Source organism: Paenibacillus prosopidis (assembly GCF_003337375.1).
Taxonomy (GTDB): domain Bacteria; phylum Bacillota; class Bacilli; order Paenibacillales; family Paenibacillaceae; genus Pristimantibacillus; species Pristimantibacillus prosopidis.
On record NZ_QPJD01000004.1, the window covers coordinates 1 to 57,671 of the forward strand.

A 57,671-nucleotide genomic window follows, 5' to 3' on the forward strand; every position below is an offset into this window, starting at 1 on the left:
TGTTATTATACCCGCATAATAAAGTAAGAAAGAGCACTGCATCTGCTGGCGTAGAAAACTTTGAAAGATAGACGCACTCCCTGTATTCCACATTTTGTAACCAAGCAGGTTGTTCGAAGTATGGATCCTGGATTACTGCCCGAACTGTAGTCATTGTTATATTCCCCCCTTACCACTTCATTTCGTACTAAAGTGAACTATAGTACCGTTTGTTCAATAAGCAATGGGGGTTTTTACTTAGCGTTTGATACTGGTGAGGGCTCTTTCCTCCACTCTGTAGGACCTTCACTCTCGGGAATAAACTTTCTCCAATATTCTCCGCTTTGTTTATCAAATATAATGATATTGTTTTTATTTACGGCGAACATTTCATACGCCCCTACATTTGAATTATTAACTTTTGTTGAATCAACTGCAATAGGCGAGTCGGAAAAGGTAACCTTAACAAATGCCCCTAAAATAACAAAGCCTAACACAATTGAAAATGCAATAATCAGCGAACTGCTTTTATTCATTAAAAACCCTCACTTCCAAGTTATGGTAATAATGTATTCGACATTTTCTTCGAATAACCTTCCTTCTCTATCTGTGCTCCAGTATACTGCCAGTTAGCACAACAGGCTGCCGACCGAATCATCAGCAACCTGTAGTGAAGATTTATGGAGCTATCGTACCCGTTAGCGGAATAACTTCAAATAGTTTTCTTAATTCCTTTATTTAACCCAATTATTATTAAAACTAGTCCAAGTATTAGGAAAATCCCTACGAATATATTATCAAAAACACCAGGCATATTTGGTTCAGAAGGATACTGTCCAGACCCATTAATTTTTACTGGAACAGCTTCACCAATCCATTTAAAAACAGCAACAAATCATGCCACTTAATGCAATCAGTCCCAGACCAGACATAAAACTGCTCTTCCACATTTGTTGTTTCCCCTCACTAAAAAAGTAATCGTATAATTCATAGGTGTGATTATAACACATAACCTATTGCGCAATCCTGCCAGTTAGCACAACAGGCTGCCGAGTGAATCATCAGCAGCCTACGTAGTGAAGCATTATGAAGCTATCGTACCCGTTAGCGTAGAGAAGTACAATCCTATTCGTAATTATTTTCTTGCGTCGTAACCAACGATTTCCTTAGTTTCAGGGTCAAAATAGATACCAATCGGTCCTAACAGTTCGTCATGATTTGTATTAAATGTAACCTTTTAAATCGACTCTGTTTTGGAACCTCATCCCATTTGGATTGGACCATGTAGACAGCCAAAGTTTAAAAGAGCTGCAACGTGAAATCGACGTTATATTCGCTATTACAATAACCGCAGATATCAATGGGGATTAAAAAAGATGACCCCTGTACAATACAGGAATCATCTCTTGTTTGCTGCCTAAATGTTCAATAACACACTTTTTTAAGTGTCCTTGACAAAGGGTCCAAATCAACAGGTAATTAGACAGCTTGTTCCCTTTTTTCATCCATTATTCCATCGGCGGCAGCGGAATCTTCATTTCTTTGCTAGGATCATCCGTTGTATATTGGTAGATGTATATCGTCAGCTCATCGCCGCTATAATCCCGAAATTTTTCAATAGCTTTATTGTTGCCATCTCCTGTGAAGTTGTTAGTTAGCTGCTCACTTGGTATTTTTCCTTCCTCAGTCATTCGATATGTCTGGTTAATACCGCCGAATGCCGGATTATCGCTCCCGCTTTCAAGGTATACAGCCCCCTCCTTCCTGTAGTAGGTCCATTTCACAGGGTAATCGCCAACGTTAGTCGTAATCGTCTGCTTTTGTTCACTGATTGCTTTTAAGGTAATTGGTTCTTCACCGCCCTCATGCCAAACGACCTCGTATTTGCCAATTAAAAAAATGGCTGAATCTTTCGTTATCTCGAGTCCCGCTGGACGCTCGAAGCGTAATGTATTTTCCTGCGGCAGGCTAGCATCAAAGTATTCACCCCCCTGCCATGTCGCACCATCCACCTCCAGAAAGAAATCGATAAACGGGTATCTCATGTATTTTTCCTCATGAGAAGTCAACAAGCGAATTTGGGTTGGCGAAATGATCAATTCATTAATATGAAAAGGCGCATTTGCGTGATCAACTGCAATGTTAACCTTTTTCATATAAGTACTGTTGTTCATACTCTTCTTGTTCAACTCAATGTTAAAAGCCCATTCCTTATTTAGACGCTCCTCCATACGGTTGTACTGTAGTAAATATTGTGTGGATTCGCCTTTTAAATCTTCCATCGAGTACAATTGTTTCATTTTAAACTCGTTATTGATTCCTGGCTCGCCGTAGGACGCGTGATTTAATCCTTTTATTAGTTTATTATTACTTTTAACAATCAATTGGGGACTGGCATAGCGGAATACTTTGGAATCGGAAAAAGCGACCATTGAAGAAAGCATAACCTCGTTGCTTTCCTGAATTAAAGGCTGAACCGTGACCGTATCTATCCCATTCAGTTCCACAGCAAATGTTTGCACAGAAGCATTTTGTAATTCCAAAGCAATCGGCTGAGTTACCGTTTCTAAGGACTGAAAGCCTAATGCTGAAAACCTTACTTGTTCTGACGACTGACTAGGTATCCAATCCGTTTCAAAATAACCATTCAACACGTTATGCTTCTCATCCCATTGATGATTGTAAGATCCGTCAATCGTGTTGCCTTTCTCATCCATAATTTTCATGTTTTCAAAATTCCAATGATCACCTGATCGATCGCCAATATTAATGCTATATACAAAAAAAGTACGGTTCTCGTCTACTAAAGCGGTATGAAGCGTAAAGGTAACACCAGCATGCGTTACTGATTGATCTATTTTCTGACCTAGACCTTTATTCAGAGCCGTTTGAATACCACTCCGATTTTTCAGTAAATCACCAAAGTTCCAGTTCCATGCAAATACTGGCGTCGCAACGCATAAAAGCGCTATGCACGAAGCTATAATCGTTTTTTTCCAACGGGATAATTTCATTGACTTTTGTTCCATTAATAAGGAATTTTCATGTCTTCGGTCTTCAGCCTGCTGGATTCCGTTCCACATCGCCTCGAAATCCGGATATGGAATTTTATCCTCTTTCAAATGACGAATCAGATCTTTCTCTAACGTTTTCATGAGCTGAGCCTCCTCGTGCATCACTATTATTATTGTACTCAATCATTACCTTTAACAACTTCATCCCCTTATGCAGCCTTGATTTTACTGTTCCGATAGGGATGTTAAGCACATCTGCTATTTCAACATGTGTAAGCTCTTGCACGTATCGCAACGTAACAACAGCTCGAATTTTTAATGGCAGGTTTTGCAATAACAAGCTGTATTCCAATGCAGCTTCGCGCTCCTCTACCATATAATCCACCGTTTTCACTGCTGTTTCAGTAAAAAGCCATTCGAAAACCTTTTCCTTCGTACGTACCAATCGTGTTTTCCGTAAATGATTCAAGCATCGGTTTACCGCAATTTTCAGCAGCCAAGCTTTGCGATGCTCAATATTGTTCCATTCCTTTCTCATTGCTGCTATGAATACTTCCTGACACAAGTCCTCTGCATCAGAAGCGTTGCGGAGCATGTGCAAGCACATTCTGTATACATCCTTGTTATAAGCCTCGAATAATTCTTTTCCCGTCAAATGTGAACTGCCTCCTTCCTTGTCTTCTGTCATATAAACAATCTCCACAGCAGAAAGGTTCATTTAATAAAAAAGTTGGATAGAGGACGAAGTATTAATATAACAATAGCTTTGCTTCTTTTTAATTGTTTCTTCATATATAGTCTCCGTTGCACCACCCATCGCCTTACCATCTTATCGTTGATGCTAAGTGCTTTTGCGACAGTTTTATATCCCATCTTGTCATCGATGAACATTTTCACTGCCTTATGTTAGAATCCACGTCGTATGTCTTTAGAAATTCCCCCATGAAAAATCCCCTCTAAGTAAACTGTAGTGCGCTTTCTTCGCACTGTCTACTTAAAGGGGATTGTCATTGCACTATCGTACCCGTGAGCGTAATAATGGGAGATGTACAGTACAGATTCATGCAGCAAACTCACTAAACACAGTAGCTTGATACCTGGCCATTCTGACTTAATGATACTAAAATATACGTCGTCTCTCGGCTCACCTTTCGCGTTTATATAATTACTCCTAAATATCCCTTCCTGTTTCGCTCCAAGTTTAAGCACTGCCTTCTGAGACCTCAGATTATCGGTATCTACACTGAATTGGACACGATTAAAGTTTAATTTCTCGAAAGCAAAAGTCAACAATTCATATTTTGTAGCCTTATTTATTCCGGTTCCTCTAATACACCTCTCCGTACCACGTCCAACCTATTTCAAGTCTTTTACTTTGAAATACCATGTTACCAAAACGTGTAGAGCCAGCAACTTGGCCTGATGTCTTATGAATGACGATAAAAGGATAACTCGCTCCATCCCTGCGACACGAGAGTGTTCGCGACATGTATTCCTTAAAATCTTCATTGGTTACGATGTGATTTCCCGTAAACTGTGTAATCCCCTTATCAAAAATAATCTTCCGTAAACCACATTCGTATGACTCATTAAAAGGTGTGGTGTCATAATTTTTGAATCAAAATTAATGTTTCAGAATTGATGAGAAAGAAATGTATAATCTTCTCTTCCTTTGTACTTCCTTGTTCACAGATACTAGTTACACCTGCTGTAACCGCAATTATTACATTGCTTGCATCCTTCAATATTTATTAAAGATGCAGATCCGCAAGAAGGACACAGGTCCCGTGAAGTAATCGCGGCTTTGAGATCGGATTTTACTATTAATTGTTCCGTTCTAGCTGCTTCCACTTTGGACTGGTTACCAAGTAAGAATGAGTTTTCTACCGCTGCCGCTTGCTCCTCGGCGCTATCTGTATGAATCTCCAGCGCCTTCGCAACCGCATCGGCAATAGACTCGACACGATTCACGCCAAAGCCGATCGCACCGGACCCGCCTATCCCTTTCAAGTGCTTGATCAGCAGCTTCACTTTATTACCGTGATCACCGTAACGTAAAAACAGCGAGGAAACACGGCCTAATGCCTCTGCCATGGCAAATACATCAGAGCCTGCTTTGCCGACGTTTAGAAAAATTTCGCACGGCGTGCCGTTTAAGTCGTTAATGGTAATGTAGGCCATGCCGAATGGTGTATTAACCTTATAAGTAGCGCCTCGCAATACCTGCGGCCGGCGCTTATACTGTTTGTCGTGTTCTGCCTCAACCACTGCAGTCTCTTCGACTTTTTCTTCCTTTTCTGTCGATTTATCCGTTGACAGCACCTGTACATCACGGCTGCCGTCACGGTAGATCGTTACGCCTTTACAGCCGAGCTCGAAAGCTAACTCATACAGCCTTTTCGTTTCTTCAATCGTAAAGTCAGCCGGACAATTAGCTGTCTTCGATATTGAGCTGTCTACCCAGCGCTGTATTACAGCCTGCGTCCGTATATGATCCTCAGCCGATAAACTCATCGCCGTAACGAAATAATCAGGCAGCTCTTCTCCCGGATGCGCATCCTTCCATTCTTGGGCGATCGGAACATATTGCTTATCGAAGCCAAGTCGGCTTTGGCGGAAATATTCGAATGCGAAATAAGGCTCAATGCCGGTTGATGTTCCGACCATCGTTCCTGTACTGCCCGTCGGCGCTTGAGTAAGCACCGTCACATTTCGAATGCCATGTTCCGCTACGGCAGCCCCAACCTCAGGAAACTTCTCGATGATATTGCGCATAAAGCCGCTTTGAACAAATTTCTCCCCGTCAAATGCTTGAAAGGAGCCCTTCTCGGCAGCAATTTCTGAAGATGCCAAATAAGATTCCCGCGCAATAAAGCTGTAAAGCTTGTCGAGGAATTCCAATGATTCCGCACTTCCATAGCGGACGCCTAACTTAATCATGAGCTCTGCAAGCCCCATCGTGCCAAGACCGATTCGGCGCTCCAGCTTTTGATTGCGCTCGTTCTCCTCAAAATGATAAGGAGTCTTTTCGATGACATTATCCAAAAAACGAACCGACCACCTTGTAACCTTCGCTAATTCATCCCAGGCGACATCATGTTTCTCTTCATCATAAAACTTCGAGAGGTTAACAGCGGATAAGTTACATACGCCCCAGCCGGGTAATCCTTGTTCTCCGCAGTTATGGACAACCATTCCGTTTGCAATCAGCGAGTTTGTAACGGATTCAGTAATATCATATACCTGAGCCCATTCCGCCTCTGTAACGGAAACAACTCTCGAAACAAACTTCTCATTTTTACGGGAATTCCGCGATATTCGTTCAAGGGCTGCTTGTTTTCTTGATATAAATTTAAAACCAATTTCTTCTTTAAATCCAACAATATTATTTTCTGATAAAATTAACTCGTAAAATGGTTTACCTTCATAAATCCGCTGCTCCCCCGTTTTAGTCGTGTACGTAAAAAATTGTTGTTGTTTCTTGTTTCGACTATATATTAGCCCATGTATTCCGAAATTTAATAACAGGAGCTGGACATCTTGCAACAATTTTTTCGAAGAAGATGTTAGCCGTACCGATCGATGCATCTCATCTTTGTCATAAACCGTTCCATCAGCGCTAAATAATGCTTGCAAGTAAGCAACCACGGTTTCCTTGGATGCAGTAAAAATACATTCAGGCACCTCTTTTTCGCCAGACGGCACTGCTTTTATACCGAATTCCATCAATTGTTCCCGAAAAGCTTTGCGCCACCAAAACAATTGACTAGTGCCGTTATCTCTTTTAAACAACTTGGCCTCTGCACCGCTAAATTTCTTTCCAGCTTCAATCATGCGAGGGATGACTTCTTCATCCTCTTGACTAAATACCATTCCGATATCGCCGCGTTTGGAGAGCCACCCCTCTCCAGTCAACCAACCTAAAAACATGCCCCATTGTTCCCCGAGATGGTCATTATCGACAAATTGTCCTTTCCCGGATTGAATATAGACTACATCCTTTGAAGTTAACTGCTGTGCTTCTTTCCAACCCTCTACAGTAAAAACTCGATGCTCGGGCGTAACTTTAAGTTCCATCCCGTTACCTAATGCAATTTTTACAGTTTGTTTTAAACCCGTAGGAAATACTGTTGCCGACCGTATGTTAGTACCTGCTATCTCATAACTCCGTCCCCCAACAATTTGGGCTTGCTGCACCAATCGGTTATCGGTGACAATATTGAAAGACTTATTTTCTGCCTGTTTAAATAAATCTTCAATCCGAATCAAACCGAACTCCGTAGCTATTCGGGTATCAGGATGAAAACACGGATTAGTACTAATAATCGGATTAAAATACCAGCTATTCGACATTTGATTATAGTACTCCATAAACACGACACCGGGCTCGGCGGATTTCCATGCCGATTCTATGATGGTGTGCCAGACGTCGCGGGCACGGACGGTTTTGTAATGAATCACCCTTTTTCCTAGGCGCCGCCACTCGTCAATATCTCCCGTCCACAGCTCGTTGTAATCCGCTTCCTTCGTATCAGGGAATACGAGCTCCCAGTCGAGATCATCCTTCACAGCCCGTATAAAAGCATTGCTTACGCAAACGGATAAGTTCGCGTTCGTCACTTGTCCCATCGTTTGCTTGACCGTTATGAATTCAAGCACGTCGGGATGCCAATCATTAATCATAAGCATTAAGGCGCCCCTTCGACTTCCCCCCTGCTCGATCAAACCCGTCGTATAGCTGAACAACCCTCCCCAGGATACCGCTCCGCTGGACGAGCCGTTAACACCGGCTACAATGGAGCGCCGCGGCCGCAGCGAAGATAAATTCATCCCCACGCCGCCGCCGCGCGCCATGATTTCCGTCATTTCGGCGAGTGTCTTCATGATGCCGCCGCGGCTGTCCTTCGGAGACGGAATGACATAGCAGTTGAAAAGCGTCAGCTCCTCGCTTGCGCCGGCGCCTGCTGCAATTCGTCCGCCGGGTACGAGCTTCCAATCATCGAGGATATAACGAAACTTCTCCTGCCACTCCTTCTGCTTATCCTCACCGCTCTCCACCGATGCCACCGCCCCGGCTAACCGGTCCCACATTTCCTCAGGCGTCTTCTCGATCGTAAGTGTCAGCTTGTCAACGCTTGAATCCACAAGATCTCCATTCCGCAAACGTACCGTCACTGTCCTGCCTTCGCGTGCGACCACTTCCCCGACTTCCTTGGCAGGGAATTTCGGATCATCCTTCGTTAGAACGAGTACGACGTCACCGACCTTCGTTTCATTCGTATCTGCATTTTTCCAAGCATACCGGTCCAAAAAGATTTTTTCGCTCAGACCTTCGAGCCGTTTTCCGCGTTTCGTCCCCATGCATTTCCTCCTCTATCCACCTCGCACCTCAGGCACATCATGTAAATAATATATGCTTAAGGCACAATATATTGTGCTGTTAAACCATTATACTATACTACATATTGATAAACACTCTGAAATTTAGCTGAATTTAACAACCTGCTCCGCTTTCATGCCCTCTCTCACTCTTTTGCTTGTCCATTCTCTTTTTTAGAAGGCTTCTTATTATTATTTGTTGAAAAGGCAATACTAATTAATACTTATCCCCTTTAAATGCGGAAGGAGCTGCACGAGATGACATTCCCTACAACGCCGCAGGCTGCCTCAGCCGAATCAGGCCCAGCCATCGTTACACGCAAGCTGCATCCGCTCGTTGATCTGCAATGCGACCGGACCTGGTTCGAGGAGCTGCAAAATCGACTTTCCCGGGGCGGTCCATGGGATGATTGGACGTTATATCAGCTCGCCATGGAAGCTGAGCAAGCCAAACGAATTGAGAGTTTCGATCAGCTGCTTTCCCTACGGTCTCTACCTTCATTTGAGCCGATGCCGCACCAAATTAGTACGGCGCGCAAGGTCGTGCACGAGATGGGCGGCCGCGCCATTCTTGCGGATGAGGTCGGTCTCGGCAAAACGATAGAAGCCGGTCTCGTGCTCAAAGAATATATTGTCCGCGGTCTCGCCAAGCGTGTCTTAATACTTGTTCCGGCGTCACTGGTGCTTCAATGGGTGCGTGAGCTGAATCAGAAGTTCGGCATTCCTGCCGTAGCCCAGAAGAAGGAGCATACGTGGGGCTATGATGTAGTCGTAGCTTCAATGGATACCGCTAAGCGAGATCCCCACCGTGAAATCGTTCTCGGGACCGACTATGACCTGATCATTATTGACGAGGCGCATAAGCTGAAAAACAAAAAAACGACGAACTATCAATTCGCTAATTTGCTGCGCAAAAAATATTGTCTTCTGCTGACAGCGACACCTATTCAGAACGACCTCGACGAGCTATTCAACCTCATTACGCTGCTGAAACCGGGTCAGCTTGGAGGACAAAGCGAATTCGCTGCCAATTTTGTCGTAGATAAGCGTTTACCGAAAAATGAGGATCAGCTGCAGGAAGCACTCTCTACGATCATGATTCGCAACCGGCGCGGTGACGGCGGCATCCATTTCACGAAACGCTTTGTCAAAAATATTCCGCTCGAGCTATCCGAGGATGAGAAAGCGCTCTACGATGCGGTCACCGGCTTCGTTAAGGAGCGCTATGAAGAGAGCGGAGGCGACTTAACGAGCATGCTATCCCTCGTTACGCTTCAACGCGAAGTTTGCAGCAGCCGGGACGCCGTCTTCTTAACGCTTGTGAACCTATTTAAGAAAACGGCCGAGGACTCGCCAATGCGTCCGAAAATTTGGGAGCTGGTAGAGAAAATCCGTAATATCAAAGCGAATACGAAAGCGGAGAAAGCGATGGAGCTTGTCAAAGAAATGAATGACAAGGTCATTATTTTCACCGAGTACCGGGCGACGCAGGAATATTTGCTCCAGTTTTTCCGCGCGCAAAATATGATCGCAGTTCCGTACCGGGGCGGCATGAACCGCGGTAAGAAGGATTGGATGATGGATCTGTTCCGCGGCCGGGCGCAGGTTCTGATTGCGACGGAAGCTGGCGGCGAAGGCATTAATCTGCAGTTTTGCCACCATATGATCAATTTCGATTTACCTTGGAACCCGATGCGGGTCGAGCAGCGAATCGGACGCGTACACCGCCTTGGTCAGACAGAGGATGTTAAAATATACAACCTCTGTACACTCGGAACGATTGAGGAGTATATTGTAAATTTGCTGCATGAAAAGATTAACCTCTTTGAGCTAGTCATCGGTGAGCTGGATCATATTTTGGAGCGGTTTGAGAAGGGCGACGGCTCGCTGGAGCAAAAACTGGCAAAAGTGCTCCTGGAAGCTGGCAATGATACGGACTTGAAGCAGCAGCTCAATCAATTAGGCTCCTCCCTCAGCCGAATTCGCGACGAGGTGAAGACGGGGAAAAATCCGTACGCCACTAGTCCCGAACTGCTTGTTAAGCTGGATTCACTAGGACAAACAGTGGAGGTGAGACCTTGAATGAGAAGCAGGTCCATAAATTCGTAAATCGCTATTTGGAAGCTACAGAATGCTCCATTCTGGAAAAATCGCCCGCCCATTTTACGGTTAAGCTGTCCCCCTTCGCCGACCGTGAGCTAACGAACCGTCCCTATTATTGGAGCTTCGTTGACCGGGTAGGCGCAGAACCGGAGACAATGACTTACTTGCTTGTAACCGATAAGCAAAAATATGATGCCGAGGAAGAGAGTAAAGCGAAAGCAAAAGCATCAGATCAGCCTGATGCTTCGGCAACTTCGCAGGATGCAGCCGCTAATGCAGCGCTTGGACGCTCTCTCGGTTTCATCCACGGCAGCCTGGCCGCGCCTGCGCGCGTGCCTCGGGAGGATTTATATTTTGGCGCCCGTAAGCTGGATCAGCTGTTTGACGCTGCCAAATCAAAGGGCAGCTACGTTTATTTGTTTCAGGAGCCGGATAAGCGCAGCAGCAATCCGTTCAGCTCCACACCTTACACCGCTTGGCTCGGCGTTAACATGCGCGTCGAGTTCGCTTGTGACCGGAAGCGTGAGGAAATTCATTGCTTTGGTGTTTCGCTTGCAACGGGATTATGTGTTGAACAATTTCACGATCGGCTGCTGTCGCACAAGCTCACGCCAAGGCTCCCAGCCAATATCCATATAACAAAAAACGGTCTTTCCTTCAATAAGGCGCTCGGCATCGTGGAGCAGGCACTGGAACGCAAGCTGCGCGGTTATGATTACAGCTGGGCGGCAGACGCTTCCGCGAGGCTGGAGGAGGAGCTCGTGAGAATAGGCAGCTACTATGAACCGCTCATAAAAAACGCGATTGCGGAAACAAGGCAGGCAATCGAAGAGCAGTTCACCCAAAGGCAAGCCGAGATACGTTGGCAATACGAGCCTCGTGTGACCGCATCCGCCATTAACTGCGGCATCTTTCACCTTGAAGGGATCGACTGACGAGCATTAGACGATATCCGCAGCTAAACGTCAAAAAAAGGCGGTCCCCGGACCGCCACAACATGACATGATGCAACAGCCTTCTTAAAGCTTGTCCATTACAATAGAGATGAGGTGATCACATATGCGAAAAAAATTTATAAGACTGACTGCGGCATGCGTATTAACCGCTCTCGTGTTATATTCTGGCGGATTAAAGACGCAGCCTGCAGCTGCAACAGCTATTCCTGCGACATCAGATCAACCGCTTGAGCAGCAAGCGCAGCTATGGGTAGACGAGCTGGCGAATCAGCCTCATTTTGAAAAATGGAAGCTCGCATCCTTGCAAATCTCCCCCATCGGTCCAGGTACGCATAGCTGGCTCGTCCTCGTAAAACAAAATAAGGAGACCGTCGGTTATTTAGTTGTAAACGCGGTCGAGAATGGCGGCTTTCAGCTGGGAGAATACGGTACTAGCCGTCAACCTTTGTTCGATGATCAAACCTTATCGCGATCAATTAAACAACTTGAGCTGCTGAAGCCGGCTGACAAAACCGAAGCGTTATACATTCACCCGCTGCTCGCCGCATGGAAGGTGACAGCAGATCAAGAAACTTATTTTACGGATGCCGCAAGCGGAGAGCTTCTTCCAGTAGAGTCGAAAGACTGGCTTGCTGCCTCTTACACGCCATTGATTCATGCGGAACGGATGCAAGCTCCTGCAAGCGCTAAGCTGTTAAAGCATGTCTCCTTACCCTCATTCGATCGATATGCAAGGCTTCCCTGGTTGACCAAGGAGCCTCTTCAAGTAGGAATCAGCACTTATTCATCACTTTTTGCAAAAATAAACAGCAAAGAACAGCTCCGTTATACCGCAGAGCTGTTTGAAGGACAAATGCTGTATGTCTGGTCCATCGTCGGCTACAACAAATGGGACAGCGGTCATCTTTACCTCGCGCTTGAAGCAGGTGAAGATGGATCCGAACGCAGGTACGTTCCGCTTCTGTTGCTCATTGAGCTAGGTCACTTTTACCGGTGACGCTGCTCGCGTCCCTTCCACCATAACATAACGCTCATCGGCCCCCAGCCAAACCAATGCGTCAGCCAAGGCTCTCTTCGTTCTTTGGCTGACGTTCTTGTTTGCTTTCGCTCTTCCTTTGGTGTTTCTATATAAGCCATAAACTGCTCCGTCATGTATTTCACATAATCTTCGGCTTTAATTTTAGCCATTCCCGTCACTCCTTCTCGTTTACTATGATGTTATAAGGTTGCCCTGTCTGATTTGAATGTAAACATGCATGAGTTTTCCTCCAAAGAGCCACGCTAACCCTATATCAATGTGATCTGGAGGAACCAATGTTATGCTGCATAAAATAGGTCTAGGCCTTATCGCGTTATGCTTCGCCGCAACCAGCAGTACGGCAGCTGCTTCTGAATGGCCGCTTCTGCCAACCGCATCCGATCAGGATTGGGCGCTTCCATCTACGGTCGTCATCATCGACGTCGGGCATGGCGGCATTGACGGGGGAGCAACATCGGGCGACACTCTGGAAAAGGATATCAACCTTGCCGTTGCCCGGAAGCTCTATGTGATGCTGCGTAGTCAAGGTATCTCCGCAGTCATGAACCGTACCGGCGATTATGCGTTAAGCGAGGATAATCGCTGGCATATAAGCCGTTCAAGACACCGCAAGGACCTTTCGCATCGCCGACAGCTTACGGAAGAGATTGAAAGCGAGCTGCTCGTTAGTCTTCATGTGAATTGGTCCAAAAAAAGCTCGCAGCACGGACCGATCGTTCTGCATCAGAACCGCGGAGAAAGCGCCCTTCTTGCCTTCTGTATACAGGATGCGCTTAACCGGCAGCAAAAAACATCCTTTCTCCCCCGTGAAGGAAAGCCGTATTATTTGCTTAAGCGAGTGCAGCAGCCGACCGTCATCGTAGAAATGGGTTTTATTAGCAGCAGCACCGACCGCGCAATGTTGACAGACCCGCGCCGTCAGGAAGAGATCGCGGCGGCGATCGCTTCAGGAATTAGGCAGTATAAATGGATCGTCCGCTGAAGCGCGGACGAGATCCGACAGCTTTACAAATTGCACGTTTGGCTGCATCAACGGTATGGATTGCTGCAGGACGGAAGCTGTCTTCTTTCCTGGAGGTCCGACATGTCCTATTGTAATACAGCTAACGTGCGATTCCAGATGCTTTCGCAGTACGCTCATCTGCTTCGTAATATGTTGGACGGTATAAACGTCATCGAGAAACACATGGTTTGAGACGATAGGAACATGAAGCTCAGCCGCAATTTTCGGAATAACTGTTTTGTAGGTCGTCCGGCTGTCGAGAAAAAACATTCCGCGTTCCTTGCACACGCCAAGCACTATTCGCATTACCCGTTCGTCAGCGGTTACCTTAGAGCCCATATGATTGTTCATTCCGATTGCATGCGGAACGTCCCCAATCGCGCTCTCCACCCGTTTGCGAATCTCCTCATCGCTCATAGCAGTGGTCAGCGCACCGGGTCCAAGCCATCTCTTCAAGCCCTTTATCGGCTCCATCGGCATATGAACAATGACATCATGTCCAAGCCGGTGCGCTTCCTCTGCATCACGCCTCGTCGTCGGCATGAACGGCATAATCGCAGCCGTAAATTTTACAGGCAGCTTCATCATCTCTTCGGTACCTGTCATCCCGTTTCCGAAATCATCGATGACAATGGCGACCGTTCGCAGCTCTTGCTTATCTTCTGCTAAGCTTATACGGTTTAATGATGACCGTGCTGATACGGTTCCGCTGCTGATAATACCACTCATACAAACTGCAGCTGTCAAAAATAACATTGCCGCTCTAACTGCAACTGCCAGCAGCCGCGGTTGTTTATTCCATGCCAGCTTTTCCTCTTTGCTGCAACAATCATTCTCTTTGCTCATCGCTGCTCACACCCCACTCTTTTATTACTCTCATTGTTTGTGAAGGGGATGTAAAATATGCTGAATATTTCAACTTTCAGCAACTTTCAGCAAGTTATTGACTTCGCAAGCAGCCCCATGCTAACATAAGGAAGCTATTCGAGATATGCGGTCGTGGCGGAATTGGCAGACGCGCTAGATTCAGGTTCTAGTGGTGTAACAGCCGTGGAGGTTCGAGTCCTCTCGACCGCACCAACCTAATAATCATTGAACTTCGGAACATTGTTCCGAGGTTTTTTTGTTTGATGGGGCCTATCCAGTCGAGAGATCTGTACAACAAAAAAACGCGATTTACGCGTTTTTTAATCGGAGCCTCTCATTCATTTTGCAATCGATATATGGTCTGAAAAAATTATTTATTCTTCGTCTTGCCGTTTGATCCGGCTACTTCTGAATCTCGGTGGTTTCCTTCCTGCGACTTCTTGGCTTTGTTATTGTTGTTGCGGGACATCCATTTTTTCCTCCCCTCTTTGCCTTGGTACCATAAAATTATGTCCCGCATCTATCTCTAATATTCGAATGACAATACTTCACTAATCACCACTGTCCGTGGCAAAAATGACTTTGCCCTCTGATAGTGACGCTATTCTTGCCAATGAATGTACACGATATCCATATTCGATCAGCTTTTCTCTACCTGGCTGGAATGCTTTTTCAATGACGATTCCAATGCCGACTACCTTAGCCCCGGCTTGCTCGGCGATTCGCGCTAATCCTAGCGCAGCATCTCCGTTTGCCAGAAAATCATCGATAATCAACACCCGGTCGACAGAAGATAAAAACTTGCGCGATACCGTCACTTCACTCTCCTCTTGCTTCGTGAAGGAGTATATGTTTTCCGTGTACAAGTCATCCTTCAGCGTTAGCGACTTTCGTTTACGAGCGAACAGCAGCGGGACATTCATTTGCAGCGCGGCCATAACGGCAGGCGCTATGCCCGACGATTCAAGCGTAAGCACCCTCGTTACCCCTTCGCCTTCAAAAAGTTGTGAAAACGTCCTTCCGATGTCAAGCATGAGCTGCGGATCCACCTGATGGTTTAGAAAAGAGTCCACCTTTAATACATTTTCGTTTAAGACGATTCCTTCCTGAACGATTTTTTGTTCTAATCTCTTCACGGCATGTCCCTCCAAAATAAGAAATTAACTTGACTATATCATTTATCACGTGATATGATAATTCCTGTTGACACATTATTTGCGGTCGTGGCGGAATTGGCAGACGCGCTAGATTCAGGTTCTAGTGGTGTAACAGCCGTGGAGGTTCGAGTCCTCTCGACCGCATCACCCTACTAATGAACAGAATCGCTCAAATCGAGCGGTTCTTTTTTTATTTATGCGACGAAAGCCTCCGTCTCAATTCAGACAGAGGCTTTCGCTATAAGACTACCATTTAATCGAACAAATCTCCGAATACGTCCAGCACCGTCTTTTTCTTCTTATAAGGACGGCCGTATTTATCATAACCGTATTTATCATGTCCATAGCCTTGATTGCCGTAGCCTTGCTGGCCCTGTCCAGTTCCATAGCCGGAAGGCGACGCTTGGCCATAGCCCGGTGAGCCTGGCTGCGTTCCAAATCCGCCTGACGGCTGGCTTCCGTAACCGCCAGATGGTTGGTTGCCATAGCCCGATTGACCAGGTTGGCCCGGTTGACCAGGTTGAGCGTAGCCCCCCTGCTGCTGCCCGAAGCCTTGGCTTGGCTGTGGCGGCTGGCTGCCGTAGCCGCCGCTTTGCATATCCTGCTGCATTTCACGCACACCTTGCATTAGCTTATCCAATTCCCCTCTATCGAGCCATACGCCTTTGCAATCCGGACACACATCGATAAGCACTTCATCCTTTACAACCTCGCGCATACGAACATCTTCACATACAGGACATTTCATTCCAATCACTCCTTAACTGTACAGATTATAGGGTGCTGTTTTCTATGTTCAATTATGTAGCATCTTCAAAAGGCTTTGCACGTTCTTCTGACGCCAGTGCGTAGTTATATATCCGGCTGAGCTTTACAACGCGGCGGTTCGGACGGCGAATGACGACCGAGGACTCGTCCCACGCGACAACAATTCCGAGTACATCGTTAATTTCCATCTCGTCCCGTACGACTCTAACGGTTTCGCCGCTTAATCGAAACTGATTCAGCTGCTCTTCACTAACCAATGCTATTTCCTCCTGATCCTGCTTTGGTGCAAGCTGCTATTGAAAAACCTCAATGTTTGCTGATGCAATTCATTGAGGTTCGCTTCATTTTGTTCCGGCAAAGCCGTCTATGCTTTCATCATCCTACATTTGTATCTATCGTCTCGTACCATTCATCCAGTACACGAGAAGACATAACGCGCTTGCCAATATAATCGGTCTGACGGTCCGTGAATTGATCCCGCCATTCGATGGATAATTCGTCGCACAGCTTCACAATCGTGAGCAGCTCAGACCAAGCTACGTAACGTTTGTACCAAAAAAACTGCGGATGCTCAATCATATAAGGATATAAATCATCAAATTCCGTATGTTTGCAATCTAGAGCGCGTTCAAAGTGAATCTTTGCGTCAGTCAACTTCGCATACATAAACTCTGCGGACATTTTCCCCATAATCTGTGCCTCCCCTCGATCACTTCTGTATCATTATAAGCGATATTAACCGACGGGGAAAGAGCATTTGTACTGGAACATCTTACTCAAATTTTATTTCACCGTTATCAAGCGACGAAATTCGAACGAGAGGTTCCACCCGAATGCCTTGCTCCCTTAGTGTTCTGCCACCGGCCTGGAATGATTTCTCTACCACTACGCCAAGACCTACCAGCTCTGCACCAGAACGTTGTATAATTTTGATAAGTCCGCGCGCGGCATCGCCGTTCGCGATAATATCATCAATAAACAATACCCGGTCCTCTTCCGTTAGAAACTGCTTCGACACCATAATGTCGGTTACCATTCCTTTAGTAAAAGAAGGCACCCGTTCGGTATAGGCGTCCGGATCGGCAATAAGCGTCTTTTTCCGCCGAGCGAACACGAGCGGTACGCCCAGCACATACGCAGTCGCAAATGCTGCAGGAATGCCTGAGGATTCCACCGTAATTACTTTGGTAATGTTCTCTTCGGCGAAGCGTTTAGCGAATTCTTGTCCCATTTCCATAGTCAATGCAGGGTCGACCTGGTGGTTGATCAATGCATCCATCCGCAGCACGTCTCTCGATAGTACCGATGATTCTGCCAAAATGCGTTGTTTTAAAGTTTCCATCTTCCATTACCTCCACCAAAATCCTTTTCGTTAACGTACCATAGGTCAGGCAAAAAGTGCAACCTTATTAACGTCTTCATGTTTGATCGGTACAAATGAAAGTAATTGAAGGAAATATTTTCAAATCTGCGAAAAACGGAGCAACTTTTTCCTTATTTTGTACGTCTTATATATTATAATATTATAGTGAGACCCATTATATTTGAACATAAAACGGAGAGGAGTTCGGATGATGAAATATACTCGGAATGATACATCAAAAGCTTCAGTATTAGCAGCCGCATCTGCGCTTGTCATTTTGCTTGCCGGCTGTCAAAGCGCATCAACGGCTCCATCTGATCCCTATATAAGCAATAGTAGTCTTAACTACGACCAATCCGAAAAAGAGCCGGACAGCCCTCAAAAAATGTACTCCGAGCAAACTAACAATGAGCTTTTTTCGGATGAGCCTCATGCGAACAGAGCGGATATGACTAACGGTACGAATGCAGAAACTTCAACGCTGCATAATCATGAAGATGATAAGGCTACCGTAAAAACCGAAAGCGAGGACGCGGCATGGACCGCAACCGCGCCGATGCTGCATGGCGTCGCAATCGGCGACAGTGATGCGAAGGTCAGGAAGCTTTTTGGCAAAGAAATCGACAGCTATACGCTTGAAGAGGAAACGGAGACCATCAAAGTACTTGAATACGCTGGCTTCGCGATCGGAATCAACGACAGTAATGCCGTTCATTATATCGAGGTTTATGGTAACGACATTTCAGCGGGCCTCAGCGGGTTACAGGTTGGGGACAAACCCGATCAGGCGCTGCAAATGCTGGGCAAGCCGGAGAAACAAACGACTTATTTGCTTACTTACAAAGCGAGCGGCGCCCTTCTCAAGCTGGATTTAGACCCTGAGCAAAACGAAATCGTATCCATTAAGCTTCTTACAATAAGCTAGCGGCTAGGACCAATCAAGCAGCCACAGGCCGAATAAGGTATACGCAGAATCCTTTGCAAAAAAGTCATGCCTGTCCCCTCTCGGACATACCTTCTTATATAGAGGAGTTATGGAACGGAGGACGGTTCACGATGTGGAAACGCACAGGCAAGGTGCTGCAAATTGCTGCGACCTATATGGGAACGATTGTAGGCGCCGGCTTTGCCACCGGTCAAGAAATATTGCAATTTTTTACCCGCTTCGGGTATTGGGGAACATTCACGATTGCTTTGTCCACCATTCTGTTCATTTGGCTCGGCACAAAAATGATGCTCTTAGCTAACGAAATACGCGCTAAATCCTACGAGGATTTAAATAAGGCGCTGTTCGGTGAAAAATACGGCCGCCTCATTAGCCACTTCATGCTGGTCGTCCTTCTCGGCGTTACGGCCGTCATGCTCGCCGGCGCAGGCACAATTTTTTATGAGCATTGGAATGTTTCTTATCAGTCCGGGCTGCTCATCACAGTGATTGCTTGTTACTTTTTACTGCGCAAAGGGATGAGTGCCATCTTGATGGTTAACGCGATCGTCGTCCCTGTCATGCTGCTGTTCACCGTACTAATTATGATTAATACCTTCCGGTCACCCGGCGCCGACAAATTTATGACGTTGGCCAGCGACTTCTCCCCTTGGGCAGCGTGGGCGTCCCCGTTTTTGTATACCGCGTTTAATTTGTCCATGGCGCAAGCGGTACTCGTGCCGCTCGGCGCAGAAATACGGGACAAAAAAACGATCATTGCCGGCTCATGGCTCGGCGGCATTGGAGTCGGCTTTATGCTGCTTTCCGGTCATATCGCATTGTCGGTTTATATGCCGGGCATCCGGCAGTTTGCCATTCCGATGGGCGGAATCGCCAGCCAGCTTGGACATAGCGTTCAATTCATTTATATTTTTCTAATTTTCGCTGAGATTTTTACGACACTCATCGCCGACATCTACGGACTTACTTTACAGCTCCACGAACGGCTAAAGTGGGCTCGCAGCTTAATTGTTCTTATTATTCTCGCGATTTGTTATGTCGCCAGCCAAATTGGCTTTGGTACGCTGCTATCTACGCTTTACCCGTTATTCGGCTTGATTAGCTTCGGTTGGCTCATTTTAATTATCCGCAAGCGTGTCACGCACACGTAAATTGGACAAATATATACCATTATGCAGCATAAACGGACTATATAAGGACAAGCGCTGCTCCGTGGCAATGCTCCAGCAGGGCATCTCGCACATGCTCATGACAAGTCATAACGATCATTTGCCTGCTGTCCGATAACTCTGCCACCAGCTTCGCTGCGGCTTGCAGCCTGCCGCGATCAAAGTTGACGAACACATCGTCCAGCATGAACGGCAGCTTTATCGACTGCGAGGCTTCCTCCGCCAATGCGAGGCGCATGGCCAAATATACCTGCTCAGCCGTTCCGCGGCTTAGCATCTCGCTGTTAATTAGATGCTGATCCGACGATTCTAAACGAATACCGGGCTCCCCCGCAGTCGACAGTATGCGGATATACTTCCCGTCAGTAAGGCTCGCGATATAGCGAGAGGCGTTACGTAGCACGACCGGCTGCCGTTCTTCTTCGTATATCCGTTTTGTTCTTCTAATTAATGCTGCGCTTATCGAAAGTACGGCATAACGCTCCGCATCTGCCTCCAGCTGCGCTACGGTCATTTCCTTCTGCGCGAGCAGCTTCTGCCGCTCCTCTTCCTTCAGCAAATGATCGATCGATTGCCGCAATCTGCCCCGCTGCTCCAGCTGCTCGCGCTTCTGCTTCTCAAGCTGTTCAAGCTCGGCTTGCGAGGCTGCTTGAAGCGTTTGAAGCCGCTCCTCGTCATTGGATACATACAGCTCCTCCAGCTCGGCAATCCGATCCTCCGCCATACCTGCTGTTATTTCCAGGTCGAGCTTGGACAGCTCGAGGTCCAGCTCAGCTGCTAACCGGCGATGCTCAAGCGCAGTCTCATATTGAGCTTCATTCTGTGCGCCGGCGCTTTCCATCTGAGCAGCTATCGCTGCTGCCAGCTCTTCTAATTGTGCTTCAACGGTTTTTAAGGACAGCCGCAGCTCATCTCGGCGCGCTTCCATGCCGCGCGCTTCGTGCTTCGCAGCTGCGTGACGGCGTATCTCGCCATGCAGCAGCCGCAAGGCGAGTGCCGGGTCAGCAGTCAGCTGGCGGGACGCTTCATCGAATCCCTCACATAATGCTGCCGCTTGCAAAGCGAAAGCGGCTAGCTGCTTGTCGGCGGCGGCTTTCTTAGCTGTCAGCCGGTCGTATTGGTGCAGCCGCTGCACAGCTTGCTCGGCGAGCTCGAACGCTTCGAGCGCGGCTGACGGCGACATCGATGCCGGCAGTGAGCGTGCTGCAAGCCAGCCGGCCCATTGCCGGGCGGCGGCTTGTTTTGTTTGCGCAGCGGCGGCGGCTGCTTCGCTGCGCTCGCGGGCGAGCGCGCGGAGCCGGTCCAGGCGGCGCGCGAGCTCGTTGCGGTTGTCGATGAGGCGCTCGCTGTTTTGCAGCGCCTCGAGACGGGCTTCAACTGCGGCGCGCAGCTGTGTGCGAGCCTGTTCGGCAGCTTGCGCATATTCAGGCGCGGAATGCTGATGTGAAGTTTGCAGCGCGGCAAATATTGCCGATGCTGCTGCTTCTGGCTCTCGTAAGAGCGCTGCCATTGCATGACGAACTCGCAACTCCCGCTCGCCGAGCGCCGTATTCTCCTCGCTTCTTTCTATAGCGAACCCTCCTGGGCCGCGCATTCTTCCGCCAGCCGCGGAAGTCCATGCACGTCCGTTCTCGCCTTTTGCTAGTCTAGCGGACCGGTCCCCTGCAAGGCTAGCCGTCCGTGCCGCACGGCCGCCGCTGCGGCTACGCGCCAGCGCGGCAACAACAAGCGCCAGCGCTGCTACCGCCAGCGCAAGCGCACCAATGCCGGCTCCGCCGGCCGCTTCGCCCGCGGCAGCGCCGCTAAGCGCAGCAGCGCCAAGCGCCAGCGCTGCACCGCCCGCGCCTGCCGCTGCAGCCCAAAGCGGGCCGGCTCCGCCCCGGCCCGCAGCTGCCGCGCCGCGGCCAGCCGCCCCGCTTCCGCCCGCTGCTGCGGCGGCGCCGGCAGCGCGCACCCGCTCGAGCTCCCACTCGCGGAGCGCGCTATCGACGGCGTTCCACGCCTCTTTCAGCGCATCACGCGTGCGCGGCAAAAATAGGAGCCCCGCGCCGTCTTCCCGCTCGCGGCGTTCCGCTTCGCGCCCTACAGCCGCTTCCGCTTCATCCCAAGCATAAGCCGCCTCCCGCTCCTGCTGCGCAAGCGCTTCAAGCTCAGCGGCCAATCTTTCCTCTTGCCGCGCTTCATCGAATTGCTGCTGCCTCGCCTGCCTTACAAAATCACGATCAGCAACCGTCACGTGAAACTCCCGAAGCTGCCGCTCCGTCCATTCCGGCGCAATGCTGCTAACCAGCCGCGCAATTGCCTCATCATGCTCACGAAGCTCCGCTTCCATCTCGCTTCTATCCGACCTCAGCTTGCGCATGCTTTCGGCGGTTTGCAGCAGTGCATCCGTTTCATCTGCCATCTGAATAAACCGTTCGTCAAAGGCGATTGATTGAAGCTGCAGCCCCAGCAGCTGTTCCTTATGGAGGATTTGTTCAGCAGCAGCACGCCGTTCCGTCCTTTGCCTGATCAGCTCTTCCCAGCTTTTCTCCGCTTGCGCCGAAAAGCAGGAAGCATAAGCAACGGCACTTCGCTCCAAGATCAGCTTTTGCTTCCGCATCCAAAGCGGTCTAACCGAACAGGCTTTATTAAGCAGCTGCTGCCGGGCAGCACTTAATGGAAGCTCGCTCTCCAAACGGAACAGTGATAGATCAAGCTTCTCCGCCTGCTGCGTCAGCTCATTGTATGCCGCAATCGCATCTGCCCGCTTCCGCAATGACGCTTCAAGCTGCTCAAGCGATTTTAGCTGCTGATTGATTTGCTGATTCGTGCCGCGCGGCTTGAACAGCTGCTCCATTTCCTGAACAAGCCGTTTCTCCGCTGCTGCAATCGATCTCCCGCTGTCCCACCCGGCCTGGTACAAATAACGGCCGAGCTCCTCCCCCGATAACGCTCCAACCTCCTGCAGTTCCGTTAGCGTAATTGCGAATAATTGACGGTACAGTCTTTCCGTTACATTACCGAGAAAGCGCCGCTCCCAATCCGCTTGCGTAAGGATAACTTCATCGGCAAAGGTCTGACCGAACTCCAAATACCCGCCGGTATGTTCATTTGACGCTTGCTCAACATTTCCAACATCACCCAGTCCGCGCAGCTTCAGCTTGCTTGAGCCATCAGCCGAGTAACGCTCAAGCACATACCGCTTGCCCGACTGATCGGTGAAAAATAATCTTCCCCCGTGCTTCCCTCCGTTAACCGGCTCCTGCCGCAGAGCTGCTTGTCCCCGTTTTGCGAAACCGTAAAGCATCGATCGGATAAAGCTGAACATCGTGCTTTTGCCCGCTTCATTCGGACCATACACAATGATCACAGGGGCATCCATCGGAACACGCTGTCCATAAAGTTGTCCAAAACCGTCAATTTCAGCCTTCAAAAGCTTCATGGCTCGTCCCTCCCGGTCCCATGGATCAATCCGAGCGTCAGCTCCCGGGCTTGCTTGAGCCATCGGTCAGGCAGCTCGTCCCAATTGTTGCGCATTAGCCTGCCAAGCTTCGCATGATGAGTGAGCGGACTAACCGCATCCTTGGCAAAATCGCGCCATTCCGACTCATCTTCAGCCAGCCGGGCGCTTAAGCGGCACAGCTCTCCTGCAAAGCTGTCTTCGGCTTCCAGTTCGTTCCAATTGAGCTCCGCTCCCGTATTCACCGCTATATCGTAGACGAACACCCAAGGCTCTCCAGATGTCAGCCGCTGACCTTCCTGCAGCTGCTCGAGCAGCGTCCGGACAACGGCACTTTCAGTCAATTTATTATGTAATGGACCTCGGCCGGATAAATATAGCCGCAGCATGAGCGAACGGCCGTCAGCCTCCAGGGTCAGCTGTTCAACCAGACCAAACAGCTGCTGCAGCAGCTCCTGCTCCGAATAAATATCATCGATCCGGAAAGCATTATCCAGCCAGCGTACCTCATCGAGCGGTACGAAGGTGAGCTGAATGGAGCGTGCAGCTGTCACATCCACGACATAACAGCCCTTTGCCCCCGTTTCACGCGGATTTCTCCCCTGTGTATTGCCTGCATATACGACATGCGGATACTGATGCAGCACCTTGCGATGATGAATGTGACCGAGCGCCCAGTAATCAAAGCCTTTGTTGCCGGTAAGATCTTCAAGCGTGCATGGCGCGTACGGATCATGCGTCCCGTCTCCGTCAACATTGCCGTGCAAGAGCCCGATATGAAACGGCGCCTCCGGCTGGATACGGTAACCCGCCGCCAAATTTTCCGTTACCGCCCGCGTACCATAGGATACGCCGTAAACAAAAGCAGCCAGCTCACCGCTTCTGCGATAAGCCGGCCGATATTCCATCTGATCCGCTCCAAAAACATGCACGTTTTGCGGCAGCGTTAGTGCGGCTCTTGCACCGTTTAGAGGATCGTGGTTGCCGTGAATGACAAACACCGCAATACCGTGCTCCTCCAGCTTCTCCCACTCCCGCACAAGCATGAGCTGCGCGCGCAGCGAACGGTCGGCTTCGTCGAATAAATCTCCTGCAAGGACTATGAAGTCAACCTGCTCCCGAACCGCCGTTTGCGTCAAATGGCGCAGCGCTGCGAAGGTTGAATCAGTCAATGCATCACGTACCCGTTCCGGAGCCTTCGCAAGTCCGCGGAACGGACTGTCTAGGTGCAGATCCGCAGCATGGATAAATCGAAATGGTACAGTCATTCCTTCCCCACCTATACCGTTGTAGTCAACCGTTATTCCGGCTTCATTTGAACGTACACTTTTTTCAGCTGAGAAATGACGCGCTGGAGCGAGTATACCTTTTTTGCCTTATCCCAGCCTGCCCGGGCAAGATTATACCGGTAGGTTGGATCGGTTACGACCTTCTCAAGCGCTGCGGCCAGCGCTGCCGGATCCTCAGGCGGTACGAGCAATCCGTTTACGCCATCATCGATTTGCTCAGCAATCCCGCCTACATTCGTACCGACAAGCGCTAGCCAGCATAGCGCCGCTTCCGCGAATACGGAGCCGAACGCCTCTGCCCGCGATGGCAGCACGAACACGTCAAAGAACGGCATGAATTCTTCCGGGTGAAGCATATATCCGTAAAAAATAATATCGTCGTATAGATCAAGCTTTACTGCCAACGCTTCAAGCTCTTCGCGAATCGGTCCATCGCCGATAATGTGGAGGACAAACGGATGTCCCTGCCTTTTAAGCTCCGCGCAAGCATGCAGCAAGATATCCAGCCCTTTGGCCGGTACAAGCCTGCACACCGTAATTAGCTGAGTGACCGCATTGTCATGCGAGATCGGCTTAAATCGTTTTTCATCAAAACCGTTCGGAATGACTTTAATGCGCTCCGGCTGCTTCACATGGGCTCCGATGTACGATCGAAACGACTCGGAAACGGTGAGCAGCTGATCCGCCTTTGCTTCCAGCTCCCCGTAGATGCTCATGAGAAACCGGTGCTCAGGTCCTCCCTCTTTTATTTTCCCGTTCAAAATAAGCTCCCGCTCGTAGCTGGAGTGAATCGTGACCGCAAGCGGCGTATCCGGGAACAGCTGCTTCATGACAAGCGCCGCAATCGGGTGATGCGCATGAATAATATCGTACGGCTTTTTGATGCGCATTTTCGTCCACCAGACGTAATCCCGGTAGGTTTGAATATATTTATCTACGATTTTATTTCCTCTATATTCCGTATAGTCGAATGTCTCGAACAAAACCTCTTCCTGTCCTTTGCCCCTAACTCGTTTAGGCAGCGAAAATAATTCCATCTGCCAACCAAGCTTAATAAACCGTTCTTGAATGTACGGGACCATCGATGATACTCCGCCCGGCTGCTCCGGAGGAAAAAACAAGGCTTGCAATATGTTCATATGTCCCATCCTTTCAACGTAATGCATATGCAAAAACTATTCGTCTACCGTAAAACATGATATATTAGAACATATGTTTCTGTAAAGCTACTGAACCTAATACTAGACAATGGTGGTTAACTCATGACAATTATGCAATGGCTTGCAGGGCTGAGCGGACAGCTGCTTTCATCATCGGCAGTTATCGTCATCCTTATTTTAATGCTTATTATGTCGGTCAGGCTTTACGTCAGTTACCGCAACAAACGGATTTACCGGTTACTCATTACGGCTATACCTATTATAATCGCTAAGCAATGCCTGCTCGTCGTTCTCGCCTATCCGGGCTGGTCATTAACCCCGTGGCTTTATTTGTCTTTTAACATTTTACAAATCATCTCTTTTATCATTATAAACTTTGTTTTCATGAAATTATATACTCCTCGCACGGCACAATTGAAAGTCGTTCCGTTTATTATTATGAGTATGTTGACTTTTGTGATCGCAGGCATTCAATTTGCAATTACTCCCTTTACTTCGGAAACCTTGCTGAACGCCGAAGCATTTACGTTTCCCGCGCTCGACTTCTACGGGCTAATTGTGATCTTCATGATCATGCTCGACACGAGAAGCGCGGATCTGACCTCTAAATATTATATGAGCCTTATCGTCTTCTTCGCCAATGAACTAGCCCGCCTCGCGAATGCTTATGTGTTTCACGGTTCGCTCTCATGGCTAATTTTGCTCGGTCATCTGCTTCCGATCGTATACTTCACGCTGTTATTTATTCTTTTATTTGAATGGGTCATCGAGCGTTTGATGTCAACCTATCAATCATCGATTATGGATGGCTTGACCGGTCTGTATAACCGCCGTCATTTTGCAGCGAAAGCAGAACTGCTGCTTCGCAGTAGTAAGGCAATCGCGGTTATATTTTGCGATATTGATAATTTCAAAAAACTTAATGATACGCATGGACATCATAAAGCGGACGGTGTACTTAAGCAAGTGGCTGAAATTATAAAAGAGGAGTCAAGCGGCATTGGGGCGGCAGGTCGCTACGGCGGGGAAGAGCTGGTGGCCTGCATTAGCACCGAACGTGTGAAGCCAGAGCTTGTGGCCGAATCGATTCGCCGCAGAGTCGAGCAGGAAACGCCGGTAACCATAAGCGTAGGCTTCAGCACCTCCAAAGAGAGCAAAGCCGTTCAGGATATGATCAAACAAGCCGATGAGGCGATGTACCATTCAAAGATGACGGGTAAAAACAAAGTAACACCGTTTAAATCGATAACGGCTTTTAAAAAATCACACTAGCATGATGCTTCGTTCTATAACGCAGACAGGGGGAGTCCATCTAGGCCTTAGACCTGTTGGACTGCCCCTGTCTGCATTAAATATGATGATATTAGCTCCAATTCTCGTAGCTGCTATTGCATTTTCTACAATAGAAACTTCACATAATGCACGATATAAGGAGCTGTACTGCAGAAATGAAACAGAAAACGCCACTATATGTATACATTTCAGAATAGAGTTGTTTCTGCTGTACATTCGAGACTGTCGATTAACTGTTCATAACTTCGAAAATCGGCTGGAGACCACAAATTGTATGCGAAAAATCATAGATAATGTGCGGCAACACATCGAATCAATTGAATCTGTTCGAAATTTCATACATAAAACGCGATTTAAGCCCTGATCCTGTAAATGGTATTCGAAAAACCACATACATTCTCTGCATGCTTCCGTTCACTTCAAAACAGTTCTCAATAAATCGACAGTCTCTACTCTGCAATGGACAAGCAGCTCAGACAATGAGAAGAGCACCCAGCCGTTGCCGCGTCCCCACGGCACACCATTAGGCTTATCGAACTTATAATCGTATACATGATGCATGATTTGCAATCCGGGAATAAACAATCGTTTTTTGTAATGTAAAAATTGCCCTCTACTAGAACAGGATGAATATTCGCCACATCGACAGCTTCCGGTATTGGAAGCAAACGACTTTATATCGTTCACATATACGTTTACCGAACCATAGCAGCTTATGCTGAACGGACTGTCCTCATCCTGGTCGCCCCATAACTTTCCCCACACATAGACGAACTGCCCATCCGCAAGCTCTGGCCATTTTTCCGTCAGGTTCATCTCATACCGGTAGTCGCTCCCGCGGCGAAACCCAATCGTCGTGTGCGTACGATATACCGGAGGAACTTCGGATGAGACCCGACAAATCGGTTCGCGACTGCGGCGAGCTCAAGCTCCTCGTTTCCTGAAGCGATATTTGCAATCGATCCCTGCTGGTCAAAATACGGGTACGTATGCATACGCTCTTCCCCTTTCCTCAAGCTTCTCCTCCCGGATACAGCGTCGAGCTGTAAAGACGCTTCGGCTGCGGCAGCTGCCGGCCGCCGCTTGGCTGCTCACCCAGCTTAGCAAACTTACTTGAATAGATAGAGGCGGTTAGATCGTTATAGATAATAACCTGCTCTGTCCCTCTACCTAGCAAATCGGCATGCACGGCATAACCGTTTGCAGGAAACTGAACGACGGGATTCATCCGGCCGTCGTACAAAGTAGGAAATACGCCTCCGCCCCTGCGGTAAGCCAAAATATAATCTGGCGAGTCCGCCTCCCAGTGTCGCAATGTTTCGATTATGGTTAGCCAGCCATCCGTCTTGCGGTCTTCCTTCCAGACCTCTCGCCCTTCCGAATCAAGCAGAAACATAGCGTCCTTCCCTTTGAGTCCTCGTCCGTCATCCTCGCGCACGAGACGGTCCAAGCCTGCGATCTGCAGGCCGGGCAAATCATTACGGAATCTGCCGAGCGCGATATGCTGGGACTCCACCGACCCTTCATGGCGCCACAGCTCCTTGCCGGCGCGGTCATACATTACCGTCACGCTGCCGCCGATGACGAGCTCCGGTTCACCGTCCCCGTTCACATCCCCTACCCAAATGCAGTCGGCGTGTTCGTCTAAATCTTTGCAGCCCCAGAGAAGGCGGCCTTGCGAATCAAGCAGATCATAGCCAGCCATCACCTCGTCCTTTCCGTCTCTATTGATGTCATAAACCCATGGGAAATGACCTGGATTGCCCTCATGTGTCCACAGAAGATTGAAATGCCGGTCCAATGCCCACATTTTATGATAGCGGTCCTTCAAAATAATATCGGTGGCCCGTTCTCCGCCGGATAGATTCGCAATGATGATACAGTCGTGGGCATGTGGATCAGGCAGCGGGTAAGATTCCTTCTTCTTGCCGGTTGCTCCGTCGAAAACATGAAACTGATCGTCCATCACACACAAAACCTCAAGCTTGTCATCCCCGTCGATATCGTAGATTTGGGCCGGATAGTCCGAGCCTTGGCTGCCCGCTCCCGGATCCGGCGTTCCCGTCTGCCACAGCAAGTTGCCCTGAAGATCGAATGCGGTTAAGCATTGCACCTGATGGGGGATATAACGCACATCCTGACGGTTATCGGGCTGCACGAGGAGCAGCTCCAACCGGCCGTCTCCATTCAAATCGCCGAGCAGCATCTTGCAGCGCGGACCAGCAGCGCTAATATCTATTTCTCCCAGCAGAACCGCATCTAACGTCTCTTGTTTCATCCTAATCCCCCTCATGAAAACCCCATTTGGCTGCCGCCTTTTACTTCTACGATGCGTCCATCGACGTTAATCCACACGCTTTGCGCCGACGGATTATAGACGAAATCCAAGCCTGCTGAAAATTTCAGCTGATTATATGCATTCATGTAATCAACGATTTGTATGTTTGTGGCATACCAGATATTTTCGCGGCCGCCGGCAAGCTCACAAAAGCGCTCAATGAGCTCCCAGTTATCATCATTGTCAAATTCGTAGCTGTGTCCCCATACGTACATCAGATATAAATATTGTGATTTATGAAGCCCGATAAAGGTCTCCGTCTTCTCAATCAATTGGTCATTATGATGGCAGCTTGGTTTCCATTCATGCCAATCATCCGGCATAGAGAAGCCGCCGGTCGTTTGTACGACACGCGCATATTCGATTCCCAAAGCGGGAAGCATCTGTTTAATTTCTTGGTTAAATGATCCGTTTGGATAAGATATACCGCGAACGGTATACCCGACAAGCCGTTCTAAGCCTTTTCGATCCTCCATGATCTCATATACGATCTGTTCCTTCGGGCAGCGCGCGATCGTCGGATGGGTCAGCGTATGGGCGGACACCTCATGCCCTGTGTACAAGACGGCTGCTTCCTGTTCCGTCAAGCGGTTGCCCGTACCGAACAATCCGCTGTTTAGGTGAAAAGTACCTTTAATTCCGTAACGGTTAAACGTGGACACCAGTCTTCTGTCAGCTATCATGCCATCGTCGTAGCTCATAGTTAACGCCTTGTGCCTGCCTTCCGGGAAACACAATAATATTTTCGGCATCTGAAAATTCCTCCCTCACAAATGGATTTAGCGGGTTTCGGGTATTACGGATTTACTTTCACCGTCTCTCCGAACTATCCCTGCTCACGCAGCCCGTACACATTCAAATTCGCATACTCCGCAATAAAAGGTGACATTTGCCGAAAGCCGATTTTGCCCGCCCCGAGCGGTGGTCCGAACGCTATGCCGTCATCTTCCCATGACAGTATGGTAAGTCCGTGAATCGAAAAATCGATACGAGGGCCGCGTTTCATAAGCAGCATATGGTATGAGCATGAGCAATCAGAGACCGAAGGCAGCGGATCCGCACCTTGCGCAGCAAGATGGAAACCGTAGCTTTTCCGCAAATTGCAGGTGTGAAACTTCCTCTCTTCCGGCCACTTTCTTCGATAGTAGGATAAATGAAAGGCATCGATTTCACCGTGATGATATTGCTCGTATTCGCCCGTACGCGGTGCAAGCGACAGGTCGAACAAATCGACTCCATTCGCGCCAGCTGCTGCAAAAAATAGAATCGCCAAGCCCGGTTCACGAATCGGCCTAAATTCCCAGGTCACCGCTATATCGGCAGGGAAGTCCTCCGGACACCACAGCACAAAATTCGCTTGCTGGCCGTCTTCCGGCTCCCGCGCGCTCTCGAGCCGCATCCTCCCCATCGGAAATGTAGCGACACCGCTCCCCTCCATGCGAAAATGCTTAACATCATTGAAGGAGCGAAGCGGATTGCTGTAGAGCAGCCTCCATTCCGGCGTAATCATCGCTCCACCCGGGTGATTTCTTCCGGCAGCCATTCCGGTATTAATTCCAAGCTAATAATCGTATTCAAAGACCACTGTGCCGCTTCGTTTGTATTAATCCAATCGATCTCCTTCAATTCGCCAACATAAATAACGGAAGCTGCCTCTTCCTGAAGATGTGAAATTGAGAAGGGATTTTGCAGCAGCACCTTCCACGCATGCCTTGCTGCCGCCTCGTCCTGCTTATAGAAAGCTCCGAACGCAGCAATTGCGATGCTGAGCACGGGATGATTGAAGTGCTCATGGCTGACAGCCCCTCCCGTCACCTTGTCCTTCTCCTCCTGAGGTAAATTATAGTAAATGCCGAAATCGGCCATCATGGCCTCCCATACCGGGTCCTTCAGCATGGCCGCCAGCTCGAACCATACCTGCGGCGCGCCCATGCAAATCGCCAGATGGCGGCCCCAGTTGTCGTCTCCGAGCGGGGTTAATATCCCAGTCTTAGGATCGTAGCCATATGTCGGCCCTGAAATAAGACCGAAATTAGCTTGTTTGACGCAGTCGATGCCTACTAAAATTTTGTCCCGGTAAGACGTGTCCTCGTATCTCTCCCACATGGTCATCCAATTGGAGCTGAACGCCGCCCAATCCGGTCCGATCCGAATGTGTGTCGGGTGCTCATCCTTTGGAAAATAAGCGCGCATCGGATCTAGATTAACGGTCGAGTAATCCGCATCCTTCACCTCGTCCATGAGATCCCCGATCCGTTCGTCGGAGGTCAAATAGTAATAGTAACGGTGAAGTCCGGCCATTGCGATGCGCGCCTCCTTGCACCCGCAGCCCCAATGAACGACGTTATGCCTGGAACCAAGCCCCGCATATTCGCCGAAATGATAAACGTCAACTTCGCTCGTATGCCTTGTCATCGCTTCGGCAAGCCGGAACAAATCCTCGCGGCCCGACCGTAGAAACATGACCCACAGCCACATGTTCGGCACCAGCTCCGTATTTTGCCAAGCGCAGCCGCCCAAATCATAGTTCCACACATGCCTGACCGGATCATAGCTGTGCATAAAGTCGCCATAATCCCAGAATCCGTACCACTTCCGCTGCTCGACCTCGCTCTGGTAGAAGGCAGCAATGCTATCTAGCCGGTCTTCCAAATACGCTTTGGCTGGCGTGCTCCGGTCCGGCAGGCTCCATAGGCCGAACGCGCGCGTTTTATGTAAATACTCCGGCTCACAAACAAGCAACGGAGGTGACTCCATTTGCTTCCGCATCGTTTGCAGCTGCTCAGGCCCTGGCGTTTCCGAAGTACACCACAGCATAAGCTCGCTTGTATTTGCAATGCCGTAAGGGGTTGCCCGCAGCTCTTCAGCACCCTCATAAGACGACTCCACATGCGTTTCCGTGTCATAGTGCCGAAGATCCATCGCTTCGGCGTCAGGCGACCAAAACCAGATATTGAAACAAGCTTCCCGCTTAGCCGTTCCATGAATCTCCATACCGGAAGGATGCTTCTCCCAAAAGCTCCGCATTCCTGCTGCCAGACCGCCGCCCTCGCTGCCTATGTAGCCAAGACCGCCCGCTCTTCTTCCTTCGGCCGCCTTCAGCCAGCAGCAATCCTCCTTTGTGCGCTTCCAAACAGCGTAATGCTCCGAGGAACGCTGCACCAGCTTGTAATCGTCCCATACCGCCGAATCGTCCAGAAGCCCGAGAAAATATTCATCCTCCTTGTCGTCGAAATGGACTGACGCCCCCTGCGTTTGCTGCTCGAACAGCTCGCGATATTTGCCCTTCGTCCGGCGGGTATGCAGCGTTTTTGGCGATTCGCTGAAAAAGCCGCTGTCGCCCGCAAGTCGAACATGGCGGTTATATAAGGCCCCCCTCATCGGAACTTTAAAGGATAGGCCTAAAGCTTTAATAAAATCCGAGCTCGGATTCCCATCGTAATGAAAGGTATGTACGATTCGCACCGATTCCAGGCCAGCGTAAAAATATAGGCGAAGCGAGAACGGGAGCCATTCCCGTTTGCCGGACTCTGAGCGATGCTTTCCCTCCAGCTTCACGACGGCTCTAACCGGTCCGCTTTGCTCCACGACTGCCTTATGAATGCGGCTTTTGAAGCTTTCCTCCCGTATAGTCCGCTCACCCGATAGATGGCTTATGCTTTCCTTGATCGAGATAAGCGTGCCTCCGTTACAGACCTGAGCACCGTCCCGGAAGATGCTGCCGATGATCGTATCTCCTTGCTTGTTCACGGTACAAACGATAACGCCGGTATCCAGCACAATCGACTGCTCCGATTCTTGAACAATTACCTTTTTAGACGCTGCAGCACCCTCCGATTTAACAACCATGTAGCCTTCAGGCGACGCAGAGTCTAGCGAAACTGCCGCATGCGCCGACCATTTGATGCTGCCGTCCGGCCAAAAAGCAGCCGGCCAGCTTTGCATCGCTGCCGCTTCTCCCCTGCCAATGTCAATTAGAGCAAGCGAGTCCTCTCTTAACAGCTCGCCTTCCATCCACGGAATGCCCCAGGTCAATCCGACCGGGGCACCGGCCGGTTCCTTTAACCAACGCAGCTTAACAGATAATGGTGATACCAAGGTGAACCCCTCCTCAGATGTGTCGATTTGCATCATACTTAACAACATCTTAAAGAGGAGGCCGCTTGCATACAATGAGACTTTTTTGAATCCATCATCAAAAAACCTTGCACATTTTTATTTGATTTGCACTATATTGCGAGCCGTTCATTCCGCTTGGGTGAGCTCCCGGTAACGACTTGGCGTCATTCCCTCCAGCTTTTTGAAAATACGGTTGAAGTAGCTGTGCTGGTAGCCGACCTGCTCGGCCACGTCATTGATTTTGAGAGCGGATTCCCGCAGCAGCTCCTTCGCTTTGTCCAACCGGAGTCCGGTTAAATAATCAATAAAGTTTTTCCCTGTAACCTGCTTGAACGACTTGCTCAGAAAAAACGGGTTCGTGCCGATATGGTCGGCGCAATTGTCGAGCGAAATGTCCTTCATGTAATTTTGCTGCAAATAAATCATCGCTTGCTCGATCAGCCTCTTAACCTGGGAATCCGAACGGCCGCCCAGCTCCTTAAGAAACGGTTCGCACACCCGCTCCTGGAACCAGGTCAAAATTAACTGCGGTTCCCGTATTTGCGATAGCTGCTCATACATATTCGCGCATTTGAATAGACGGGTCGGTTGAATGCCGGAAACCATAATGGCATGCTGTACGCTGCCAAGCAAATGGAGCATCCCCTGCTGCACGTCGACGGCCTTCGCCCCTTTACACGATAAGGCATTAAGAAAATCGCACAAAAGCCCGTAAGCATCCGACTCCTGCCCGGTCCGAAGCGCCTGGATAAACTCCCGTTCCAGTGTGAACGGATATTGCGGCTCCTCGGCTCTTTCTCCGCTGGCATGAAGCCGGCCTATGTCAATCATCTGATTTTCGTTCTCGAAATTGCGTTGGCTGGCCGCGTGCTTTGCTCCTTCGAACGATAACGGGATATTAGAAATAATATCCGTAGGCTCGCTGATGGCGATCGTTAGCCGCATTTTCAAAATGAGATTGACGGCATGCGTCAGTTCTTCGCCAAACTCTTGAAGCTCCTGGGCATATGAACCGTCCTTTGGCACGATAAGAAGCATTCCTGCCGCAAGATCGTGGAAATTAATCGTTTTGCTTTGCTCGAAGTGCTGGGAGGCGAATTCTTCGATCATATTGACTGCCGCGAACGTAACGAGCCCCTCATCCCCGTATTTGAATTTCCCTTCCAAGCTCGTAATGCCTGTCAGCTGCATATACAGAACAATAAATCGGTGATTGTCCACCTTCCATTTGTACCGCTCCATCCTCTCCAGTAGGTCTTCCTCCGAATAGGCGTACAGATGTCCATGCAGCAGCTGATGAAGAAAGCTTTCCTTCACGTATGGAAGCTGCTCCGACAGCTTAGAATGCAGCTCCGTGCTCTCCCTGTTCAAATTATGCCATTGGCGCTCTATGAGCGAAAACTCGTCATCCTGCTCCTGCGGGAACGCTTTGCCAGCCATCAGCACCGTCATTAGCCGGTTAACAGGCGAATACATGCTGCGGGAAGCGAGCCATGCGAGTAATGCCGCAAGCAGCAGCGCGCTTAGACTTACTGCGAATATTAGTTTTGAAATGAATACGACAGGCGCTGTAATACTCGATATCGGAGAAGCTGAGACGTACGTCCAGCTATCTGCGATCCGTGAGAACTTACCGAATGTGACGGTATAGGTTGACCCGTTCCAATCGAAGAAGAAGGAGCCTTGACCGGAGCCGCGCGACGTTATTTCTTCTTTTAACTCTGCGATAAAGGGCGATTCCTGCGTATTCCCGCCGGTAGATGCTTGCAGCATGCCGTTATCTTGGAGAAAAAACGTTTCGCCTCCGTCATACGGTGTCATTGTACGCAGCATATCGCCCACCTTCTCGTTATCCAAACGAATCAGCAATGCGCCAAAAGGATGCAAGCTTCCGCCAGGAATATGGTGAACAAGGGTCAAATCCTTGGCCAGCGGACGCTGCGGATCAAAGGCCATTTCGGTCCAATAGGTCACCTTGTCCGAGCGCAGCAATCCCTCGTATATATCAAGAACCGGCTTTGAGGTTATCGCTTCATACTCGGGATCGAATAGAACCGGTTGATCAGCGCCTCCCAAATAAAGTCCGACAAGCTTGTTCATCGTATTCGATCCCTGCATAACAAGAAGCGTCTTCGTAATGTCATGCGCCTTCTCGAAATCTCTAATAAAATTAAGGTTTTCAAGGCTGATATCAAATTTGCTGTCAAAAGCCCAATGGGAAAGCATAAGCTCCAAATTCGTCAGCTCAGCATCGATGTTGCGGGCCCTTTGTTCGATTTGTTTGTTATGCAGATGCAGCAATTCGCTTTCCAGACGGCCGCCTGCAATCCCGTAAACAAGCCCCCCCGTAATAAGACCGGGGATGCTGGCTACAATGAGAAACATAATCAAGCTTTTTCGGTAAAACCTGCCTTTCGGTCCGATTTTTCCGCTGTTTTTAAGTATAAACCATGTTTTTATTCCCTTTAGCATATTCTCACCAACCGAATTAGTATTGGTTTTTCCAATATGAACCGTAACTTGTAAACGCATTCAATTCTATTGTCCAAGAATATATCGCAGCGGCGAAATGAACAAGACCTTTTTCTTGGGGCAGGCTTATGAACCTTTTGGACTAGATCAAAAGACAGAAACCCGCGCTCTCGAACACGGGCTCTGCCTATTTTATGCTGAATGTTTATTTGCTGGCTGCGTACAGCTCGTTCATTTCTTTAATCAGCTCGTCTCCGCCGCTCTTCTTCCATAGCTCCAGAGCTGCCTTGAAGCCGGCTTCGTCGATCTGTCCGACGATAAACTTAATTCTCGCATCATTAATAATGTTGTCGAGCTGAGCGCCTTTTTCCGTATACACCTTAGAAATAAACGGCTCGGCCGGGTTCGTAACAATCGTTTTTTCGTTCTCCTTCTGCAGCTCAGCTTGCTTCAAGCGCAGCGGCGTCTGCTTCACCTTCATCGCACGGTCCTCGGGAATGAACGTTAACATTTGGTTCAAGCCTTCAACCTCAGACTCAAGCAGCACCGCATCCTTGCTCATTACGATAGATTCTTCCTCGACTGTATGGTGCTTGCCCTCCAGACCGTAACCCAACATCGTTTGCATTTCCGGCTCGTTTAACTGATCGAGGAAAGCAAGCACGCGCCTCAGCTCCTCCTCCGTCTTAACGGCTGATTTAGGTACCGCCAGCATGCCGGCAAAGCCTGAAGTAGGGAGTGTTTGAAGCACACCTTCGGCGTCCTTTACGCCGGCAAATACATCCATGAAGTGAACATCCGGCTGATCTTTCCCTTCGGCGGCGAGCGCTGCGTGGATTTTGTCATCGGCACGCGCCGCGCCGTCGATTACGTCAATGATAACGCCTGCTTGATTATTCACGACAGGATCGGTCCATTTTGCCGAATCCATAATGGCGAAGTCCTGATTTATTAGCTTCTCGTCATAAAGCTTTTTCATAAATTTCAAAGCTTCTAGATATTCCGGTGTTTGGTGGTCGGGCACCAGCTTTCCGTCCACGTCGCCCCATTTGTTTGGTGCTCCGAACCACAATTTAATGTTGTCGAAGCCGCTCGCCCATCCGCCTGTCCATTTGACCATCACCATGCCGTACGTATCATCCTTGCCGTTTTTGTCCGGATCTTGTTCTTTAAACGCTTTCAATATATTGTAGAAATCGTCAATGGTCTCCGGTACCTGCAGTCCAACGTTATCGAGCCAATCCTTTCTGAAGTAGACACCGTTTCTGCCCAGGGCGCGGCCCCGGTAAATGCCGTAATTTTTGCCTTCGACGGATGAATTGTTTAAGATGACCGGATTGGCTCCACTTAAATTCGGATAATCCTTCAGATAACCGCCGATCTCCCAAAATGCGCCTGATTTGGCCGCATTAACGAAGCTGGGGGATTTCACATCGGGTACATACATGATGGTCGGAAGCTTTCCTGATGCCAGCGTAATATTGAATTTGTCGACATAGGAAGCGTTCGGCACCCACTCAAAATGAATGTCCGTGTTCGTCTTCTTCTCAATCTCGGCGGCAACCGGGCTGTCATCCTTCGGATAATTCGTTTTGAAAATCGGCAGCATGATGTTGAGCTTAAGAGGAGTCTCTTCCTTGCCTGCTGTGTTCGTCGGTGCAGCACCTTCCGAGGCTGCGGTAGGCGCTACGTTATTCGTTTCATTGCTTTTCTGTGAACACCCAACGATCGTGCTTGCGGCAAGCGCGCCAACCAGCAGCAGCGAAGCCCATTTGTTTACCCCGTTTCGATTTCCTTTCATGCATGTACCTCCCTTAGATATTTGTATTATATCGTAAAATCGTCTGCCTTCGGTCAAGCAGTTTCTTGGCAGATGGATGTTACATCGGTTAGCCTTTGATCGACCCGATCAGAACCCCTTTGGCAAAATGCTTCTGCAGAAACGGATAAACGAGCAGAATCGGAACGGTGCCGACCACGATGACCGCCATTTTGATCGACTGGTCCGGCGGTTTGACGAAGTTTGGATCCATTGCATTCAAATCTCCTGCGGCGGCCTGCGACAGTAGTACGATTTGGCGCAGCAGCACCTGCAGCGGCCATTTCTCCGGATCATTGATATAGAGCAGGGCGGCGAAAAAATCGTTCCAATGACCAACCGCATAAAACAACGTAAAGGTGGCGAGCACCGGCTTGGACAGCGGGAGTACGATTCTCCACAGCAAACCGAGCTCCGTGCAGCCGTCAATTTTTGCAGCTTCCTCCAAGCCGGGCGGCAGCTCTTGAAAAAAGTTTTTGACGATAATCAAGTTAAAGGCGCTGATCGCTCCAGGCAATATTAACGCCCAATACGAATCAAGCAATGACAGCTCGCGAATGACGAGATAGGTCGGAATCATCCCTCCCCCGAACAGCATGGAGAAGACGACTAGATTTAAAACCGTATTACGCCCCATTAAGCCGCGCCTGGCGAGCGGATACGCCATCGTAACGGTAAAGAATAGATTGACGGCCGTACCGAAGACCGTGACGTACATGGACACCCCTATGCTTTTCATTATCGTATTGGTCGAGAAAATGAATTCGTATGCCGCTATGGAGAACGTCTCCGGTATGAGAAACACCGCTCTTTTCGTCAGCTCCGCATCCGTTGCGAACGAGCCCGATATGACGTAAATAAACGGCAGGACGGCTGCTACAGCAAATAACCCCAGAAAAAAATAGTTCATTATATCAAATACCGTTCCGGAAACGGTTCTGTATGTTTTGGCCACTGTGATGCTCCCTTCTCGTGCGTTTCCGTTTAATAGAGTCCGGATTGCCCGAATTTTTTTGCCAAATAATTGCTGCCGAGTACGAGAATTACACCGATTATTGCTTTAAATAAACCTACGGCGGTGCTGTAGCTGAAAGCCCCTTGCGTAATCCCCATCATATACACGTACGTATCGAATACCTCGGCCACTTCCCTGTTTAGTGGGTTAAGCAGCAAATAGATTTGCTCAAAGCCGTTCTCAAGCACATTGCCCATGCGCAGGATAAGTAAAATAATGATTGTACTGCTAATGGAGGGCAGCGTAATATGCCAAATTTGCTTCCAGCGGTTCGCACCGTCCATAATCGCCGCTTCGTATTGTTCAACATCCACCGCAGCGAGCGCCGCCAGAAAAATAATCGTCCCCCAGCCGCATTCCTTCCAAATCGTTTGAACAATAATCATAGGCCGGAACCAATCCGGACTTGCCAAAAACTCTATTTTTCGGCCGGTGTACGTGTACAGCAGCTCATTGACCGGGCCTCCTTCTGTGGTCAGAAACACATAGGTCATACTTGCGACGATTACCATCGAGATAAAGTGCGGTACGTATATCAACGTCTGAACCGTTCGTTTGAAAATGGCTACTCGTATCTCGTTCAGGAGAATAGCCAGTATGATCGGAGCCGGAAAGAAAAACACCAAATTATAAAAGGACAAAATAAGCGTATTTCGCAGCAGCATAAAAAACTCGGGATTCGAGAAAAAAATTCGGAAATGCTCGACGCCGACCCATTCACTGTTCCAAAAGCCTGTAAATGGCTGATAATTTTTAAATGCGAGCAGAACGCCCCACATCGGAACATATTTGAATAGTAAGAAGTACAACAAGCCGGGTAATAGCAGCAAGTAGAGCCACTTATCTTTCTTTAACCTCCGCAGCACGCTTGGCCGATAATGGGGAGATGGCCGTTTTAGGTTCGGAGCTGCAACCTGCTTCATTTTCGTTCACCTCCGGGTGTCGTTCATCGCCTCGTCAGCGGTGTTGCCTTATTATGTGGGCGATGCTCCATTTCCGGCAATTAGACATTTTTGAATCTCGTGCAGACAGGCTTTATGGGCCCCGGGCAAGAAAGTCCAAACCCGGCAAAAGTATCGCAATAGACGAATAGCGGTAAAAAGAGGCCTTATACCTGCCAACTCGAGTACAGCACGACTCGGATTGGCGGTATAAGGCCTATATTTACCGCTATTTCAGCTACCTCTTTACAATTACCGGTTTCTCCAGCGCGTACAGCTCGTCCTCTAGTGATTGCATACGTTCAAGCACTGTTTTGCGTGCGTCGTTTATAGCGTGGTTATACAAATGGGGTCCAATCTCCTTAATCATAAAATCAAGCAGCTGCTCCGCCGCGATGGATCCAATCGTCTCCGAGCGCTCAAGCTCAAAAAACTGCTGAATATTTATGACGAGCTGTTCCTTCTGCTCCTTCGGCAGCTTCATCAATAGCATGAAATTAGCCCTCCAATTGTCCTTTAAGTACGGTGACTGCCTGTCCCGATAAATAAACCCGTGCGCCATCCGGCTTTACCTTCACAATGCCGCCGCGTTCCGATGCCTGATAGCCGACCAGCTCATCCTTCCGGAGCCGCTTCGCCCAATATGGCGCAAGTGCGCAGTGAGCCGATCCCGTAACAGGGTCCTCATCTATACCGGTCCCCGGATAAAATGCCCTCGACACAAAATCATAGGCGCCTCCTGCCGACGCACGGCTCGTCACAATGACGCCGCGGGCCGGCAGCCTTGCTAATAGACCGAAATCCGGCCGCAGCGTTCGCAGCGTCTCCTCGCTGTCTACCTCGACGAAATAATCCATCCGATTGCGGCCAACAAACCTGGGAATCAGACCGAGACCTTGAACAAGCTCCTCTGGAGCAACCGTCGCTTCCGGACACTCATCAGGAAAATCCATCACAATCCAATCGTCGGTTAACTTTGCGGTTAACAATCCGCTCTTCGTCATGAAACGTGCCGTCTTATCTCTCCCTAGTCTTTCCGTTTCCCACAATACATGAGCGGTTGCCAGTGTAGCATGCCCGCACAAATCCACTTCTGCTTCAGGCGTAAACCACCGCAAATCATAACCATCTCTATTGGGTACAATGAAAGCCGTTTCGGATAGGTTCATTTCCGAAGCTACGTGCTGCATCCAGCTTTCTTCCTGAGGAGCATCCAGCAGGCATACCGCCGCAGGATTCCCCTTAAACCGTACATTTGTAAATGCATCTACGATATACAACGCGTAACTCATCGTTCCACCATTCCTTTCTTTATTCCTGCTTTCGTGATTTCTATCCTCGCTATAAACAAGAAAAACTCCTTTCGGAGTCAATGGTGCCGTGCTGGCCTTCACAAAACGAAGCAGAGCGAATGCTGGACATTCGATGCTCCGTCCCGTTTCCGCGTAAGACATTATATGGATTGGATTAACCTTTAAGCGGAATGAGCAGCTCTACCGGCTCTTCCTCCAGATGATGCTCGTCAATATAAAATAATTCTAGTGATACGGCGTTTTCCTGCTTTTCGAGCCGCATCTCGTTTATCCAAGTGTGCAGCTGCTCATAGCCTTCGCCGATCCTTTTGTTCGAGCATGCTACCATCGCATAGCGATGTGCCGGAATCGTAAACTGCACCATGCCCGGAGGGACCTCCTCCAAATGCTGCACCTCGTAACAAGCCCAGTAGGTTGCGAACACTTCATTTCCGAAATACGGACTGTACAGGACCGTTGATTTTGATGCGTCATTCAGCTCATGCTTTCGTGTCAAAAACTCAGTTTGCAGCCGAATGGCTTCATCCGGAAAAGACGAATACGGACCGCAGTAGCTAATTCCAGCTAAATGGAGCGCAGGCTTTGTAACGATTGAGCAGTTTTCCACGCGATTTCCTCCTTCGAATCTGTCAGGACTTGTGCGCTAGGATGAGCTTTCTCTGCCCATAGTGTATCATGCTTTCCCAGTAAAAGGATAGTCATTTTCAGCTATAAATGTTGTTTACTATGTAAGTTCCTCAACAAAAAAACATCAGGTCACGTGGACTTGATGTTTTTTACCCTATATTCTAAAAGTTGAAAACGAAGTCGTCGTCGTTCAAAGGTTCAACGTGAATCGTGCGCACGTAGCCGTTTCCTTTTTTGGAAAAGAAGTCATGCTGCTTTGTGTGCGTGCTGATTCCGTTAAATACGATTGGATTAACCGGCTCTTCTGGGAAGTGCGGCTCCAAGCCGAGATTCATAAGCGCCTTATTCGCATTGTAACGGACATATGCGTTTACTTCCTCGGTCAAACCAAGCGGTGTGTAAAGGTGCTCGGTATATACGATCTCGTTCTCATAAAGTTCGTTCAGAAGCGCGTACACTTCACTTTGAAGCTGCTGCTGCTCTTCGCTGCTAAAGGTTTGGTATAGCTCTTGTGCGAGTACGCCAACGTAAAGACCGTGAATGCTCTCGTCGCGAAGAATCAAATCGATGATTTCACCGCTGCTCGTCATTTTGCCTTGTCCAGCCAAGTATAGCGGGTAGAAGAAGCCGCTGTAGAACAGGTAGCTTTCCAGGAATACGGAAGCAGCCATCGCTTTGTAAAGCTCTTTCGAGTCTGTGATGTTCGAGTACCACGAAGCAATCAGGTTCGCTTTCTTCTGCAGCTGCTCGTTTTGCTCGACCCATTTGAAGATTTCATCGATCTCTTCTCCCGATGCAAGCGTTGTGAAGATGCTGCTGTACGATTTGGCGTGGATCTGCTCCATCATAGACATAAATGACAGTACAGCTTTACGCTGCAAGCCTTCGACATGCTCCAAAATTTTCGGCATGCCAATGCCGCCCTGAATCGTATCTAGTAGGGTCAGACCGCCGAGCACGTTTTTGTAAAGCGTACGCTCAGCATCGGTCATTTCCATCCAGTCCATTTTATCATCCGATAACGGAATTTCTTCATCCGTCCAAAATTGCATAACATTTTGCTGCCAGAACGTTAACGTGAAATCGTCGTCCGGGCGGTTCCAGTTCACTGCTTTCATTTGGTGAGCTCCTTCTTAGCTACATAAGCATCGATTAAATTAGATTTACACGGCGCAGCTTGTGCATTCCTCAACGGAAAGACGCTTGGTTCTCGTGTAATAGAGCGATTTAAGCCCTTTTTGCGCAGCATAAACGTAGAAGCGCGCCAGCTCGCGAGTTGTCACGTTACTATTTACATGCAGCACTGAGGAAATGCCTTGGTCAACGTGCTGCTGAATTTCCGCTATAAGATCAATCAGCTTGAACTGATCGATGTTGTAAGCCGATTTATAGTAGAAGTAGTTGTCTTGAGCCAAATATGGCATCGGGTAGTAAGTCGTCGAATTCGCATATGTACGCGTTTCGATGTGTTCAACGATCGGCATTACGCTCGAAGTCGCGTTTTGGATGTACGAAATACTTTGTGTAGGCGCAATAGCAAGACGGTACGCATGATACAAGCCGTGCTTTTGTACTTTTTCCTTCAATGCTGCCCAGTCCTGAGGCGACGGAATTTCCATGCCTTCGAACAATTCCTTCACGCGCTCCGTCTTCGGACGGAAGTCATTCTCCACATAGCGGGTGAAATACGTGCCCTTCGCATATTCGGAACGGTCGAAATCTTTGAACGTAATGCCGCGCTCTTTGGCGATTTCCATGCTTTGCTCGATGGAGTAGTAATTCATCATCATAAAGAATACGCCGGCAAAATCCTTTGCTTCTTCGCTTTCGTAAGCGATCTTGTTTTTTGCCAGATAACCGTTCAGGTTCATCGCGCCGAGACCGACGGAATGCAGTTCCTCGTTAGCTTTGCGTACGCCAGGAGCGTTATCGATTTTGGACAAATCGCTGACTGTCGTCAACGCTTCGATACCGACGTGAACCGATTCCTTCACTTTCTTGCGCTCCATAACATTAACAATGTTAAGCGAAGCAAGGTTACAGCTAATATCGCGGCGGATGACGTCTTCGTAGCCGTAATCCTTAATTTCCGAAGTCTCCTGCAGCTGGAATATTTCCGTGCACAGGTTGGACATTTTAATGGAGCCGATATCCTTCAAAGCATGAATGCTGTTGGCGTTCGACTTGTTCATAATGTATGGGTAGCCGGATTCAAGCTGAATCGAGGCGATTTTTGTCAGCATGTCGCGTGCGTTCATGACTTTCTTTTTCGTTACTTTTTCGTTAGCGAGCAGTTCTTCGTACATTTCGTCCATATCCATGTCATCGAGATGCTTGCCGTATGCTTTCTGTACGGAATGTGGTCCGAACACGAAGAGCGGCTTATTTTGTGCTGCCAGTTCATAAAATTTATTTGGAATAATAAGGCCGATCGACAACGTTTTGATGCGCGCCTTCTCGTCGGCGTTAATCTTTTTGCAATCAAGGAATTCGATAATATCCCAGCCGAAAATGTTGTAGTAGCCGGCTCCGGATCCTTTGCGTTGACCCATTTGGTCCGCATAGGAGAAAGCATCTTCCATCAGCTTCAGCACGGGCATAATGCCCTTCGCTGCGCCTTCTACCCCTTTGATCGGCTCGCCGCGTCCGCGGAGTTTCGACAGGTTGACGGCAACGCCGCCGCCGATTTTGGACAGCTGCATGCATGTGCCCAGCACGTAGTTAATCGAGTTGAGAGAATCGTCCATTTCCAGCAGGAAGCAAGATACCATTTCCCCGCGGCGGCTTTTGCCTGCGTTCAGGAAGGTTGGCGTTGCCGGCTGCAAGCGCTGATCGATCATCGCTTCAGCAATTCGAAGCGCTCTTGCCGCATCGCCTTCGCCAAGGTGCAAGGCAACGATCGCCACGCGGTCCGAATACTGCTCTAAATACTGCGTTTTGTTATTCGTCTTCATGGCATAGTCTTTGTAAAACTTCGATGCTGCCATATAGGATTGGAATTCGAACCCGCTGTTTGCTGTTAATGTAAAAACGGCTTCAACCTGCTCGTATGTATACTTTTCGTACACATTATCGTAGTAATCGTTCTCTATTAAGTAGTCTAGCTTGTGGCGAAGTGAGTCAAACTTGACGCTTTTCTCTTCAACTTCCTCCATAAATGCGGCAACAGCCTCTTTATCTTTATCCAGCTGGTAAAAGCCGTCAGCACCGCGCTGCATCAATTCGTTGTTCAGTTCAATATGCTTCAATGGTTCGCACCCTTTCGACAAAATGTTGCGTATCCTGACTCGTACCCGATAATTCAAATTTCAAAATTACGGGAACATCGTACATTTCCGAGATCGTGTCCGCGCTCTTCGCGAACCCTGATCCCCAGTTGCGGTTGCCGCTCGCGGATACGCCGCGAAGCATATCTGAATTGCTTCGCAGGAACGAAGTCACCTTCTCCGGAACTTGGCCAAACCCTGTCGTGTACGTGACCAGCACGAACGGCTCGTCTACCTCTTGCTTCTCATCAATAGGCACTGCCCGCATATTCAATTTATTGATGAAACGCTTGACATTACCTGTTTTGGAATCATAGACGACTAGCATTGCACGTTCGCTCCCCTACTGAATTTAAGCAATCAAAAATAGCGCTTCTGACTAGCATTTCTGTCAGCTGCGCTTATTCAAGATTTACCATTGGTCAATCTTTGAAGGCACTATATACATCAATATGTAGTTGATGTTTTTGATTCTACATCAAGATATAGGTTCCGTCAATGAAAATTATGGAGAAAATATGAATCTATTTTTTGGGCGCACTCGACTATTTTAACAGATACGGATATGATGGGATAGTGACATTTTATAGCTAATTTGGAGGCCCTAATGGATGCTAAAACACTTGCTGAACAAATACGCGAATTGGTAGAGCAATTATGCCTTGACGCCGGCTACGCGGCTCCTGAGCTGCTTGCATATATAGAAAAATTAGAACAAGACAATAGGCAAATGAATCAAGAATTGAAGAAATTAAAGCTGGATGCTGTCCGTCGAGCCTCCGCTTCGGCAGGGATGAACAGCCGCTTAAAGGATGCGCTCAGGGAATAAATTAACGAGTGTAATCACTACATATAGTTATAGATGCAGTCAATTGAGAGCTGTCCGAATGCTCTTCTTGTTCACAAAAAGCTTGTCGATAAAATATTACAATCAATTACACAAAACGACAATTCCTTCGCGCAACACAATATGTTGTGGCACTCTTGCCTAATCACAGATCGGAAGAAATGCTCCTAGTTTCCTTGCTGGTATTGGCTGCAGATTAACGTTTAGGCAAGTTCTAACCTCGTAAAGGCATATTTGACAATTTAAAGCGAATAAGTGCCCCATTATCTACGGGCGTCTCCCCCATTCACTGCAACATAAAGCAGGGGGTAACCCGCAAGATCATTAATCTTGCGGGTTACCCCCTGCCCATATTCACTTCACGTTATTTAACTGCAGCAAAAAATAAACGTTCAGATCCGCTATGAGCCGGCAGAAGCTCGAAATCGGCAAACCGGTCGACCGACTTGAAGCCGGCCCGCCGCAGCGCAGCCTCAATCCAATCCGGGTCGTACGCCCGCTGCACATGCGATTCCTCAAACCGGTAAAATCTCGAATCGTGATCGCGTGCGAAAATCGTAAGGTGATGCTCGATTTCGCATCGCGCCTCCTCAAAGTCGCAGGTCCATATGTACGCGACATCCCGTTCATCTAGAACGAAAGGCTGTTCCTCCGCATAACGAATTAACTGCTTAGGCGGATGCATGTCGAACAAGAACGTCCCTCCGCTGCGCAATCCTGCAAATGTAGAACGGAACGCTGCCTCGATGTCGGCTTCCTCCGTCAAATAGTTCAAGCAATCACAAAACGAAATGACCGCGTCTACGGGCTCCTGCAGCTCCCAATCCCGCATGTCCTGTTGCAACCAGCGGATGGAGCCTGGACGCGGCCGAGTGACCTGCTGAGGCGTCTCATCCCACTTGCTGCGGGCAACGGTGAGCATGTCCGATGATAGATCGATACCGTATACATGGAAGCCCGAACGGGCAAGCGGGATCGAAATGCTTCCTGTTCCGCAGCCAAGATCAACAACCGTCGAAGGCATGCCGTACCGCGACCAGCTGGCTCTTGCGAAGCCAAGCCATTCCGCATAAGGCATGTCCTCCATTAATTGATCATATACGGCTGCGAACTGGCCATAGGAACGCGTCATTCCGTTTCAGCTCCTTCAGACTGAGAGGATGCGGCTCCGTTATCCGTTTGCTGAACAGATTGTCCAGCTGCTTCTGCCTCCGGTCCCTGAGCCAAGTATGTCCAGCTTCCTTTTTGCGTCACTAGCCCTTCCCGCATCAGCTTCCCTATAGCGCGTTTAAAAGCACCCTTGCTGATTCCAAATTTTTGCTTGATGATCTCGGCATCCGTCTGGTCGGAATACGGCATTCCGCCGCCTGGTCTTTCTTTTATAAAGGCAAGAATGCGATCCGCATCCTCTACTCGTCCAATTTCTTTGCGCTGCGCCATCGACAAATTCACTCTGCCGTCTTCACGTATAAAGGTGACGCGTGCGCTCACCCGTTCGCCAAGGCGGAGCGGTCTTGTCCGCTCGGAGCTGGGAATGAGGCCGTACGCGCCAAAGCCGACAACGCCGCCATCGATGATGACGAATGAACCGAGCTGCAGCGTTTTCGATACCCAACCTTCAACCCATTGATTGTTCCAGCTTGCAGGTGCGGGGAATACAAGCTTCGACAGCTCTTCCTCATAGGCGATTTTTGCGATGAGCCTGCCGATCTTATCATGCTTCATGACCACAAAAACCTCATCGCCCGGGAGCGGTCTGTAATCAATGCTTTCCGGCAGCTCTGAGAGCGGCAGCAGCAAATGTCTGCCTAATCCCATTTCAAGAAAACAGCCGAGACGGGGATGAACGTCAGCAACCTGCAGCCTTGCTAGCTCGTCAAGCTGCAGAAAAGGCTTCTTCATCGTAGCCGCTAGCCGGTCTTCCGAATCGTAGAACAGGAAGGCTTCCACTTCGTCGCCGATTTTCGGTTTCGATCCGACAAGCTCGGTATAATGCAAGAGCACATCCGATTCCCCATCGCTCAAGAAATAACCGTAGGGCGACACCTCGCGTGTCACCCTTAACGTCTGTGTCGTACCTGCTACGAAACTCATGCGAACTCCACAACCTTCGCGTCGGACCACAGCCGTTCAATGTTATAATAATCGCGTTCATCGCGGTGGAATACATGAACAATCACATCGCCGAGGTCAATAAGTATCCACCTGGCCGAATCAACGCCTTCAATGCCGCGAACGCGGTTACCGTTCTTCTCCGCTTGTTTCTTAATTTCTGTCGCAATCGCTTGCACCTGCGTATCAGAATTTCCGCTGCAAATTACGAAATAATCCGCTACCAGTGAAACTTCTTTTAAATTTAATGCAACGACCCGCACCGCTTTTTTATCTTCCGCTGCTGCAACCGTTATTTGAAGCAGTTCATCCGAATGTAACGCCATAGCTCAGCCTCCTGTTGTATATTATTCTAATAAAGCATTCCGCGCTTCTATCGTAAGCGGAAAAATACGTTTTCCCTTCTCAAGCAAGAAGGAAATTGTAGAATTAAATCCTGCGAGAAGCGCCTTATCCAAATGATGCCCACTTAACTCACGAATGGTTTCTACACCTGGAAAATCCCGCCCCGGCTCCATATAATCAGCTAAGCAAACAATCTTCTCCAGCTTTGTCATCTCTCTTCGACCAGATGTGTGGTAACGAATCGCATTCAGCACATCAGCATCCGTCACGCCGTATTCATGTTCAGCGATCCAAGCGCCAACTGGAGCATGCCACAGCTCTTTATCGTACAGAAGCAGCTCTGATGGTAAACCTTTCTCACGAATGATCGATTCCATTCGCTCGGTCGGCCAATATTTGGCGACATCATGCAGGATGGCGGCAAGCTCGGCCCTAACGGGATCCTCGCCGAACCGCTCGGCCAATAGGACTGCGGTTTCCATTACCCCCTGCGTATGCAGCCACCTTCGCTCCGGCATTTCCGCCTTCACTTTGTCGATCATCTGCTCACGATTCATACAATTTGTACCTCCTCATGTAGCTATGCACCGAATCCGGCACTAAATATTGGACCGACAGGCCCGCGTTCACTCTGCTTCGGATCGCTGTTGACGATATATCGACTGCAGGCATGTGAATCAGACTTATCCGTTCCTTTAAAAAAATCGGCAATGCGCCGATATCGTACGGATCGGAAGTCCGCTCTAATCCAATAAATGTAATCTGGGCCGCTAGTTGCTCGATTTGATGCCACTGAGGCAAATCGTTTATCCGATCAGATCCGATTATGTAGGAGAACGAATGGTTCGGATAACGCCGCTGCAGCTCCATGACCGTATCGTACGAGTAGCTTACTCCGCCGCGCTGCAATTCGATATCCAAAGCACGAAAAGCAGCATTGCTCTCAATTGCCCCGCATACCATCTCGTATCGCTTTTCGCCGCTGACTCCAGGCTCATTCGCTTTGAGCGGAGGGACATATGATGGAATGAACCAGACTTCGTGCAGGTCACAATGCTCTCGCGCCGTTTCAGCTGCAATCAAATGACCGATATGGATTGGATCAAACGTTCCGCCCATAATTCCGATCTTACTCACTTGTTGTACTCCTCCCCACATCAAGCAAATAATTGTCTGGCTAATCTCCGCTGCGCGTGAGTATCATTCTTACGATGCTTTCGTTCTCGGATTCACTGATTTAATAAAACATTAATAGGTAAAAATCCGAAGAACAAGAAGCTACCACTTCGTTTCTTCAGAACGACACTCCCGCTCCACTTTTAGTATGCCAATTATCGCAAGATGTCAAAAGCTTCACCAAAATTCGCAATTCTTATTATTTACGAGCAGCGCTCGGAAGCTCGATTTGTTTGTTGTCTTTAGATTCTTTGTAGAGCACGATTGTTTTGCCGATGACTTGTACGAGCTCCGCACCTGCTGCTGCAGCAACTTCTGCGCCGATTTCTTTCGGATCATCCAAGCAGTTGTTTAATACGGAAACTTTAATAAGCTCCCGGGTCTCGATTGCTTCTTCGATGTGACGCACAAGGTGGTCATTTGTTCCGCCCTTGCCAACCTGGAATATAGGCTGCAAATGGTGAGCCAATGATCTTAAATATCGTTTTTGTTTGCCTGTAAGCATGATGTATTCCTTCTTTCATTTCGATAATTCGAATCCGTTCTTATTCATGTTGCTTCTACTAGCGCGTTTATTTGCTTTGCAGCGCTGCCAGAACCGTCTCACGCATAGCCGCTACCGGCGCGGGCTGACCGGTCCAATATTCGAAGGCGTATGCCCCCTGATAGATGAACATCCCTAAACCGCCGTGAGTCCGGCAGCCGTGCCGCTCTGCTTCTTGCAAAAATTTTGTTTTTATCGGGTTGTATATTAAATCGCTTGCAACCGCCCCCGGCTTCAGCCATGCGGCATCGACGGGCGTGTCGTCCGTATTCGGAAACATGCCGACGGATGTCGTATTGATGATGATATCCGCTTGCTGACAAGCTGCTTGCAGCTGATCATCCGGTATAGCCTGTATGTCACATTTATCTTGAAAGGCATCTGTAAGCTCTTTGGCGCGTTCTAAAGAACGGTTTGCAATTGTTATATGCGCAGGATTCTCATTCGAAAGGGCGTAAACGATACCCCGGGCCGCACCGCCCGCTCCAATAACAACGATTCGTTTACCCGCAAGCTCCGGTTCCACTTCTTCCTTCAAAGAGCGGACATATCCGATCCCGTCCGTGTTATAGCCTATAAGCCGTCCATTTTCATTAACAATCGTATTGACTGCGCCTATTACCTGCGCACCCGCATCAATGTCGTCTAATACGGACATGATGTCCAGCTTGTGCGGGATCGTTACATTTACGCCGCGTATCCCCATCGCCCTCACACCCGCTGCAAAATCAGCTACACGGTCACTCGTCACATGAAAGGCGGCATAAACACCATTAATACCCGTTTCTTTAAATGCCCGATTCATCATAATCGGTGATTTTGAATGTCGGATTGGATTGCCGATTACTCCAAACAGTACCGTATTGCTGTCAATCCGGTTTCCTTCTCCTGCACTTGTCACAAGTGAGTCCCCTTCCAAGCCTTTGTTAAATCATCGAGTCGCGAAGCATGACCTTCACGCCCTTCGGTGCATATACATCAATCAGCGCTCCGCTTGTTCCATTCACTTGTATCCAGCCTAGACCGGAAATGAACACATCCTTGTTCACACCGCGTTTTACGCGAAGCGAGTGCCTTGTCCATGCCGGTATGGATTCGAGCTCCTCCAGCGACGGCCCGCCAAGCAATTGGCCTCTATGGTCAGCATACAGCTCATCCGCCCGCTCGAGCTTCGTACGGTGCATGTTTAGCGCATTGGATATATAGAACGTAAAGGATTGACGATCTCCCTCAACAAAATCAAATCGTACAAGGCTGCCTATAAACAGCGTCTGACCTGCATTTAATTGATACACAAGCGGTTTTATCGGCTTGTCCGGCAGAAGTGAACCAAGAAAACTGCGCGGTACAATTTCGGTCATACGTGTAGCATATACAATTCCGGGCGTATCAATAATCGCTTTTCCGTCTTCAAGCGGGATATGAACTGCGTCAAGCGTCGTTCCCGGGTACCTTGAGGTCGTCAGCTCACGCTCCATATCGCTGTAATCACGGATAAGGCGATTAATTAACGTCGATTTACCGACATTCGTTGCGCCGACCACGTAGACGTCGCGTCCGTTCCGGTATTGCTCGAGAGCATCAATAACATGCTCAAAGCCCATATTCCGCTTCGCGCTGCAAAGAACGACATCGACTGTGCGCAGACCTTCTGCCTTCGCTTGCTTCTGCACCCAATTACGAAGACGATTTACATTCATCGCTTTCGGCAGCAAATCGATCTTATTAACGACTAGCAAAACCGGATTATTTCCGACGAACCGCTGCAAGCCGGAAATCAAGCTGCCCTCAAAATCATACAAATCGACAATGTGTACGACCAAGCTATCCGTGCTGCCGATACTGCCAAGCAGCCTTAGGAAATCGTCCTGGTCGACGGCTACCGATGAAGCTTCATTATAGTTGCGGATGCGGAAGCACCGCTGACAAATAACCGGATCGCGTCCCATCGCGGCTTCGGGCAAAAATCCAGGCAATTCAGGCTTCCCTGATTGAAGCTGCACGCCGCAGCCGGAACATGACGATGCCTGACTATGCTGTTGTTCCTTCACTTTGTTTCCCCCTCGTACCATAACCCTTTTTTCCTTAAACGAATTAATGCAAACCGTTCAATCTTCCGATTCACCCGGGTCATTATACCTTCATCCGCAGGCGCTATCGGCGTGACGAGAATCGTATATAAGCCCATCCTATTTCCGCCAAGCACATCCGTCAGCATCTGGTCGCCGATAACGACAGTATGCTCCGCAGCTAGTCCCAATACGCTAAGTGCTTTACGGAAGGATTTTCCTGCAGGCTTGCGGGCCGCATGTATGTACGGAATTTGAAGCGGTGCAGCAAACTTCGCTACACGCGTTTCATTATTATTAGAAACGATAACAACCTGAAAGCCGCGTGAGCGAACAAAATCAAGCCATTGTACAAGCTCAGGCGTAGCTAACGCTTCCTTCGCACCGACCAGCGTATTGTCCAAATCCGTAATGATGCCGCGGACGCCTCTCGCATGCAGCTCATCTACATTTATTTCGTAAACCGTATTGACGCGCATATGCGGCAACAGCCGTTCAAACATAATGGATATCCCTCTGCTTTCTGCCTGCTATCTTACGAAACTATACCATACAAACCAAATTTGTTGCAAAAAAATACCGCCGCCGAGCAACGCCGGCAGACGGTATGATGTCATCTAAGCTGGTCAATAAGTGACCTTACCCTTACAACAAAGCGGTCTGCATCTTCCGCTGAAGCGATGACGGGGCTATATTTCGCTTGCTCAAAGCCATCGATTACCGCCCTGAAATCATCACGCAGCCGTTTCTGGCTTTGCGACCATCGCATTACTGCCTCGCGCAGCGTCTCATGCTCCTGCCGTTCCATCCCGCGCTTCCTGCAAATCCGAAGCAGCTTATGCGTCTCAATCACGATACGGTCATTATTCGTGTAAGAGCCGTGTCTAATCCGCCGCCATGATGCGATAACTTTCTCACGTCGGATAATGAGCCATGCTGCTCCAAGAATAGTCAACAGCGAGACAGAGCTCCAAGCCCACAGCTTTACATTGGTATTGGTATCCTCTTCACCTGCAGCAGCCGTGTCTCCTGTGCTCCCATCCAAATCCGGCAGCGGTGCCTCTTCCTCCTCCGCAATGGAATAAGGAAACGAGAAGCCGGCGGTAGCCTCGAATGGAATCCAGCCGTAACCTTCAAAATAAATCTCTACCCATGAGTGAGCATCGGAATTACGAACCGTATAGGTTCCTGCACCAGTCGGGTTCAAATCCTCTTCCAGCATGTCTCCAGGAGGGCCGTAGGCACTTGCCGGCAGTACTCCGGGTGCAAAGCCCTTCACCCATCTTGCGGGCAGTCCGATGCTTCGTGCCATGACCGCCATCGATGTGGAAAAATAGTCGCAATAGCCTTCCTTCAGCTCAAATAGAAACCGGTCGACGAAGTCAGTAGTCTTGCCGGTAAGCTTGCTCTCATCGGGTTTATTATTGTAAGAAAAATTTAGTCTCAGATACGTTTCCAGAAGTCTCGCTTTTTCGTAATCGTTTGTAGCCTCTGCAGTCACCTTCTCGGCAAGCTCCCGCACACGTGCAGGCACGGTATCCGGTAATTGGACATACAACGCATTGCGGGATGGATCGGACCATCCAGCTTTTGCTTTCCGCAGCGCTTCTTCATCCAGCACCGGAATGCTTGAAGTGACCGAATACGTTTCAGGATACTTCTGCATGGACCAATCGAGCCAACGCAGCTCCCATGCACCAGGCATCCACATTAGACCTTTTGGCAGAGGAGCCTCTTCATTGCCTATCCAATTCACTCTCGTCACCGGTGCGGCTGCAAACAGAACGGGATAGGCATCTTTACGAACCATCGTCACAATTTGGCTGACTTCGATTGTCTTGGCTAAAGGACGTTCGTCCTGAATGGGTAACGTAGCGCCTTTCTCAATGCGGCTATACGTGTCTCCTTCTTCATTTCCTTCCACGTCATACCAGCCGTCACCGCTATAAACTGACTTTGTCTCGCCTCGCCAATAGCTGCGATGTGAAGTAGAAATCGTCATCATCGGCGAATAATCGTACTCAAAACCGCCGCCGAGCAATTCATCACTTCTGCTGTAACCGGAGCTGGCATTGCCTGAGCTGCCAGGCGTGATCGCATCCGTACCCTTGTCGCCAAGAAATATTTTAACCTTCTCCCCTTTGGACTCCTTCCACATCGTGTAAGGATCCTGCAATATCGGAGAAAGGGAAGGCATATTCAATCCAACTGCCATTAATATCGACAACACCAGGGCAATAGGCAATATTAATTGAAGCGGATATTCAATGAGCTCCTTCCAGCTTCTTGGATGTTCTCGCTGAAGCCTGGACATATGGTTCGCTACGAGCCAAAGCAGCCCGATAAATACAACCAAGCCTACCTCATCCCAAAGCCATATCGGCGTAAAAGAATCAGCTATCGTCAACGTAAAGATGCTCACTCCGATAAAACCAAACATCCGGGGACGAGTCGCTATCCATAATCCAAACAAAACATGCAGCATGAGCAATACGGCGCTAATCCAAATAAATGGAAGAAGCTGTACAGCATGCGCCTGCAGCCACCATACCCACTCTTGCCAGTGCTCCGGGTTCGCAATTACCCAGTCCATTCTTGCGAATTGGGTCGTAATAACGATTGCAGCCGAGATTTGAAGCAGCAGCTTCACAAACCGTTTGCGAAGCGGCAGCAAAATATCGATAACCGCAGCGGAAAATAATGTGTAATAAGCGATGGCGTATGTCTCTTCCCACCAGAAGCCATCGAAAATAGCAATCGTATTCGATAAGATAACAGCAATGAATAAATAGGTTAGCTTCTCATACCAATTAGACGTTAAATAGGCTGATAGCAGCCTGATGTTTTGTTTCATGCAATACTGCCCCCTTCCAGTACGACGGGGAGCTCTTGCAGCTGGCGGATCTCGAACACAGGCCAGCCCCGTTCACGCAGGACTTGCTTCCATGATGTATGTTGATTCAACTTATCAACAGAAGATGAAATGTACAGCAAACAAGGAATAATACCTTTCCGTGACAGCCATTCCATACTGCGAATAACGTCAGCGCCTTCCTCTGATGTAATAACGATAGCGAAGCAGCCAGGCTCCAGCAAAGAATCCGCTCGCTGCAGGGAAGCATAGAGCGGGCGTGACGCATCCGCATCAACAAAGGTCAAATGCTTCATTAATAAATTACGTTGGTCCATACCTGATTTAGGAGAAACCATCGTCATGCTTTCCCCGAGAGACAGCAGTCCCATCGCGGTATCTTCCTTCAACCCGTTTTCCAAAAGTGAAGCAGCGGCCGATACGGCAAGTTCGAAGCGAGCCGTCAATTCACCACGGTAACCGGCAGGATTCCGGTCAAGGACCACTAGAGTCCGCGGCAGTGACTCCCGCTCAAATGCCTTGGATTTCCACTCCCCGGTCTTTGCCGTTGCATTCCAGTGAACGCGCGACAAGCGATCGCCGTATAAATACTCGCGCACGCCGTTAATTTGTGTCGTCTCCTTGGCCGAACGGGAAGCAATCGCATGAGAATACGGTCCGCGGATCCCGCGCTGAACGCCATGCCATTGTCTCAGGGGCACCGTTTGCGGCAACACGCTGAACACCGTCTCAGAGCCGAATTGTCCGGTTTGCTCGAACAAGCCAAACACATCATACGAGATACATTCGGTTTGGGTAAACCGGTATTCACCGCGCTGCAGCGGCGGCGTTTGATAGACGACCTGACCGCTTCGCTTCCAGTTCGGAACGAACGACGTTTCAAATTCCAGCTTTTGCCCATTGTGACGATGCAGCTTATCTCTGACAATGACATAAGGAAGCGGATAATAGCCTGGTATTTTTACGTTCAAGCTTACGTCAAGCGAGCTGCCCGCCGACAAGGATTGATCAAGCGCTGTCGTCCCCGGGCTGGCATAAGCTCTGCTGCCGGACACTTTATTAATACCGCTCCACCGTCCCAATACCAAATAAAACAACAGCATATTGAGTATGATAAACAGCATAAATGACGTCTTGCCACCCTGAAACAAAAAATAAAAAAGACTAGTCGTATAAACAACTGCGACAAGCTGCCAGCGCAACTTTGCTGATTTCACGGATGCCATCAGCTAGCGCTCTAGCCGAACCGGCACTTTCGTTGACTGAATCACTTGCGCAATGATGTCCTCTGCTCTAATCCCGTTCATCCTTGCTTCAGTACGAAGCAGCAGCCGGTGTGAAAGTACATAAGGCGCAAGCTCCTTCACATCGTCAGGTGTAACGAACAGGCGCTGCTGAATGTATGCGCTTGCTTTAGCAGCTCTAGCCAGCGCAATAGCCGCACGCGGACTTGCCCCAAGCATGACGTTTGCATGTTCTCTCGTGCCTCTGATTATTCCGACTAAATATTTGCCGACTGCATCATCGATGTGTACCTCAAGCACTTCCTCCTGAATATGGATCATATCCGGTATGTTAATCATCGGTTCAATTCTATCCGATGGATGTATACCTTCATTAGATAGCACCATTCGCTGTTCATCCGTTTCACTCGGGTAACCGAGAGACAGCTTCATCATAAACCGGTCAAGCTGCGCTTCCGGCAGCGTATACGTACCCTCAAACTCGATCGGATTTTGCGTTGCAAGCAGAACAAACGGACGAGGCAGCTCGTAGGTGTCGCCGTCTACCGTTACATGACCTTCCTCCATCGCCTCGAGCAAAGCGGATTGCGTCTTCGTCGTTGCCCGATTTATTTCATCAGCAAGCAAAATGTTTGCCATAACTGGACCTGGACGGAATATAAACGTTTCCTGCTTCGGATGATAAATAGAAACTCCCGTAATATCGGTAGGTAGTAAGTCCGGATTACATTGAATGCGGCGAAATTGACCGCCGATTGATTTTGCCAGCGCTTTTACCAGCTGCGTTTTGCCTGTGCCGGGTACATCTTCCAACAGCACATGACCGCCTGCGATAACGGCGATGAGCAATCTCTGGATTTCTTCCTGTTTGCCAAGGATACAAGTTTCTAAGTTTCGTAGAATAGCAGCACATAATTGCATGTTTGCAGGACGAATATCCATCTCATTACCTCCCGAAATTAACGCTTAAGTTCGTATACCAATAGTACTATTTTACAGTAATTCCTTTACACTGCACAAACTTTTTCACTCCAAAAAAAATTGGAGGATCCCACAGGATCCTCCAATTCATTTTCGCTTACCCTTTAGGCCTTACGACCAAGGATGCGAGAAATGAGAAAATAATTGCCGCTGAAATACCGGCGCTCGTTACTTTAAAAATACCTGAAATAACGCCGATCCATCCTTGAGTGTGCAGCTCTGTCAGAGCACCGTGGACGAGCGCATTCCCGAAGCTCGTTATCGGAACGGAAGCGCCTGCACCCGCAAATTTCACTAACGGCTCATATAAGTTAAAGCCGTCCACGATCGCTCCGATAACAACGAGCGTAGCCATCGTATGCGCCGGTGTAAGCTTAAACACATCAAACATAATTTGACCGAGAACGCAAATCGCGCCTCCAACTAAAAAGGCCCATAAAAAAATCATACCGTCTTTACCCCCCTTTTGCGCTAATTGCCACGGCATGCGCAATACACGGAATACTTTCGCCCTGCTGGAACGAAAGCGGGGACAGCAGCGCGCCTGTAGCGACAACTAAAATTCGTTTTAATTCGCCCTTCTTGATACGCTTCAGCAAATGACCGTAAGTGACGACGGCTGAACAGCCGCAGCCGCTTCCCCC

General features: G+C 48.9%; 52 protein-coding genes, 2 tRNA genes and 2 pseudogenes (1 of these 56 running past the window's edge). 11 read left to right on the top strand and 45 right to left on the bottom strand.

What is annotated here, in order from left to right; genetic code table 11:
- Nucleotides 1–233 precede the first annotated feature (233 nt).
- Nucleotides 234–515: a hypothetical protein gene (locus tag DFP97_RS06915; RefSeq protein WP_114379274.1), complete on the bottom strand. Its 282-nt coding sequence runs from the start codon at nucleotides 513–515 to the stop codon at nucleotides 234–236.
- 772 nt (nucleotides 516–1,287) lie between these two features.
- On the opposite strand from DFP97_RS06915, the pseudogene DFP97_RS06920 reads away from it, so the two are divergent.
- Nucleotides 1,288–1,400: pseudogene (locus DFP97_RS06920) on the top strand (IS3 family transposase); the annotation flags it as partial.
- 87 nt (nucleotides 1,401–1,487) lie between these two features.
- Here the strand turns inward: DFP97_RS06920 and DFP97_RS06925 are convergent.
- From DFP97_RS06925 to DFP97_RS06940, 4 genes are all read right to left on the bottom strand, one after another.
- A complete protein-coding gene (locus tag DFP97_RS06925; protein ID WP_181873387.1) occupies nucleotides 1,488–3,134 on the bottom strand; it encodes a DUF4179 domain-containing protein in 1,647 nt (548 codons plus the stop codon).
- Nucleotides 3,088–3,681, bottom strand: coding sequence for an RNA polymerase sigma factor (locus DFP97_RS06930; RefSeq protein ID WP_245975969.1), 594 nt, complete (start codon nucleotides 3,679–3,681; stop codon nucleotides 3,088–3,090). The genes DFP97_RS06925 and DFP97_RS06930 overlap by 47 nt, the downstream gene beginning before the upstream one ends.
- A gap of 302 nt (nucleotides 3,682–3,983) precedes the next feature.
- On the bottom strand, nucleotides 3,984–4,286 hold the full coding sequence (locus DFP97_RS32080) for a GNAT family N-acetyltransferase (protein ID WP_342773255.1): 303 nt from the start codon (nucleotides 4,284–4,286) through the stop codon (nucleotides 3,984–3,986).
- 402 nt (nucleotides 4,287–4,688) lie between these two features.
- Entirely contained in the window at nucleotides 4,689–8,354 is a 3,666-nt protein-coding gene (locus DFP97_RS06940; RefSeq protein WP_114379276.1) for an LAGLIDADG family homing endonuclease, read from the bottom strand.
- A gap of 276 nt (nucleotides 8,355–8,630) precedes the next feature.
- Between DFP97_RS06940 and DFP97_RS06945 the strand changes: the two genes are divergently transcribed.
- The 3 genes from DFP97_RS06945 (at nucleotide 8,631) to DFP97_RS06955 (ending at nucleotide 12,428) form a co-directional block, all read left to right on the top strand.
- Nucleotides 8,631–10,454 carry a DEAD/DEAH box helicase gene (locus DFP97_RS06945; protein WP_114379277.1) on the top strand — a complete coding sequence of 608 codons (1,824 nt, stop codon included), beginning with the start codon at nucleotides 8,631–8,633 and terminating at the stop codon, nucleotides 10,452–10,454.
- Complete coding sequence (locus DFP97_RS06950; protein WP_114379278.1) at nucleotides 10,451–11,410, top strand: YqhG family protein; 960 nt, start codon at nucleotides 10,451–10,453, stop codon at nucleotides 11,408–11,410. Before DFP97_RS06945 ends, DFP97_RS06950 begins: the two co-directional genes overlap by 4 nt.
- A 124-nt stretch (nucleotides 11,411–11,534) precedes the next feature.
- Nucleotides 11,535–12,428: a hypothetical protein gene (locus tag DFP97_RS06955; protein ID WP_114379279.1), complete on the top strand. Its 894-nt coding sequence runs from the start codon at nucleotides 11,535–11,537 to the stop codon at nucleotides 12,426–12,428.
- Here the strand turns inward: DFP97_RS06955 and DFP97_RS06960 are convergent.
- Nucleotides 12,419–12,619 (bottom strand): YqzE family protein, encoded by a 201-nt coding sequence (locus DFP97_RS06960; protein ID WP_114379280.1) that lies wholly within the window; start codon nucleotides 12,617–12,619, stop codon nucleotides 12,419–12,421. The genes DFP97_RS06955 and DFP97_RS06960 overlap by 10 nt on opposite strands.
- Before the next feature lie 131 nt (nucleotides 12,620–12,750).
- Here DFP97_RS06960 and DFP97_RS06965 point away from each other — a divergent pair, with 131 nt between their 5' ends.
- On the top strand, nucleotides 12,751–13,452 hold the full coding sequence (locus DFP97_RS06965) for an N-acetylmuramoyl-L-alanine amidase family protein (protein WP_114379281.1): 702 nt from the start codon (nucleotides 12,751–12,753) through the stop codon (nucleotides 13,450–13,452).
- Here the strand turns inward: DFP97_RS06965 and DFP97_RS06970 are convergent.
- On the bottom strand, nucleotides 13,417–14,229 hold the full coding sequence (locus DFP97_RS06970) for a divergent polysaccharide deacetylase family protein (protein WP_181873414.1): 813 nt from the start codon (nucleotides 14,227–14,229) through the stop codon (nucleotides 13,417–13,419). The genes DFP97_RS06965 and DFP97_RS06970 overlap by 36 nt on opposite strands.
- Nucleotides 14,230–14,466: 237 nt before the next feature.
- Here DFP97_RS06970 and DFP97_RS06975 point away from each other — a divergent pair.
- A tRNA-Leu gene (locus DFP97_RS06975) sits at nucleotides 14,467–14,553 on the top strand.
- A gap of 338 nt (nucleotides 14,554–14,891) precedes the next feature.
- Here the strand turns inward: DFP97_RS06975 and DFP97_RS06980 are convergent.
- Nucleotides 14,892–15,476 carry a xanthine phosphoribosyltransferase gene (locus DFP97_RS06980; protein ID WP_114379282.1) on the bottom strand — a complete coding sequence of 195 codons (585 nt, stop codon included), beginning with the start codon at nucleotides 15,474–15,476 and terminating at the stop codon, nucleotides 14,892–14,894.
- 81 nt (nucleotides 15,477–15,557) lie between these two features.
- Here DFP97_RS06980 and DFP97_RS06985 point away from each other — a divergent pair.
- Nucleotides 15,558–15,641, top strand: a tRNA-Leu gene (locus DFP97_RS06985).
- Between the two features lie 460 nt (nucleotides 15,642–16,101).
- Here the strand turns inward: DFP97_RS06985 and DFP97_RS31385 are convergent.
- The 4 genes and pseudogenes from DFP97_RS31385 to DFP97_RS07005 form a co-directional block, all read right to left on the bottom strand.
- Nucleotides 16,102–16,245, bottom strand: a pseudogene (locus DFP97_RS31385) (TFIIB-type zinc ribbon-containing protein); the annotation flags it as partial.
- A 52-nt stretch (nucleotides 16,246–16,297) separates the two neighbouring features.
- Nucleotides 16,298–16,522: a hypothetical protein gene (locus DFP97_RS06995; RefSeq protein WP_114379284.1), complete on the bottom strand. Its 225-nt coding sequence runs from the start codon at nucleotides 16,520–16,522 to the stop codon at nucleotides 16,298–16,300.
- Between the two features lie 118 nt (nucleotides 16,523–16,640).
- Nucleotides 16,641–16,955, bottom strand: a complete 315-nt coding sequence (locus DFP97_RS07000) for a hypothetical protein (RefSeq protein WP_114379285.1) — start codon at nucleotides 16,953–16,955, stop codon at nucleotides 16,641–16,643.
- A gap of 82 nt (nucleotides 16,956–17,037) precedes the next feature.
- Nucleotides 17,038–17,607 (bottom strand): xanthine phosphoribosyltransferase, encoded by a 570-nt coding sequence (locus DFP97_RS07005; protein WP_114379286.1) that lies wholly within the window; start codon nucleotides 17,605–17,607, stop codon nucleotides 17,038–17,040.
- Between the two features lie 229 nt (nucleotides 17,608–17,836).
- Here DFP97_RS07005 and DFP97_RS07010 point away from each other — a divergent pair, with 229 nt between their 5' ends.
- A complete protein-coding gene (locus DFP97_RS07010) occupies nucleotides 17,837–18,553 on the top strand; it encodes a hypothetical protein (RefSeq protein WP_147275026.1) in 717 nt (238 codons plus the stop codon).
- A gap of 131 nt (nucleotides 18,554–18,684) precedes the next feature.
- Nucleotides 18,685–19,725: a YkvI family membrane protein gene (locus DFP97_RS07015; protein ID WP_114379288.1), complete on the top strand. Its 1,041-nt coding sequence runs from the start codon at nucleotides 18,685–18,687 to the stop codon at nucleotides 19,723–19,725.
- A 37-nt stretch (nucleotides 19,726–19,762) separates the two neighbouring features.
- On the opposite strand, the gene DFP97_RS07020 is transcribed toward DFP97_RS07015, so the two are convergent.
- Genes DFP97_RS07020 through DFP97_RS07030 form a run of 3 tightly spaced genes read right to left on the bottom strand, consistent with a single transcriptional unit; the run spans nucleotide 19,763 to nucleotide 25,613 of the window.
- On the bottom strand, nucleotides 19,763–23,167 hold the full coding sequence (locus DFP97_RS07020; RefSeq protein ID WP_181873388.1) for an AAA family ATPase: 3,405 nt from the start codon (nucleotides 23,165–23,167) through the stop codon (nucleotides 19,763–19,765).
- The gene (locus DFP97_RS07025) at nucleotides 23,164–24,453 is read right to left on the bottom strand and encodes a metallophosphoesterase family protein (protein WP_114379290.1); all 1,290 of its coding nucleotides are present in this window, start codon (nucleotides 24,451–24,453) and stop codon (nucleotides 23,164–23,166) included. The genes DFP97_RS07020 and DFP97_RS07025 overlap by 4 nt, the downstream gene beginning before the upstream one ends.
- A 32-nt stretch (nucleotides 24,454–24,485) precedes the next feature.
- A complete protein-coding gene (locus DFP97_RS07030) occupies nucleotides 24,486–25,613 on the bottom strand; it encodes a glycosyltransferase family 4 protein (protein WP_114379291.1) in 1,128 nt (375 codons plus the stop codon).
- 123 nt (nucleotides 25,614–25,736) lie between these two features.
- Here DFP97_RS07030 and DFP97_RS07035 point away from each other — a divergent pair, with 123 nt between their 5' ends.
- Nucleotides 25,737–26,906 carry a GGDEF domain-containing protein gene (locus tag DFP97_RS07035; RefSeq protein ID WP_114379292.1) on the top strand — a complete coding sequence of 390 codons (1,170 nt, stop codon included), beginning with the start codon at nucleotides 25,737–25,739 and terminating at the stop codon, nucleotides 26,904–26,906.
- A 435-nt stretch (nucleotides 26,907–27,341) separates the two neighbouring features.
- Here the strand turns inward: DFP97_RS07035 and DFP97_RS07040 are convergent, their stop codons facing one another.
- The 16 genes from DFP97_RS07040 to nrdI all read right to left on the bottom strand — a co-directional run bounded on the left by DFP97_RS07040 (nucleotide 27,342) and on the right by nrdI (nucleotide 45,165).
- Nucleotides 27,342–27,743: a hypothetical protein gene (locus DFP97_RS07040; protein ID WP_114379293.1), complete on the bottom strand. Its 402-nt coding sequence runs from the start codon at nucleotides 27,741–27,743 to the stop codon at nucleotides 27,342–27,344.
- Entirely contained in the window at nucleotides 27,740–27,943 is a 204-nt protein-coding gene (locus DFP97_RS07045) for a hypothetical protein (RefSeq protein WP_114379294.1), read from the bottom strand. Before DFP97_RS07045 ends, DFP97_RS07040 begins: the two co-directional genes overlap by 4 nt.
- A complete protein-coding gene (locus DFP97_RS07050) occupies nucleotides 27,940–29,205 on the bottom strand; it encodes a hypothetical protein (RefSeq protein WP_114379295.1) in 1,266 nt (421 codons plus the stop codon). Before DFP97_RS07050 ends, DFP97_RS07045 begins: the two co-directional genes overlap by 4 nt.
- 11 nt (nucleotides 29,206–29,216) lie before the next feature.
- The gene (locus DFP97_RS07055) at nucleotides 29,217–30,017 is read right to left on the bottom strand and encodes a polysaccharide deacetylase family protein (protein WP_114379296.1); all 801 of its coding nucleotides are present in this window, start codon (nucleotides 30,015–30,017) and stop codon (nucleotides 29,217–29,219) included.
- Nucleotides 30,018–30,091: 74 nt separating this feature from the next.
- Nucleotides 30,092–30,808 carry a DUF1961 family protein gene (locus DFP97_RS07060; RefSeq protein ID WP_181873389.1) on the bottom strand — a complete coding sequence of 239 codons (717 nt, stop codon included), beginning with the start codon at nucleotides 30,806–30,808 and terminating at the stop codon, nucleotides 30,092–30,094.
- A complete protein-coding gene (locus tag DFP97_RS07065) occupies nucleotides 30,772–33,363 on the bottom strand; it encodes an exo-rhamnogalacturonan lyase family protein (RefSeq protein WP_114379298.1) in 2,592 nt (863 codons plus the stop codon). The genes DFP97_RS07060 and DFP97_RS07065 overlap by 37 nt, the downstream gene beginning before the upstream one ends.
- Before the next feature lie 147 nt (nucleotides 33,364–33,510).
- Nucleotides 33,511–35,856 (bottom strand): helix-turn-helix domain-containing protein, encoded by a 2,346-nt coding sequence (locus DFP97_RS07070; protein ID WP_245975971.1) that lies wholly within the window; start codon nucleotides 35,854–35,856, stop codon nucleotides 33,511–33,513.
- A gap of 205 nt (nucleotides 35,857–36,061) precedes the next feature.
- On the bottom strand, nucleotides 36,062–37,657 hold the full coding sequence (locus tag DFP97_RS07075; protein ID WP_114379300.1) for an extracellular solute-binding protein: 1,596 nt from the start codon (nucleotides 37,655–37,657) through the stop codon (nucleotides 36,062–36,064).
- Nucleotides 37,658–37,745: 88 nt separating this feature from the next.
- The gene (locus DFP97_RS07080; protein WP_114379301.1) at nucleotides 37,746–38,630 is read right to left on the bottom strand and encodes a carbohydrate ABC transporter permease; all 885 of its coding nucleotides are present in this window, start codon (nucleotides 38,628–38,630) and stop codon (nucleotides 37,746–37,748) included.
- A gap of 29 nt (nucleotides 38,631–38,659) precedes the next feature.
- On the bottom strand, nucleotides 38,660–39,613 hold the full coding sequence (locus DFP97_RS07085) for an ABC transporter permease (protein ID WP_114379302.1): 954 nt from the start codon (nucleotides 39,611–39,613) through the stop codon (nucleotides 38,660–38,662).
- 256 nt (nucleotides 39,614–39,869) lie between these two features.
- Complete coding sequence (locus DFP97_RS07090) at nucleotides 39,870–40,124, bottom strand: DUF2164 domain-containing protein (RefSeq protein WP_114379303.1); 255 nt, start codon at nucleotides 40,122–40,124, stop codon at nucleotides 39,870–39,872.
- Nucleotides 40,125–40,128: 4 nt separating this feature from the next.
- On the bottom strand, nucleotides 40,129–40,923 hold the full coding sequence (locus DFP97_RS07095; RefSeq protein ID WP_114379566.1) for a PhzF family phenazine biosynthesis protein: 795 nt from the start codon (nucleotides 40,921–40,923) through the stop codon (nucleotides 40,129–40,131).
- Nucleotides 40,924–41,098: 175 nt separating this feature from the next.
- On the bottom strand, nucleotides 41,099–41,551 hold the full coding sequence (locus DFP97_RS07100; RefSeq protein ID WP_114379304.1) for a GyrI-like domain-containing protein: 453 nt from the start codon (nucleotides 41,549–41,551) through the stop codon (nucleotides 41,099–41,101).
- Nucleotides 41,552–41,732: 181 nt separating this feature from the next.
- Nucleotides 41,733–42,689, bottom strand: coding sequence for a class 1b ribonucleoside-diphosphate reductase subunit beta (gene nrdF, locus DFP97_RS07105; protein ID WP_114379305.1), 957 nt, complete (start codon nucleotides 42,687–42,689; stop codon nucleotides 41,733–41,735).
- A gap of 45 nt (nucleotides 42,690–42,734) precedes the next feature.
- Nucleotides 42,735–44,819 (bottom strand): class 1b ribonucleoside-diphosphate reductase subunit alpha, encoded by a 2,085-nt coding sequence (nrdE, locus tag DFP97_RS07110; RefSeq protein WP_114379306.1) that lies wholly within the window; start codon nucleotides 44,817–44,819, stop codon nucleotides 42,735–42,737.
- Nucleotides 44,806–45,165 carry a class Ib ribonucleoside-diphosphate reductase assembly flavoprotein NrdI gene (gene nrdI, locus DFP97_RS07115; protein ID WP_114379307.1) on the bottom strand — a complete coding sequence of 120 codons (360 nt, stop codon included), beginning with the start codon at nucleotides 45,163–45,165 and terminating at the stop codon, nucleotides 44,806–44,808. Before nrdI ends, nrdE begins: the two co-directional genes overlap by 14 nt.
- Nucleotides 45,166–45,444: 279 nt before the next feature.
- On the opposite strand from nrdI, the gene DFP97_RS07120 reads away from it, so the two are divergent.
- Nucleotides 45,445–45,666: a hypothetical protein gene (locus DFP97_RS07120; protein ID WP_114379308.1), complete on the top strand. Its 222-nt coding sequence runs from the start codon at nucleotides 45,445–45,447 to the stop codon at nucleotides 45,664–45,666.
- Between the two features lie 382 nt (nucleotides 45,667–46,048).
- Here DFP97_RS07120 and DFP97_RS07125 read toward each other — a convergent pair whose 3' ends face one another.
- The 14 genes from DFP97_RS07125 to spoVAD all read right to left on the bottom strand — a co-directional run.
- The gene (locus tag DFP97_RS07125; RefSeq protein WP_114379309.1) at nucleotides 46,049–46,816 is read right to left on the bottom strand and encodes a class I SAM-dependent DNA methyltransferase; all 768 of its coding nucleotides are present in this window, start codon (nucleotides 46,814–46,816) and stop codon (nucleotides 46,049–46,051) included.
- The gene (locus DFP97_RS07130) at nucleotides 46,813–47,778 is read right to left on the bottom strand and encodes a CvfB family protein (RefSeq protein ID WP_114379310.1); all 966 of its coding nucleotides are present in this window, start codon (nucleotides 47,776–47,778) and stop codon (nucleotides 46,813–46,815) included. Before DFP97_RS07130 ends, DFP97_RS07125 begins: the two co-directional genes overlap by 4 nt.
- A complete protein-coding gene (gene rsfS / locus DFP97_RS07135) occupies nucleotides 47,775–48,122 on the bottom strand; it encodes a ribosome silencing factor (RefSeq protein WP_114379311.1) in 348 nt (115 codons plus the stop codon). The genes DFP97_RS07130 and rsfS overlap by 4 nt, the downstream gene beginning before the upstream one ends.
- Nucleotides 48,123–48,143: 21 nt before the next feature.
- Nucleotides 48,144–48,698, bottom strand: a complete 555-nt coding sequence (gene yqeK / locus DFP97_RS07140) for a bis(5'-nucleosyl)-tetraphosphatase (symmetrical) YqeK (protein ID WP_114379312.1) — start codon at nucleotides 48,696–48,698, stop codon at nucleotides 48,144–48,146.
- A complete protein-coding gene (gene nadD, locus DFP97_RS07145; RefSeq protein ID WP_181873390.1) occupies nucleotides 48,688–49,278 on the bottom strand; it encodes a nicotinate-nucleotide adenylyltransferase in 591 nt (196 codons plus the stop codon). The genes yqeK and nadD overlap by 11 nt, the downstream gene beginning before the upstream one ends.
- A 238-nt stretch (nucleotides 49,279–49,516) precedes the next feature.
- Nucleotides 49,517–49,822 (bottom strand): ribosome assembly RNA-binding protein YhbY, encoded by a 306-nt coding sequence (gene yhbY / locus DFP97_RS07150; protein ID WP_114379314.1) that lies wholly within the window; start codon nucleotides 49,820–49,822, stop codon nucleotides 49,517–49,519.
- Nucleotides 49,823–49,889: 67 nt separating this feature from the next.
- Nucleotides 49,890–50,762 (bottom strand): shikimate dehydrogenase, encoded by an 873-nt coding sequence (gene aroE / locus DFP97_RS07155; protein ID WP_245975972.1) that lies wholly within the window; start codon nucleotides 50,760–50,762, stop codon nucleotides 49,890–49,892.
- A 25-nt stretch (nucleotides 50,763–50,787) separates the two neighbouring features.
- Nucleotides 50,788–51,912, bottom strand: coding sequence for a ribosome biogenesis GTPase YqeH (yqeH, locus tag DFP97_RS07160; RefSeq protein WP_245975973.1), 1,125 nt, complete (start codon nucleotides 51,910–51,912; stop codon nucleotides 50,788–50,790).
- Nucleotides 51,909–52,433, bottom strand: coding sequence for a YqeG family HAD IIIA-type phosphatase (locus DFP97_RS07165; RefSeq protein WP_114379316.1), 525 nt, complete (start codon nucleotides 52,431–52,433; stop codon nucleotides 51,909–51,911). Before DFP97_RS07165 ends, yqeH begins: the two co-directional genes overlap by 4 nt.
- 110 nt (nucleotides 52,434–52,543) lie before the next feature.
- A complete protein-coding gene (locus DFP97_RS07170) occupies nucleotides 52,544–54,784 on the bottom strand; it encodes a transglutaminase TgpA family protein (RefSeq protein ID WP_114379317.1) in 2,241 nt (746 codons plus the stop codon).
- The gene (locus DFP97_RS07175; RefSeq protein WP_114379318.1) at nucleotides 54,781–56,028 is read right to left on the bottom strand and encodes a DUF58 domain-containing protein; all 1,248 of its coding nucleotides are present in this window, start codon (nucleotides 56,026–56,028) and stop codon (nucleotides 54,781–54,783) included. Before DFP97_RS07175 ends, DFP97_RS07170 begins: the two co-directional genes overlap by 4 nt.
- A gap of 3 nt (nucleotides 56,029–56,031) precedes the next feature.
- Nucleotides 56,032–56,988, bottom strand: coding sequence for an AAA family ATPase (locus DFP97_RS07180; RefSeq protein WP_114379319.1), 957 nt, complete (start codon nucleotides 56,986–56,988; stop codon nucleotides 56,032–56,034).
- 136 nt (nucleotides 56,989–57,124) lie between these two features.
- Complete coding sequence (gene spoVAE, locus DFP97_RS07185; RefSeq protein WP_114379320.1) at nucleotides 57,125–57,475, bottom strand: stage V sporulation protein AE; 351 nt, start codon at nucleotides 57,473–57,475, stop codon at nucleotides 57,125–57,127.
- 7 nt (nucleotides 57,476–57,482) lie between these two features.
- Nucleotides 57,483–57,671, bottom strand: the 3' end of a protein-coding gene (gene spoVAD / locus DFP97_RS07190; RefSeq protein ID WP_114379321.1) for a stage V sporulation protein AD. The gene runs 825 nt beyond the window's last position; the window shows 189 of its 1,014 coding nt (coding positions 826–1,014); its start codon lies beyond the right edge, outside the window — the gene reads right to left on this strand; it ends in the stop codon at nucleotides 57,483–57,485.

Excerpts from the sequence above, each read along its gene's own strand:
- DFP97_RS07130 (WP_114379310.1), bottom strand. The coding sequence starts at position 47,778 with ATGAGTTTCGTAGCAGGTACGACACAGACGTTAAGGGTGACACGCGAG.
- DFP97_RS07120 (WP_114379308.1), top strand. The coding sequence starts at position 45,445 with ATGGATGCTAAAACACTTGCTGAACAAATACGCGAATTGGTAGAGCAA.
- DFP97_RS07085 (WP_114379302.1), bottom strand. The coding sequence starts at position 39,613 with ATGAAGCAGGTTGCAGCTCCGAACCTAAAACGGCCATCTCCCCATTAT.
- DFP97_RS07070 (WP_245975971.1), bottom strand. The coding sequence starts at position 35,856 with ATGCTAAAGGGAATAAAAACATGGTTTATACTTAAAAACAGCGGAAAA.
- DFP97_RS06930 (WP_245975969.1), bottom strand. The coding sequence starts at position 3,681 with ATGACAGAAGACAAGGAAGGAGGCAGTTCACATTTGACGGGAAAAGAA.
- DFP97_RS07165 (WP_114379316.1), bottom strand. The coding sequence starts at position 52,433 with ATGTTTGAACGGCTGTTGCCGCATATGCGCGTCAATACGGTTTACGAA.
- DFP97_RS07050 (WP_114379295.1), bottom strand. The coding sequence starts at position 29,205 with ATGAAACAAGAGACGTTAGATGCGGTTCTGCTGGGAGAAATAGATATT.
- yhbY (WP_114379314.1), bottom strand. The coding sequence starts at position 49,822 with ATGCTTACAGGCAAACAAAAACGATATTTAAGATCATTGGCTCACCAT.
- DFP97_RS07015 (WP_114379288.1), top strand. The coding sequence starts at position 18,685 with ATGTGGAAACGCACAGGCAAGGTGCTGCAAATTGCTGCGACCTATATG.
- DFP97_RS06970 (WP_181873414.1), bottom strand. The coding sequence starts at position 14,229 with ATGTTATTTTTGACAGCTGCAGTTTGTATGAGTGGTATTATCAGCAGC.
- DFP97_RS07010 (WP_147275026.1), top strand. The coding sequence starts at position 17,837 with ATGATGAAATATACTCGGAATGATACATCAAAAGCTTCAGTATTAGCA.
- DFP97_RS06960 (WP_114379280.1), bottom strand. The coding sequence starts at position 12,619 with ATGGCTAAAATTAAAGCCGAAGATTATGTGAAATACATGACGGAGCAG.
- DFP97_RS06955 (WP_114379279.1), top strand. The coding sequence starts at position 11,535 with ATGCGAAAAAAATTTATAAGACTGACTGCGGCATGCGTATTAACCGCT.
- DFP97_RS06915 (WP_114379274.1), bottom strand. The coding sequence starts at position 515 with ATGAATAAAAGCAGTTCGCTGATTATTGCATTTTCAATTGTGTTAGGC.
- DFP97_RS07090 (WP_114379303.1), bottom strand. The coding sequence starts at position 40,124 with ATGCTATTGATGAAGCTGCCGAAGGAGCAGAAGGAACAGCTCGTCATA.
- DFP97_RS07170 (WP_114379317.1), bottom strand. The coding sequence starts at position 54,784 with ATGAAACAAAACATCAGGCTGCTATCAGCCTATTTAACGTCTAATTGG.
- DFP97_RS07030 (WP_114379291.1), bottom strand. The coding sequence starts at position 25,613 with ATGAACATATTGCAAGCCTTGTTTTTTCCTCCGGAGCAGCCGGGCGGA.
- DFP97_RS07040 (WP_114379293.1), bottom strand. The coding sequence starts at position 27,743 with ATGAACCTGACGGAAAAATGGCCAGAGCTTGCGGATGGGCAGTTCGTC.
- yqeK (WP_114379312.1), bottom strand. The coding sequence starts at position 48,698 with ATGAATCGTGAGCAGATGATCGACAAAGTGAAGGCGGAAATGCCGGAG.
- DFP97_RS07060 (WP_181873389.1), bottom strand. The coding sequence starts at position 30,808 with ATGGCTGCCGGAAGAAATCACCCGGGTGGAGCGATGATTACGCCGGAA.
- DFP97_RS07035 (WP_114379292.1), top strand. The coding sequence starts at position 25,737 with ATGACAATTATGCAATGGCTTGCAGGGCTGAGCGGACAGCTGCTTTCA.
- DFP97_RS06965 (WP_114379281.1), top strand. The coding sequence starts at position 12,751 with ATGCTGCATAAAATAGGTCTAGGCCTTATCGCGTTATGCTTCGCCGCA.
- DFP97_RS07000 (WP_114379285.1), bottom strand. The coding sequence starts at position 16,955 with ATGGGGAAAATGTCCGCAGAGTTTATGTATGCGAAGTTGACTGACGCA.
- DFP97_RS07020 (WP_181873388.1), bottom strand. The coding sequence starts at position 23,167 with ATGAAGCTTTTGAAGGCTGAAATTGACGGTTTTGGACAACTTTATGGA.
- spoVAE (WP_114379320.1), bottom strand. The coding sequence starts at position 57,475 with ATGATTTTTTTATGGGCCTTTTTAGTTGGAGGCGCGATTTGCGTTCTC.
- DFP97_RS07075 (WP_114379300.1), bottom strand. The coding sequence starts at position 37,657 with ATGAAAGGAAATCGAAACGGGGTAAACAAATGGGCTTCGCTGCTGCTG.
- nrdF (WP_114379305.1), bottom strand. The coding sequence starts at position 42,689 with ATGAAAGCAGTGAACTGGAACCGCCCGGACGACGATTTCACGTTAACG.
- DFP97_RS07055 (WP_114379296.1), bottom strand. The coding sequence starts at position 30,017 with ATGCCGAAAATATTATTGTGTTTCCCGGAAGGCAGGCACAAGGCGTTA.
- DFP97_RS07005 (WP_114379286.1), bottom strand. The coding sequence starts at position 17,607 with ATGGAAACTTTAAAACAACGCATTTTGGCAGAATCATCGGTACTATCG.
- DFP97_RS06945 (WP_114379277.1), top strand. The coding sequence starts at position 8,631 with ATGACATTCCCTACAACGCCGCAGGCTGCCTCAGCCGAATCAGGCCCA.
- DFP97_RS06925 (WP_181873387.1), bottom strand. The coding sequence starts at position 3,134 with ATGAAAACGTTAGAGAAAGATCTGATTCGTCATTTGAAAGAGGATAAA.
- DFP97_RS07025 (WP_114379290.1), bottom strand. The coding sequence starts at position 24,453 with ATGACTGTACCATTTCGATTTATCCATGCTGCGGATCTGCACCTAGAC.
- DFP97_RS06940 (WP_114379276.1), bottom strand. The coding sequence starts at position 8,354 with ATGGGGACGAAACGCGGAAAACGGCTCGAAGGTCTGAGCGAAAAAATC.
- DFP97_RS07095 (WP_114379566.1), bottom strand. The coding sequence starts at position 40,923 with ATGAGTTACGCGTTGTATATCGTAGATGCATTTACAAATGTACGGTTT.
- DFP97_RS07175 (WP_114379318.1), bottom strand. The coding sequence starts at position 56,028 with ATGGCATCCGTGAAATCAGCAAAGTTGCGCTGGCAGCTTGTCGCAGTT.
- DFP97_RS07125 (WP_114379309.1), bottom strand. The coding sequence starts at position 46,816 with ATGACGCGTTCCTATGGCCAGTTCGCAGCCGTATATGATCAATTAATG.
- DFP97_RS07180 (WP_114379319.1), bottom strand. The coding sequence starts at position 56,988 with ATGGATATTCGTCCTGCAAACATGCAATTATGTGCTGCTATTCTACGA.
- rsfS (WP_114379311.1), bottom strand. The coding sequence starts at position 48,122 with ATGGCGTTACATTCGGATGAACTGCTTCAAATAACGGTTGCAGCAGCG.
- nrdI (WP_114379307.1), bottom strand. The coding sequence starts at position 45,165 with ATGCTAGTCGTCTATGATTCCAAAACAGGTAATGTCAAGCGTTTCATC.